51 protein-coding genes and 2 tRNA genes (1 of these 53 running past the window's edge) are annotated in these 57,671 nt (G+C 42.4%); 35 read left to right on the top strand and 18 right to left on the bottom strand.

What is annotated here, in order from left to right; all coding sequences use genetic code 11:
- Positions 1–98 precede the first annotated feature (98 nt).
- The 14 genes from IEX80_RS26720 to IEX80_RS26785 all read left to right on the top strand — a co-directional run bounded on the left by IEX80_RS26720 (position 99) and on the right by IEX80_RS26785 (position 18,414).
- Positions 99–989 (top strand): hypothetical protein, encoded by an 891-nt coding sequence (locus tag IEX80_RS26720; protein ID WP_188834717.1) that lies wholly within the window; start codon positions 99–101, stop codon positions 987–989.
- Positions 982–2,907, top strand: a complete 1,926-nt coding sequence (locus IEX80_RS26725; RefSeq protein ID WP_188834718.1) for a S8 family serine peptidase — start codon at positions 982–984, stop codon at positions 2,905–2,907. The genes IEX80_RS26720 and IEX80_RS26725 overlap by 8 nt, the downstream gene beginning before the upstream one ends.
- Positions 2,908–2,935: 28 nt before the next feature.
- Positions 2,936–3,742, top strand: coding sequence for a cupin-like domain-containing protein (locus IEX80_RS26730; protein ID WP_188834719.1), 807 nt, complete (start codon positions 2,936–2,938; stop codon positions 3,740–3,742).
- Positions 3,735–4,019, top strand: a complete 285-nt coding sequence (locus IEX80_RS26735) for a hypothetical protein (protein WP_188834720.1) — start codon at positions 3,735–3,737, stop codon at positions 4,017–4,019. Before IEX80_RS26730 ends, IEX80_RS26735 begins: the two co-directional genes overlap by 8 nt.
- A 9-nt stretch (positions 4,020–4,028) precedes the next feature.
- Positions 4,029–4,457, top strand: a complete 429-nt coding sequence (acpS, locus tag IEX80_RS26740; protein ID WP_188834721.1) for a holo-ACP synthase — start codon at positions 4,029–4,031, stop codon at positions 4,455–4,457.
- Positions 4,458–4,669: 212 nt separating this feature from the next.
- Positions 4,670–5,221, top strand: coding sequence for a FlmC family 2OG-Fe(II) oxygenase (gene flmC / locus IEX80_RS26745; protein ID WP_188834722.1), 552 nt, complete (start codon positions 4,670–4,672; stop codon positions 5,219–5,221).
- Positions 5,222–5,296: 75 nt separating this feature from the next.
- Positions 5,297–6,997, top strand: coding sequence for an ABC transporter ATP-binding protein (locus tag IEX80_RS26750; RefSeq protein ID WP_188834723.1), 1,701 nt, complete (start codon positions 5,297–5,299; stop codon positions 6,995–6,997).
- A 6-nt stretch (positions 6,998–7,003) separates the two neighbouring features.
- Positions 7,004–8,836, top strand: a complete 1,833-nt coding sequence (locus IEX80_RS26755; RefSeq protein WP_188834724.1) for a glycosyltransferase family 9 protein — start codon at positions 7,004–7,006, stop codon at positions 8,834–8,836.
- 40 nt (positions 8,837–8,876) lie between these two features.
- Positions 8,877–9,500: a DUF4254 domain-containing protein gene (locus IEX80_RS26760; RefSeq protein WP_188834725.1), complete on the top strand. Its 624-nt coding sequence runs from the start codon at positions 8,877–8,879 to the stop codon at positions 9,498–9,500.
- Between the two features lie 94 nt (positions 9,501–9,594).
- A complete protein-coding gene (locus IEX80_RS26765; protein ID WP_229701778.1) occupies positions 9,595–12,642 on the top strand; it encodes a lantibiotic dehydratase in 3,048 nt (1,015 codons plus the stop codon).
- A 58-nt stretch (positions 12,643–12,700) separates the two neighbouring features.
- Positions 12,701–13,582: a glycosyltransferase family 10 domain-containing protein gene (locus IEX80_RS26770; protein WP_188834727.1), complete on the top strand. Its 882-nt coding sequence runs from the start codon at positions 12,701–12,703 to the stop codon at positions 13,580–13,582.
- A gap of 212 nt (positions 13,583–13,794) precedes the next feature.
- A complete protein-coding gene (locus IEX80_RS26775) occupies positions 13,795–14,487 on the top strand; it encodes an RNA polymerase sigma factor (RefSeq protein ID WP_188834728.1) in 693 nt (230 codons plus the stop codon).
- Between the two features lie 81 nt (positions 14,488–14,568).
- Positions 14,569–15,549 carry a FecR family protein gene (locus IEX80_RS26780; protein WP_188834729.1) on the top strand — a complete coding sequence of 327 codons (981 nt, stop codon included), beginning with the start codon at positions 14,569–14,571 and terminating at the stop codon, positions 15,547–15,549.
- A 108-nt stretch (positions 15,550–15,657) separates the two neighbouring features.
- Positions 15,658–18,414 (top strand): TonB-dependent receptor, encoded by a 2,757-nt coding sequence (locus IEX80_RS26785; protein ID WP_188834730.1) that lies wholly within the window; start codon positions 15,658–15,660, stop codon positions 18,412–18,414.
- A gap of 650 nt (positions 18,415–19,064) precedes the next feature.
- Here IEX80_RS26785 and IEX80_RS26790 read toward each other — a convergent pair.
- Together IEX80_RS26790 and IEX80_RS26795 are read right to left on the bottom strand one after the other, a co-directional pair.
- A complete protein-coding gene (locus IEX80_RS26790; protein ID WP_188834731.1) occupies positions 19,065–19,505 on the bottom strand; it encodes a zeta toxin family protein in 441 nt (146 codons plus the stop codon).
- A 2-nt stretch (positions 19,506–19,507) separates the two neighbouring features.
- Positions 19,508–19,660: a hypothetical protein gene (locus IEX80_RS26795; RefSeq protein ID WP_188834732.1), complete on the bottom strand. Its 153-nt coding sequence runs from the start codon at positions 19,658–19,660 to the stop codon at positions 19,508–19,510.
- A gap of 413 nt (positions 19,661–20,073) precedes the next feature.
- Between IEX80_RS26795 and IEX80_RS26800 the strand changes: the two genes are divergently transcribed.
- From IEX80_RS26800 to IEX80_RS26825, 6 genes are read left to right on the top strand one after another with little or no spacing between them, the layout of a single operon-like run.
- Entirely contained in the window at positions 20,074–21,417 is a 1,344-nt protein-coding gene (locus tag IEX80_RS26800) for a TolC family protein (RefSeq protein ID WP_188834733.1), read from the top strand.
- 9 nt (positions 21,418–21,426) lie between these two features.
- Positions 21,427–22,533, top strand: a complete 1,107-nt coding sequence (locus tag IEX80_RS26805; protein ID WP_188834734.1) for an efflux RND transporter periplasmic adaptor subunit — start codon at positions 21,427–21,429, stop codon at positions 22,531–22,533.
- A 4-nt stretch (positions 22,534–22,537) separates the two neighbouring features.
- A complete protein-coding gene (locus IEX80_RS26810) occupies positions 22,538–25,762 on the top strand; it encodes an efflux RND transporter permease subunit (RefSeq protein WP_188834735.1) in 3,225 nt (1,074 codons plus the stop codon).
- Positions 25,759–25,944 (top strand): YgaP family membrane protein, encoded by a 186-nt coding sequence (locus IEX80_RS26815; RefSeq protein WP_090533115.1) that lies wholly within the window; start codon positions 25,759–25,761, stop codon positions 25,942–25,944. The genes IEX80_RS26810 and IEX80_RS26815 overlap by 4 nt, the downstream gene beginning before the upstream one ends.
- Positions 25,945–25,971: 27 nt before the next feature.
- The gene (locus tag IEX80_RS26820) at positions 25,972–26,280 is read left to right on the top strand and encodes a rhodanese-like domain-containing protein (protein WP_188834736.1); all 309 of its coding nucleotides are present in this window, start codon (positions 25,972–25,974) and stop codon (positions 26,278–26,280) included.
- Positions 26,281–26,289: 9 nt separating this feature from the next.
- Positions 26,290–26,925 carry a Crp/Fnr family transcriptional regulator gene (locus IEX80_RS26825; protein WP_090533110.1) on the top strand — a complete coding sequence of 212 codons (636 nt, stop codon included), beginning with the start codon at positions 26,290–26,292 and terminating at the stop codon, positions 26,923–26,925.
- 49 nt (positions 26,926–26,974) lie between these two features.
- On the opposite strand, the gene IEX80_RS28050 is transcribed toward IEX80_RS26825, so the two are convergent.
- The 4 genes from IEX80_RS28050 to IEX80_RS26840 form a co-directional block, all read right to left on the bottom strand.
- Complete coding sequence (locus tag IEX80_RS28050; RefSeq protein ID WP_090533108.1) at positions 26,975–27,229, bottom strand: ISAon1 family transposase N-terminal region protein; 255 nt, start codon at positions 27,227–27,229, stop codon at positions 26,975–26,977.
- 178 nt (positions 27,230–27,407) lie between these two features.
- Positions 27,408–27,492: transfer RNA gene (locus IEX80_RS26830), tRNA-Leu, on the bottom strand.
- 53 nt (positions 27,493–27,545) lie between these two features.
- Positions 27,546–27,618, bottom strand: a tRNA-Gly gene (locus IEX80_RS26835).
- Positions 27,619–27,741: 123 nt separating this feature from the next.
- The gene (locus IEX80_RS26840; protein ID WP_188834737.1) at positions 27,742–28,224 is read right to left on the bottom strand and encodes a regulatory protein RecX; all 483 of its coding nucleotides are present in this window, start codon (positions 28,222–28,224) and stop codon (positions 27,742–27,744) included.
- 60 nt (positions 28,225–28,284) lie between these two features.
- Here IEX80_RS26840 and IEX80_RS26845 point away from each other — a divergent pair, with 60 nt between their 5' ends.
- Both IEX80_RS26845 and IEX80_RS26850 read left to right on the top strand, forming a co-directional pair.
- Positions 28,285–30,747: a bifunctional UDP-N-acetylmuramoyl-tripeptide:D-alanyl-D-alanine ligase/alanine racemase gene (locus IEX80_RS26845; protein WP_176628325.1), complete on the top strand. Its 2,463-nt coding sequence runs from the start codon at positions 28,285–28,287 to the stop codon at positions 30,745–30,747.
- Between the two features lie 16 nt (positions 30,748–30,763).
- Positions 30,764–31,354: a DUF502 domain-containing protein gene (locus IEX80_RS26850; RefSeq protein WP_112654514.1), complete on the top strand. Its 591-nt coding sequence runs from the start codon at positions 30,764–30,766 to the stop codon at positions 31,352–31,354.
- Between the two features lie 100 nt (positions 31,355–31,454).
- Here IEX80_RS26850 and IEX80_RS26855 read toward each other — a convergent pair whose 3' ends face one another.
- Both IEX80_RS26855 and IEX80_RS26860 read right to left on the bottom strand, forming a co-directional pair.
- Positions 31,455–32,708 carry a TCR/Tet family MFS transporter gene (locus tag IEX80_RS26855; RefSeq protein WP_176628326.1) on the bottom strand — a complete coding sequence of 418 codons (1,254 nt, stop codon included), beginning with the start codon at positions 32,706–32,708 and terminating at the stop codon, positions 31,455–31,457.
- 511 nt (positions 32,709–33,219) lie between these two features.
- On the bottom strand, positions 33,220–34,485 hold the full coding sequence (locus tag IEX80_RS26860; RefSeq protein ID WP_176628327.1) for a TCR/Tet family MFS transporter: 1,266 nt from the start codon (positions 34,483–34,485) through the stop codon (positions 33,220–33,222).
- Positions 34,486–34,578: 93 nt separating this feature from the next.
- Between IEX80_RS26860 and IEX80_RS26865 the strand changes: the two genes are divergently transcribed.
- The gene (locus tag IEX80_RS26865; protein ID WP_188834738.1) at positions 34,579–36,534 is read left to right on the top strand and encodes a redoxin domain-containing protein; all 1,956 of its coding nucleotides are present in this window, start codon (positions 34,579–34,581) and stop codon (positions 36,532–36,534) included.
- A gap of 75 nt (positions 36,535–36,609) precedes the next feature.
- On the opposite strand, the gene IEX80_RS26870 is transcribed toward IEX80_RS26865, so the two are convergent.
- The gene (locus tag IEX80_RS26870; RefSeq protein ID WP_188834739.1) at positions 36,610–37,317 is read right to left on the bottom strand and encodes an LOG family protein; all 708 of its coding nucleotides are present in this window, start codon (positions 37,315–37,317) and stop codon (positions 36,610–36,612) included.
- 163 nt (positions 37,318–37,480) lie between these two features.
- Complete coding sequence (locus tag IEX80_RS26875; RefSeq protein WP_176628329.1) at positions 37,481–38,965, bottom strand: sodium:solute symporter; 1,485 nt, start codon at positions 38,963–38,965, stop codon at positions 37,481–37,483.
- Between the two features lie 265 nt (positions 38,966–39,230).
- On the opposite strand from IEX80_RS26875, the gene recR reads away from it, so the two are divergent.
- Genes recR through IEX80_RS26890 form a run of 3 tightly spaced genes read left to right on the top strand, consistent with a single transcriptional unit; the run spans position 39,231 to position 41,494 of the window.
- Positions 39,231–39,857, top strand: a complete 627-nt coding sequence (recR, locus tag IEX80_RS26880) for a recombination mediator RecR (protein WP_188834740.1) — start codon at positions 39,231–39,233, stop codon at positions 39,855–39,857.
- A gap of 1 nt (position 39,858) precedes the next feature.
- Positions 39,859–40,692 (top strand): glycosyltransferase family 2 protein, encoded by an 834-nt coding sequence (locus IEX80_RS26885; protein ID WP_188834741.1) that lies wholly within the window; start codon positions 39,859–39,861, stop codon positions 40,690–40,692.
- Positions 40,679–41,494, top strand: coding sequence for an SDR family oxidoreductase (locus tag IEX80_RS26890; protein ID WP_091174440.1), 816 nt, complete (start codon positions 40,679–40,681; stop codon positions 41,492–41,494). The genes IEX80_RS26885 and IEX80_RS26890 overlap by 14 nt, the downstream gene beginning before the upstream one ends.
- A 71-nt stretch (positions 41,495–41,565) precedes the next feature.
- Here the strand turns inward: IEX80_RS26890 and IEX80_RS26895 are convergent, their stop codons facing one another.
- Entirely contained in the window at positions 41,566–42,510 is a 945-nt protein-coding gene (locus tag IEX80_RS26895; protein WP_176628331.1) for an ion channel, read from the bottom strand.
- A gap of 388 nt (positions 42,511–42,898) precedes the next feature.
- On the opposite strand from IEX80_RS26895, the gene trpD reads away from it, so the two are divergent.
- The 3 genes from trpD to trpA all read left to right on the top strand — a co-directional run bounded on the left by trpD (position 42,899) and on the right by trpA (position 46,580).
- Positions 42,899–43,888, top strand: coding sequence for an anthranilate phosphoribosyltransferase (gene trpD, locus IEX80_RS26900; protein ID WP_090533082.1), 990 nt, complete (start codon positions 42,899–42,901; stop codon positions 43,886–43,888).
- Between the two features lie 3 nt (positions 43,889–43,891).
- The gene (locus IEX80_RS26905) at positions 43,892–45,700 is read left to right on the top strand and encodes a bifunctional phosphoribosylanthranilate isomerase/tryptophan synthase subunit beta (RefSeq protein ID WP_188834742.1); all 1,809 of its coding nucleotides are present in this window, start codon (positions 43,892–43,894) and stop codon (positions 45,698–45,700) included.
- 109 nt (positions 45,701–45,809) lie between these two features.
- Positions 45,810–46,580 (top strand): tryptophan synthase subunit alpha, encoded by a 771-nt coding sequence (gene trpA / locus IEX80_RS26910; RefSeq protein ID WP_188834743.1) that lies wholly within the window; start codon positions 45,810–45,812, stop codon positions 46,578–46,580.
- Positions 46,581–46,837: 257 nt separating this feature from the next.
- On the opposite strand, the gene IEX80_RS26915 is transcribed toward trpA, so the two are convergent.
- From IEX80_RS26915 to IEX80_RS26925, 3 genes are all read right to left on the bottom strand, one after another.
- Complete coding sequence (locus IEX80_RS26915) at positions 46,838–47,458, bottom strand: L-threonylcarbamoyladenylate synthase (protein ID WP_090533076.1); 621 nt, start codon at positions 47,456–47,458, stop codon at positions 46,838–46,840.
- Positions 47,459–47,655: 197 nt separating this feature from the next.
- Positions 47,656–48,357 (bottom strand): hypothetical protein, encoded by a 702-nt coding sequence (locus IEX80_RS26920; protein WP_188834744.1) that lies wholly within the window; start codon positions 48,355–48,357, stop codon positions 47,656–47,658.
- Between the two features lie 185 nt (positions 48,358–48,542).
- Positions 48,543–49,085, bottom strand: coding sequence for a YceI family protein (locus IEX80_RS26925; protein WP_090533071.1), 543 nt, complete (start codon positions 49,083–49,085; stop codon positions 48,543–48,545).
- 185 nt (positions 49,086–49,270) lie between these two features.
- Here IEX80_RS26925 and IEX80_RS26930 point away from each other — a divergent pair, with 185 nt between their 5' ends.
- Positions 49,271–50,905: an FMN-binding glutamate synthase family protein gene (locus IEX80_RS26930; protein ID WP_188834745.1), complete on the top strand. Its 1,635-nt coding sequence runs from the start codon at positions 49,271–49,273 to the stop codon at positions 50,903–50,905.
- A 145-nt stretch (positions 50,906–51,050) separates the two neighbouring features.
- Here the strand turns inward: IEX80_RS26930 and IEX80_RS26935 are convergent, their stop codons facing one another.
- Positions 51,051–51,536 (bottom strand): nuclear transport factor 2 family protein, encoded by a 486-nt coding sequence (locus IEX80_RS26935; RefSeq protein WP_090533067.1) that lies wholly within the window; start codon positions 51,534–51,536, stop codon positions 51,051–51,053.
- 318 nt (positions 51,537–51,854) lie between these two features.
- On the opposite strand from IEX80_RS26935, the gene IEX80_RS26940 reads away from it, so the two are divergent.
- From IEX80_RS26940 to IEX80_RS26950, 3 genes are all read left to right on the top strand, one after another.
- Positions 51,855–52,271: a hypothetical protein gene (locus IEX80_RS26940; protein WP_090533065.1), complete on the top strand. Its 417-nt coding sequence runs from the start codon at positions 51,855–51,857 to the stop codon at positions 52,269–52,271.
- A gap of 50 nt (positions 52,272–52,321) precedes the next feature.
- Positions 52,322–52,915 (top strand): penicillin-binding protein activator LpoB, encoded by a 594-nt coding sequence (locus IEX80_RS26945; protein ID WP_090533063.1) that lies wholly within the window; start codon positions 52,322–52,324, stop codon positions 52,913–52,915.
- A 63-nt stretch (positions 52,916–52,978) separates the two neighbouring features.
- Positions 52,979–54,403 (top strand): COG3014 family protein, encoded by a 1,425-nt coding sequence (locus IEX80_RS26950; RefSeq protein WP_090533061.1) that lies wholly within the window; start codon positions 52,979–52,981, stop codon positions 54,401–54,403.
- Between the two features lie 288 nt (positions 54,404–54,691).
- On the opposite strand, the gene phnN is transcribed toward IEX80_RS26950, so the two are convergent.
- Positions 54,692–55,249, bottom strand: coding sequence for a phosphonate metabolism protein/1,5-bisphosphokinase (PRPP-forming) PhnN (gene phnN / locus IEX80_RS26955; RefSeq protein ID WP_188834746.1), 558 nt, complete (start codon positions 55,247–55,249; stop codon positions 54,692–54,694).
- An 89-nt stretch (positions 55,250–55,338) separates the two neighbouring features.
- Positions 55,339–56,136 carry an endonuclease/exonuclease/phosphatase family protein gene (locus IEX80_RS26960; RefSeq protein ID WP_188834747.1) on the bottom strand — a complete coding sequence of 266 codons (798 nt, stop codon included), beginning with the start codon at positions 56,134–56,136 and terminating at the stop codon, positions 55,339–55,341.
- 316 nt (positions 56,137–56,452) lie between these two features.
- On the opposite strand from IEX80_RS26960, the gene IEX80_RS26965 reads away from it, so the two are divergent.
- Positions 56,453–56,959, top strand: coding sequence for a GbsR/MarR family transcriptional regulator (locus IEX80_RS26965; RefSeq protein WP_188834748.1), 507 nt, complete (start codon positions 56,453–56,455; stop codon positions 56,957–56,959).
- 72 nt (positions 56,960–57,031) lie between these two features.
- Positions 57,032–57,403, top strand: a complete 372-nt coding sequence (locus tag IEX80_RS26970; RefSeq protein WP_090533053.1) for a hypothetical protein — start codon at positions 57,032–57,034, stop codon at positions 57,401–57,403.
- 70 nt (positions 57,404–57,473) lie between these two features.
- Here IEX80_RS26970 and IEX80_RS26975 read toward each other — a convergent pair whose 3' ends face one another.
- A protein-coding gene (locus tag IEX80_RS26975; protein ID WP_090533051.1) for a response regulator crosses the window boundary here: on the bottom strand, positions 57,474–57,671 show its 3' portion. The gene runs 168 nt beyond the window's last position; only the last 198 of its 366 coding nucleotides appear in the window; its start codon lies beyond the right edge, outside the window — the gene reads right to left on this strand; its stop codon occupies positions 57,474–57,476.

A 57,671-nucleotide genomic window follows, 5' to 3' on the forward strand; every position in this document is an offset into this window, starting at 1 on the left:
AGACCTGACCTGATCATCTTTCCCGGCCATACAAATAAAGTTAACACAGGGCATTCTAATAAATAACCCGTTCGGGGCCACCCAGCAAATCAATTGATATGGAAAATACACTTACATCGCAGGAAGAATATATTGAGCGGTTTATCGCAGGGAATACACTATTTCATAAAGGATATACCAATAATTACAGCATCGAACTTGTAAGTGCGTTGATAGATTTGCCGCAGCTTAAAAAACAACGGATAGATGGCCTGGAGCTGCTCAATAATGCCAGCTATAATTTGTGTGATTTTTGTATCAAATGCCTCTCAGCAATCAAGGCATCCGGAATGCTTTCAGGGGCACGGGCTGTTGAGATCAACACAGTACTAAAAAACTGGAAGTACCTGATCGAGGGGGGGAATTCATTTGCTACCTACGATTACGCAGCGGAAATAACCCGATCCATTAAAACATTCGGATATCCTTTTCTCGAAAAACTTCAATCGGCTGAATTTGAGCATATTCCTGCCGCATTTACAGCGATATCTGGAAAGTTCAAATATTTCGTCAGGGTAAGCTGTTTTTTACAGCCGTTTTTTTTCGAAGAGGCATTCTCTATCGCGCTAAATATTCTGGAGAACAACATTTCGATTTACGCAGCGGTCGAGAGGATAGAGGTAGCTAAAAAAGACTTTCCACTGAGCATCGATAACGGTGAACCGTTTCCAATCTTTAGTATAATTTTTGACTATAACAAAGTACCGGGCCCCGACGATGGCATAATCAAGCATTTCATCGCACTTTATAATCAAAAAACTCAGCATTTAGGATCCGGCCTTACCACCGAATACCCGTATTCAAAAAATGTAGGGGAGGGGCTGACATTGTCCCAGGGGTTCAAAAACTATAAAAAGTACTTGAAATTAATAGACGAACTGGATCATGTGTATGACGGGTCAGACAATTATGCTTTTTCGTTAACGCTCAATAAGAAATCCAATGATTAAAATCGCGATAATAGACGAAGGCGTTGATGCTGGCCATACACGTTTGCTCGATAGTAAAGTTATTGGCTATACTATCAAAGAGAGCGACGGGAATTTATATAGCCTGGGTACAGATCCGCATATGGATGCGACGGGCCATGGAACTGCTATAGCGTCGATCATTCATAAGATAGTGCCTGAAGCCGAACTTCATAGTGTCAGGCTATTTGCTGCCGGAGGAAAGATCAGCGAACAGCTTTTAACAGAAGGTATCAAGCATTGTCTTAACATTGAGGGGCTAAGGGTGGTCAATATCAGCATGGGAATAGCCGTAAGCACTCCGTCCTCCGCTTTATTCAATGCCTGCAGAACGCTTTCTGAATCAGGGGTTCTTATCGTTGCTTCATCTCATAATTTTCCGCACGTGGAGTGCTTTCCTGCCCATTTTCCTTTTGTGTATTCGGTAGGCTGCGGACTTGTCAAAAACAAAAATGAGTACAGTTATAATGAGAACAAAAAAACCAAGGTGTTAGCGAAAGGTGGCCTGCAAAGGATTGCCTGGGCTGATAACGGCTACAAGATATCGTCGGGAACCAGTTACGCTACAGCTCATTTTACCGGAATCCTATCTCGTTTGATTATAGACAATGGCCCAAAAAACGAGCAAGAATTAAAGGCGCTGATCATTAGTAACAGTTCAAAAGATCTCGCGGAATTTATTTATATCTCTAAAAATTATGATATCATCAGTTCAGGAACAAGACAGCTGAACCAGGCAGAGCAGGATGTTTTGGGCAGGAATTTGTTTACACCCGCTAAGATTGATTTTGCTGAAAAAATAGCTGTATTCCCCTCTTCTGAAAAGGAGATCAGAACGATAATCGAGTTTAGGAACCAGATCCGCGGAGAATTGGTCTTGTCTATCGATTATCCCAGAAGTATCTCATCAACCACTGGCAAAACCAGCGCTTCAGCATCGGTTTTTTTGGCTATTAATAGGGAGCCGGGAAAAGAGGAACTCGATTTGTTCGATACTATCGTGATCGGCTATTTCCTTGATATTCCGGTAGAGTCAAATATTATTTTCGGGAACAGGTTATTGAAAAGCTGCATACTGAGTAACAAAAACTTCATCGTTTTTGATAATGATGTATTCGATCACCTGAACCGGCTTGTAAAAGAAATATATCCAGAATATGCCGGCAAAATTCACTTTACCTCCGTCAGGAAAGCAGTAGTTGATGATATAAAAAATTTCCGTCACTTGCCTAAGATCCAGACTTCAGTATTGGCTTGTGTGGGTACGGGGAGTAAACAGGGTAAGTTCACTAACCAAATGAGGGTAAAGGAAATATTATCAGCGCAGGGGTATCGTGTTTCCCAGCTTTCTACTGAACCCCAGGGCGCAGTAGTCGGTTCGGCCTTTACCTTTCCATTCGGGCATAACGCGAACGTTGAAATCAAGTTCAGAGACTGGACAAGTAACATAGAAACGATATTGAGAGGGATCCAGCACTATAATAAGCCCGACCTGATCATCACGGGTATCCAGGGGGGGATTTTGCCCAGGGCTTTCAATATGGATACCTCTAAAGCGGGTTCGATCCTAACACCGATACAATATTTATTGGGGGTGCGCCCCGACGCTATTATTTGCACTATCCACCCTACAGATACTGTTGAACTGGTACAGCAAACCATTCAAACCGTGAAAAACTATTGTAACAGCACTTGCTTGTTTTGTACGATGAGCCCGGTATACAATGAGCTCAAGAATATCAATAACATGTGGGTAAAGAATTCGCGTGTGTTGGAAAAAGATGAGATGAGGGCTATCATGGATGATTTTTCTGTCAAATTAGGGACCCCTGTTTTTGATATCATGGATTTGGAGAATGATGAAAAGATATTGAAATGTATAACAAACTTTTTCTCATGAAAAATAAAACATAATCAGATAAAGCAATATGAAGATGTATCAAAACTTCGTCCGTCATGAGCATGTTGGAGAGGCCGATGTTCATACTGCGGACCTATCAGCACCATTTAAACTGAAAGGTTATATGGAAAAGTGGCCAGCTTTTAAATTATGGGACAGCTCATTTTTGAAAAAGGAATTTGGCCAGGTGGTGTTGAACGCAAGCAAACACTCCAATAAGGACTCCATTTCCCGTACCTTCTTGTTAGAAGATTATTTGCAGTATATGAATAAGACACGGGCTGCCAACCCCTATTATTTAAAGGACTGTAAATTTCATCTCGGAACGAAAATGGAATCGCACTATACTGCCCCCGATATTTTTAATTGTTGGTATAAAATGATTCCTGCAAATCAGCGAAAAACGACTTTGTCCTGGTTGTATATCGGAGCGAAAGGTACTTTTTCCCGGCTGCACCTCGATATCTGGAATACAAGTGCTTGGAACGCTGTGATCTCCGGGGCCAAGCTATGGCTTTTTTACCCGCCCGACAACCGGCAATATTTATATAACGGGGCGGTAAACCCCTTTTTTCCCGACCTGGACAAATTTCCGGGCTTTGCAAATGCCCGACCACTTGTGGCCCTGCAGCGTCCAGGTGAAATTATTTACACGCCAAGTAATTGGTGGCACGCGGTCTATAATCTTGAAAAAGGCTTGTCGCTAACCGAAAACTTTATAAATGATTCAAACTACACTGAGGTGCTCGAATACTTTAAGGAAAAAAGCCCTAAAAGCTATCAGAGCCTCTTAGAATTGATCAACCTAAATAAAACTACCGCATCATATGAATGATCAAATCCATTTAACCGATACCGAAATCAAAAATAAACTACTGGTCATCGTTGATCAGCTGATCAACGCTCAACCTGAATTGCATAATTCAGATACAATGCTGATCGATGATAAGCTTAATGTGTTAATCAGCGAATCCAGCCAGGCCCTTGTATTCATTACAACAATTGAAGATGAATTTGATGTTGAACTGGATGATGACGACATCGATCTGGAGTTTTTTACAGATGTAAATGTCATGACGGCCAGGATAAAACGGAATTTACAGGATCAGTGAAATTAAAATATGCTAAAAATTACATCGGGGGTTGATATTGTTCATATAGCTGAAATCAAAGGCAATATCGAAAAGCATGGTGAGCGTTATTTAAAACGGGCTTTTAGCCCGCGAGAAATAGCTTATTGCGATTCTAAACCTAACAGGTACCAACATTATGCAGTTAGGATCGCGGCAAAGGAGGCTGTCATGAAGGCCGTCAAAACAGGTTGGAACAATGGTGTACAATGGAAAAATATTGAAATAGTAAAAAACAGGGACGGGGCGCCGGCATTGAGTTTTTCTGGGAAGATAAAAGATATTTTGGATGAATCAGGTTTCAACAATCATGATATATCCTTATCTCATAACCAGGAATATGCCGTGGCCTTCGCAATATTTTATCAGGAAATGATAACCGGTATCGCAGCAGATACGGCCGCTTCCTTACTGAAATGATAACCGTTGAAAAGTGTTTTTCCAAGGGCTTCAGTTTAGGGAGCCGGAAACGCTGAGGTGTTTATGCAGGCCTAAAATACTGTGATAATTTGTTTTAGATATAGATAACGGAGTGCTGTGCATGGACATTAAATCATCAATGCACTCCTTACCAAAGCTTTAAATGGGCCGGGCTAAAGCCCGGTATGACCGATAAAAAATTGACCTGATATATGGAATTTAAAACCATCACTATTGAACAGCGGCCAATGTATGTGATTGATAACGCTGTTACGGAAGAAGAGGTTCATGATTTTTATAACCTTGTTACTAATCTGTCATTTACACGAACGGAAAGGGATAACCGCGGAGATGCACATTGTATCTTTAATGCCGAATTCATTCCAGAGAAGGTTGAAACCTCGCTTAGGGTAGGAGTTGTTGCAAGGCAGCTGCTCCAAAAGTTCTTCCCGGACAGCGAGTACCTGTTACAACGCTCCTATATTAATATGAGCCATTACGGAGATATGGCTTACCCGCATAGAGATTGCGCTTTAAGTGCTAAGGATGTTACGGTATTATACTATGCCAATAAAGACTGGGACTATCGCTGGGGCGGGGAAACAATTTTTTACGAAAACCATGAGTCGGAAAATATAGTAATGCCAAAACCCGGGAGGTTTTTAATATTTCCAGGTTTTATTGAACATAAAGGCGCTGTACCTACCCGCGAGTGTGTCAGTTCCAGGTTCACCTTTGCCTTTAAGTATAAAGAAAGACAATGAAAACGGTCAGGAGAAAAAGTCTTAATTAATTGGAGCCCCCGGCAGGCCGCGGATTGGATATAAACAGGAATGAAAATGAAGAGCAGGAAGTCTTTAAAGCTTATAAACAGATACCTTAAATATTTCAGGCCGTATATTTTTGATATTTTCTTATTGATAGTGTTGATGATTATTTCAAGCGCGGGTTCACTGGCTACACCGTACGTCCTGAAAATCATCATTGACCAAATCTTCCCCCAAGGCGATTTTACCCAGCTAATTACGATACTCCTGGTACTGGTACTGGTTTACATATTAAGGATCGTATGCAATCTATGGACTGATATCCTGGATAACAAGATCAGTCAGAATGTAGTAGGCAAGATCAGGATCGATATGTTAAATTCCTTGTTTTTAAAGGATATTGGTTTCTTTAAAAATGTCAATACGGGTGACGTGCTTTTTACCATAATTGACGATGTAAGAAATATACAAACAACATTATCTTCTTTAATATTGAGTTTGTTGAACGATGTGTTCGTAGTTATCGGTATCATCGTCATGCTTTCGGTTCTGAACTTCAAACTCACGCTGATCAGTTTGGTCATCATCCCGATGATCCTGTATAGCATCAGGAGATTTGCACCTTTGATCCAAAAACATTTTAAGGAGGTTCAGGAATCGGAAGGTTTATTGAATAATTTTTTTCTGCAATGCTTTAGAAACATAAGGGTCATAAAGAGCTATGAAGCTTTCAGTTTCGAAAACAAGAAGCTGTTCAATATTAATTCGCAGATATACAGCAGTAATAAAAGCAGCACTTTTTTCAGTTCAATAAATGGTAGTATAGTCACTTTTTTTATCGCCATAGGACCTATCCTGGTTTTGATAATTGGCGGGAAAAGTGTTTTTGCCGGAGCATTGACACTGGGCGCATTAATTGCTTTTATCCAGTATATCAACAGGCTTTATTCGCCGGCAATAAATATCATGAGAACCTATAACCAGATCAATAAGGCAATTATTTCAATGGAAAGGGTGTTGCCTTATCTTCCGATTGATCAAACAGAAGCTGCGGTTCTCCATAAAGCAGTTCTTGCTGAAGACAGAATAGCTTTTGATAAATTGATTTTCGAGAACGTATCCTACCGCATTGATGAAGAAGAAATCGTGTCAGGCCTAAATGCCGAATTCAAAAAGGGGCATATCTACGGGATAATTGGCCCAAGCGGTTCAGGGAAAAGTACAATAATTAATTTGATCTGTGGTTTCCTGTCCCCCTCTGAGGGAATGATAAAAGTCGATGATTCTGTATGTATCAGCCAGATAAAGAATTGGACATCCAATCTCGGATTAATCGAAAAGGAAAACCAGTTGTTTAGCGATACTATTATTTCCAACCTGAAATACGGCAGTGATGATGCCAGTGAAGCGGATGTGGTCAAGGCGGTTGAGCATGCCATGTTTAAAGAGGTTCTTGATCACCGCATCGTTAATTATGATTCTGTGATCACCGACACCGGCTCAACATTATCAGACGGTCAAAAACAGCGTATTTCTATCGCCAGAGCTTTAGTCAAGGCTCCACAGATCATTATTTTCGATGAAGCCACCGCTTCGCTTGACCCAAGCCTCGAGCGTTCGATCATTAACAATTTAAAAAAGCATTACACGGATTCGATCGTCATCATCATCACGCACCGGGTTTCGTCCCTCCAGTCCTTTGACTTCGTTTATGCCATCGAAAAAGGAACGTTTGCTAAGGAAGGTTTACCGGTTTTATTTACCAATAATTAACACTTTATGGAGAATTTACACGATAAGCGGGACATGGATATGCTCAAGCAGCTGGCAAGCCGCAAGAGCGCGCTTGGTACCCATGATCAGATAAAAAAAGTTTTAGTTGTTTGCGGCCTTTGTGATCTGATCACACAATGTAATGTGGATATCCAGATGATCACACAATTGTACATCCCTATCTATATATTCTCCCAGGTTAAAACAAATGTCACTAAGGTAACCGTATTGGATGAAATAATGACTGATTATGATACCTTATGGAAAAGCAATAGTGAACCTATCAGTTTTATTAATCCGTACCTCTCTAAAAATACTTTAGAAAATATTGATCTTCTGAGTTATGATCTGATCATTTTTTACCATAAATACGAGCATCAGCTACTATTGAAACTGGCTGCCGAGCTTGACGTAAAGAGCCGGCTCAGAGATGATGAGCTCCCGGTATTTGCATCTATGAAAGATACAAACGAAAAGAACCGGCAAAGCGTATTTACAGACCTGAACACTTTTATAAACACCATAGGGTTTGACGCGGCGGAAAAAGAGAGAATAAAGAAATTTAAAGAAACTCTTTTTTCAAACTATTTAGGGTTTAACACTTTACAACAGGAAGCGCTGTACCAGAACTTAATTCAAACGATCGTTGATTTAAATACGGCGCGCTCCGGCGGAAATTTTAAACGTATCCTCCTGATCGACGATCAAAAGCGCAAGTTTTACATTGGTGATACCTACTTCTGGCTTCAAAATATCAGAAAAAATATACTCAGCGCTTATCCGGATGCCACGATAACCGTGAACTGCCGCAGTCAGGAAAAAATAGAAAAGATCACGAATATTTTCAGCGATGATTTCGATGCAAGGATAAATATAATCAACAGTTCATTCGAGGAATTACCTTTTCATGATTTTGACCTGGTGTTGTGTGAAAACGATTCAGTCATCTATTTATTATTCTATATCGTTTCCCATAAGAACCATTTTTTCAATCAGGTAAGTTTATACAGTTACGTTAACACGTTTATCAAACAAGTTAGCGAGTTTTCTGCGCTGAACTATAAATATTTATACGATAAACGTATTGCCGGAGTGGACCCTATTGCCCTGATGCTTCAAAATAAGCGAGATGCTGAAATAATGCTCAGGGAGGTTGAAAAAAATTGGGCGGCCGCCTGGCTTGCTGAAAAAGGCCTGAGAACCGGCGAATGCCTGAATGTACTGGTTTTCAATTCCTCGGCCGGGACAAAGATGCTCACAGAAGCCATGGCAACCGAACTGATCCGCATCGTTGCTTCCCAGGAAAATAATAAAGTATTGTTATTTGATGAGGATAAACAAAACCTGTCACAAAAATTAAGGTCAGAACTTCAGGAAAATATTTGGAAAAAAGTTATTGTTTTCGAAGGCCGTGGCTTAAGACAGGCCATGAGTATGATCGCACATCCCCAGGTGAAATTGGTCATGGGCCCCTGCACAGGCGTTATGCACCTTGCCAATGGTGTTTATCAACATAAGCTTAATCAAAAGGAGATCAAAAAGTCTCTATTACCAGACCTGATCGTTTATACAGGAAACTGGAAAGAGTTGCAGCGGTACTACCATCCCAAGCATTGGTGGACCGGGACATTGATCAGGTGCATTGTTTACTCAAAATCAAAGGATGTAGCGGAGGGTGAGTTCAGGGACTTGGCATTGTTTGATGACGGGATCGAATCTTACTGTGAACAGAGCCTGCCGCTTCAACAAATAACGCCGGGCGTTTTTACAGCATATTTTAAAAAGAAAGTATCCCGCCAGCCACTAACCCCGGCAGGATCCAGCAACCAGGGTATTTGATCTTATTGCGCAAATAATATTAAACTAATCAAGTAATACTATGAATCCTAATTTTGCATCATCGGCAATCCGTATTTTTTCTGCTGCGATAAACGATTATCATAGCGAAACAAACCCTCAAAAAATAAACCTGAGTGACCGGTACAGGCACACAAACTTGGAACAATTACTTTACGATAAATGTTGGACAGATTTGGTGCAATGGCATAAGGAAGACGATATCAGGCTCCCTGAAATAGAGCCCCAACATGCATTGGAATTAAAAAGGCAGATAGATCAGCTCAATCAAGTCAGAAATGACATAGTTGAGTGTATTGACGAGACCTTCGGAAAGCAATTTGACGGCATTGTGCCTGTAAATTTTGCTGAAATGAATACCGAAAGCCCTGCCTGGGCTGTTGACAGGCTTTGCATTCTTTGTATTAAAGCTTTTCATATGAACGAGCAATTGTTCAGAGAGGACGTTGATACTTTACATATTAACACCTGTAAGAATAAGCTGATCATTTTAAATGAACAAATTGCAGATTTGTCCAAAAGCGTGGATAAACTACTGGCCGATATACAAAAAGGGCTCAAGGTTATGAAGATCTACCGGCAAATGAAAATGTACAACAATCCGGATTTAAACCCTGTGCTATATGGGGCGCAAAAGCCCGCATAAAATACTATTTAAAGTGCTATCGTAAATATTATTTGATATTTATTCAGACTCTGGTTATTTTGAGTGATATATAACCAAGAATAGATCTGATCTTATGTTTACGTTTCACCCGAAAGTTTTTTTACGTGCCCCTCTTTTAAGTTCCGAAAATTATAATGAAACGCGTTTAGTGGAATTACTGAAAATAAGTTTTTTTCAAAGCAGTATTTTTTTAGCGAATTATGAATTCTATGAACACCTGAAAAAAAAGGATTTTTCTTACGCCTTGCTTTCAGATAAGGAAAAAAAAACGATTTGGAGTTACTATAACAGGATGAGTTTTCGTTCAACACCCTTTGGCGCATTTGCTTCGTTCAGTATACTTAACTGGCAGGACCATGCTGATCAAATTACGCTCCAGGATAAAACGACTTCGAAATTACATCTTTTCGTCGATCACGAGCTAACGTTGAAACTAACGGAAAAACTGCGGCAGGGAACTGGTTATTTCGGAGCCTGGGCGGTTAACCCCACCGTTTACCGCCTCAATAAGGAATTAAGATATATCAGGACAATGCCTGCCGACGGCAATAGCAGGACCTCGTCTCATTTAAGTGCTGTTGAAAATAACAGGGTGATCAGCGCAATCATCAAATTGCTAAGATCAAAACGGCAATCATTCGATGAGTTGATCCTTTATTTGATAGATGAATTTAGTTTTAGCCGTCTGGACGCGGCGGCCTACATTCATATGCTCAGTGAATCTAAGCTAATTCTTTCAGCAATGGAAGGTAGCGTATTAGGGAAAGATTATTTTTTGCAGTTATTGGATTGTGTAAATGAGGGGAACCCCTCAACTATAAAGCAAAGCCGGGAAATACTGGCAGAAATGAGTAGTGTTTCATTCCCTGATCCCCTTACTTTACAAAGTCTCACAGATGGTATTGAAAAAATATTTCCCGGCAAAGAAATGAAGATAGGAAAACGGTTCTTTTATTCGGTGCTGGAACGGACCGCAAGCGGAGGCCTGGACGTCCGCTATCAGCAACAGATCATGGATGTCCTTCCTCTGCTCCAGCGTTTGACTACCGGCAGCAAGCCACCTGCATTGAATACTTTTATCGGGAAATTCAAAACCAAATTTGAAGGCCGGAAAATTCCGTTGCTCCAGGCTTTGGATCCGGACATTGGTATTGACTACGATGGACGGGCATTTTCCTTGAATGAAGATAGCCTTACGGAAAACATTTTTTTTAAACGTAAGGCAGTCGAAGAAGCTTTGATCAATTGGACACCTGTCCACAAGCTTTTGTCGGGCAAATGTCTGAACCTTTATCCCGGCCAGGAGATTTTAATTGCCGACGAAGACCTGAGTATTGATGATCAGGGAAATAACCTGCCCTTGCCACCGTCAATCTCAGTAATGTTTTCGTTAACACCCTGCAATTTGATCCTTGAAGCGATAGGGGGAGTTTCAGCTACCGCTATTACCGGGCGGTTCACTATTTGCAATGCCGATCTGCTCGAAGTTAATAAACAAATAGCCCGGGCCGAACAGGATAACAACCCGGAAGTTGTTTTTGCCGAAGTCAATTGCATTGTTAACTCGCATATTGACAATATAAACAGGCGGGAGCCTGTATACATTTATGAAATACCCGTCAACACCGTTTCTAACCTTGAAACAGCAAATCAGCTGTTATTGTCGGATATGTATTTATCCGTTATCAATGATGAGTTGATCCTGGAATCAAAAAAACTGAAAAAAAGGATCATTCCGAGGATAAGTTCGGCTTATAATTATCAAAGCAACCAGTTGGGGATCTGCCGGCTTTTGGGAGATCTGCAGTATCAAGGTTTACAAACTTCGCTCAAACTGGACTTTGAAAGGGTTTTACCGGATTTGAGTTATTATCCGAGGATACGTTACAAGGATGTAATTATTAGTCTGGCCATGTGGAAGTTATCTGTAGAAGAAATTGTAAGCCTTACAGATAAAAATGATGATGATAATCTTGATGAACTTGCGCGGTTTCTGAAAACCAAGAAAATTCCGGAGAAGCTATCCATCAAACGTTCGGACCAGTTGTTGACATTTGATTTAGGCCATAGGGATGAATCTTTATTTTTTTTAAGATCCATAAAGGGAAACTTTCCGGTGATCATCCAGGAGTATTTGTCTGCGATGCCAGTTGTGATAAACCCAGATAAAAAGGCCCTTGCCCATCAGTTTGTAGCAGCTTTGATCAATAGTAATTCCGTTTACAAGAAGCAGGATCTGACACCGTTCCCCAAAAGCATCCCTGAAAGAGATTTTGTACTGGGTAGTCAGTGGCTTTTTTTAAAAATATACTGCCAGCCCTCTACAAGTAACCTCTTGCTTACTAAATATCTGTTGCCATTTTTAAAAGATATAATAAATAAAGAAGCAGAAACCTGGTTCTTCATCCGCTATACTGATCCTGATTTTCATATTCGCCTGCGTTTATTGGTAAAAGACAAAAAATTTATTTCCGATCTGCTGGTCAGGCTCAGGTCCCGGCTATCGGAGAGTTTAAATTTTAATGTAGTAAGGGATTACAAGGCCGATATGTACAAAAGGGAAATAGAACGATATGGTGCAGATACTATACAGGTGGCCGAGCGTATTTTTCACGCAAGCTCATTATTTATATTGCACTATATCAGGAAGACCCAATTGCCTGGTTTCAGGTACCCATATTATAATTTAGGGCTGATTTCCACACTGCAGATCATCCGGCAGTTTTTCCCTGACATTCAAACGCAGTATGTTTTCGCATGCACTGTTATCAATAATTTTTACACGGAATATGATGATCCTAAGCTATTGAAATATGAAATGGATTTGAAGTTCAGGGAAATCAAAGGGGAAGTATATGATTTATTACGAAAAGAAACTTTTTTGGGGGAGCTAAAGCTTATCAGGTTTAAAAATCTGATGGACAGTGAGATCAATGAATATTTGTCTTCAGGCGAAAAAACAGAAGCAAGAAAGAGCAAGTTTGCTGCCGATATTATCCATATGCACCTCAACCGGCTCTTTGTTTCCAGTCAGCGTGAACAGGAATTCATGGTTTATTTCGTGATCATGAAATACCTGGTCACAGAAATTAATATCCGGAAAGCACCTCTTGATAATTGATTCAGGCGCAAACTTGAATTTACAGTAAAATACAAACGTGTTTTATTTCGATCAAAAAATGAAAACCAAGATCCTTTTGTACAACAACTTTTGGGAAATGGAATGGAACCTTCCTTCCATTTTAGTTCGTGATGGATTCGAGTTAATTAATCAAAGAGCTCATTTTAATGAGGCCGATGTAGTTGTTTTTCATATGCCCAATATGGATAAAGCTGAACTGGAGGCGCTAAAATCCCAAAAAAGAGAAACCCAATTATGGGTGTTCTTTTCTATGGAATGCAACTTACACTATGAATGGCACTCGGAGAAAGCAATAAGGGATCTTTTCGAGATCACAATGACATATAGTAATAAATCAGACATCCCTGTACCTTATTTGTACCCGGGATATGCGAAGCAGGTTTTGAACGCACCTGTTTCAAAACATCATAATGTTAACGCATTTATATCAAGTGGATTTGATAAAAGCGATAGGTTGAGGATACTCAGCGAGCTGATGGGTTTCATCGAAATCGATTCATATGGCAAGCAGTTAAATAATAAGTCCCTTGAGGGAGACCAGGGCCCGTCAACGAAAGCGCAAATAATATCCCAATATAAGTTTACGATCGCATTTGAAAATGCAATTGCCGAAGACTATGTTACCGAAAAATTTTTTGAACCACTAATTGCCGGGTCTGTCCCGGTATATCTCGGGGCGCCCAATATCGATGATTTCGCTCCTGGCGATCATTGTTATGTAAATGTCAGTTCCTTTTCATCTGTAAAGGAACTCGCGCTGCATCTTGTAAACTGCTGTAATGATGATACCCAGTATCAGCAATATTTAAACTGGAAGAATAAGCCACTGAAACAAAGTTTTATGCAGCGCCTCGAACTTGTAAAAAACAGGTTGTTCTTACGTCTCTGTGATTATCTGAATGAACGGTTAAAAGAATAACGTCCCCTGATCATATTACCGCATATATTTTGTCCTTTTTTCGGTAATGCCAAAGAAATGTTGAAGATCTGCCTTATCGTTTTTCCTGCATGCCCCATCCTGTTGTTGGTAACGCCAGAAACGCTGTTGGTGTAAAGTCTTTTATAACCAATATACTAATTATTAATCTTGGAAATAAACGATGACTTGCGCAGCGGGCGTGTTTTTACTGCATGAGCAAAAGTCCTGATGTAATGTGGCGCACCCCATTGCCGAATCGCACTGAAGCGGTTGTAGACAAGCTCCTCATCGCATTTGTGATAATCGAACAAACCGCACATATGGCCTATATAAAAGCAATCACTGACGAAGATCTGATCACTCTCCTTAAAAAGGACAGTAAAGAGGCATTTACAGAAATTTACAGGCGCTATGGTGATAGTTTAACCGGTTTTGCGATGTCGAAACTCCATGATATGGATGAAGCCAGGGATCTTTTACACGATTTTTTTATCAAGTTTTGGGAAAATCGGCGATCGCTTGATGTACACGATAATTTAAAGTCTTATTTATTTCGCGCTGTACGTTACAAAATAGTAGATATTATCAGGCGGAATATTTCAAAAAGGTCCTATGAATCATTGTTGCAGTCATTGGCGGATATGTATGAACCCTCTGTTGAATCGCAGATAGAGGCCGAAGAATTGTCGCTGGCGCTCGTTAAGCTGGTCGACAATTTATCCCCCAGAGTTGGCTTGATTTATAAGCTGAGCAGACACCAGAACCATACGATCAGCGAAATTGCGACGATGTTGAATTTAAGCCAGCAAACTGTGAAAAATCAATTAGGCAGCGCACTAAAATACCTCCGTCAATCAATCAAATATATCAGCCTGATATTGTTGTTACCCTATTTTCTCCTCTAGCTAGAATAATTCTGCAAAAAAAACAAAAATTGTTATAGTACTATCACACGTTTCATCCGACTACTGTGAAAATGCATCAGTATGAGCCGGAACGATATCGCCGAATTATTAACACGCTACCTAGAAGGGCAAACTACGCCGACTGAAAACGAAATGTTGGAGTATTGGCTGGAGCATTATAACCTCAATAATTATTGGAAGCGTCTGGATGAAGCTTCCCGGAAAGAATGGTTGAACTCTTTATTCAGGGATGTTGAAAGCCATATTTTAGCCCCCGAAAGAAACATTAAAAGACCGGGCGCCAGCCCTGTTGTAAGATGGGCGGCTATTGCAGCCGTGTTTCTTGCTTTTCTCGTTTTAACCGCTAAAATGGTTTCGATAAAAAACGGACCGGTAGAACAAACATCAGAAGGGCTTAAAATCCCCCTGACAGGAAATCACAAAGTCGTTCTCCATGACGGAAGCAAAGTTTGGGCTAATTCAGGTGCAACTTTGCGGTACCTCGAAAACTTCAACGTGAAAACCCGGGAGGTTTTTTTAACAGGAGAAGCATACTTTGATGTTCAGCATCAACCATCAAAACCATTTTTGGTACACACCGGTAAGGTTGACGTTACTGTTTTGGGAACTGCATTCAATATAAAATCAGGCGGTGGTTCAAATAAAGTAATAGTAACAGTTGCCAGGGGAAGGGTCAAGGTGAGCGAAGGGAACAAACTCATCGGTTTTCTGAACACTAACGAGCAAGTCATTTTTAACACGGCCAATCATCAATACAGCCAATCCGCTATTAATGCTGCGGAAGTCATAAAGTGGCTGGAAAACGATCTGAATTTTAACGATGTAACATTTGGCCAGGCGGCAATAAAGCTACAGGAAAGGTTCAGGGTCATCATTCGCTTTCAAAATGACAAAATAAAAAGTTCCGTTTTTTCGGGTACTGCCCTACGGGGAAATGATTTAGAAGATATCCTTAAAGTTTTGTGTGCTTTCAACCATGCTTGTTACAAAAAAGAAGCAGATGGAAGCATCCTGATCTTTGAAAACAATATTAAAAATTAAAAATATTAAATAAGTGCAGGGGTAATAATATTTATTACTCAATTTAGAAACAGATTTTTGATCAATCCTCCAAACGTTATGCTATCTATCCTATATAAAAAACAATTAATGCGAAAACAACAACAAAATAGTGTGGCACCCGGAAGTGAATCTTCAGGAGATTTCGCGAAATGGCTATTGATGGCCTTTACTGTTATTGTAATGCTGGTTTTTGCAGATGTACAGCCCCTCCACGCGATGTCTGCAAGGGAAGATAATATTTCTGATACGAAGGTTACCATAGCGCTCAATCACGAGAGTATGGAAGGTGCTTTCAAGAAAATTGAAAGTCAGACCCCGTTTAGATTTTTTTACAGGAAGTCGTACGTTGATCAATTTACCAACCTTAATATGGTCCAAGTTACAACGACTGTAGAGAAACTATTAAATGTGTTGCTTGAAAATACCGCATTGTCTTTCCGTTTGATGGATAAGAATATTTTATTGGAGCCAAAGGATATGCAGGCTTCATATGAAATTTCCGGGCGCCTGGTGGATGTCAAGAATAATCCGGTTGAGTTCGCGACCATCAGTATAAGAAAACGCGACGACACCAAAATAATTCAATCAGCGGTTTCGGCGGCTGACGGAAGCTTCAGGCTTTCGGTTGAAAATAAGGGCGAGTATATTGCCGATATTAAATCAATGGGACTTGACAGTGTATCGATAGCTGTCATTGTCGGTGATAAAACGGCTATCCAGCTCCCGGAAATAACGCTTACTGCCGCTACCAAGGTTTTACAGGAAGTTAGCGTTGTCGCTAAAAAACCAATTATTGAATTGAGAAGCGACCGTTTGGTCTTCAATGTAGGTAATAGTATCAATGGGGTCGGAGAAGATGCGCTGCAAGTCCTCAAGCGGGCTCCGGGCGTTGCAGTATCTAACAACGATATCGTATCCTTAAAAGGAAATTCAGGTGTGCAGATCATGATCAACGGCCGGCCGACGTACCTGGGAGGAGGGGACCTGGCCAGTGTCTTGAAAAATATCCCCGCAGCTAATATCGATCAAATTGAAATCATAAGTAATCCTTCCGCTAAGTTTGACGCCGCCGGAACTGCCGGGATCATTAATATCAAATTGAAAAAGAACAAGAACTTTGGCTTTAATGGCTCTTTAAACCTGAACGGGACCCAAGGCTACACCTCTAAATTTAATGGAGGGATAGACGGGAATTACCGATCTGAGAAGTTCAATGTTTATGGAAGTTATGGCTATGACGACGGCGTATATAAAACCAAGACCTCTATCCTTAGAAGCCAGGAAGTAAACGGCACCCAGGCAACATTTAATCAGCGCTCTGATGAATTCGACGGAAACAAAAACCATTCTTATAAAGCAGGAGTGGATTATTTTATCGATAACAAAAATACGTTAGGTTTCCTTTTTAATGGTTCCAATGGCCGTAATAATGATAATATTTCTGGCAACACGATTATTTCTGACGGTCCGGGAAACATTGATTCCATATTAACCGCTAAAAACAACAGGCTGATCAAAAGGAATAACTACAACTATAACCTCAATTATCAATACACCGATACAAGCGGTAGAACCTTGACCAGCAACTTTAACTATATTTTGCTTGATAGAAAAGAACTCAGTTCCCAGCCTAACCAATACACGGATGCTGCCGGTAATCCCCTGTCCGACCCTTTGATATATTTCATCAACGCGCCAACTAAAATCAATGTCTATGCCGCCAATATAGATTATGAGCAAAAACTGTTTAAAGGGACATTCGGAACAGGCGCAAAGTTTAGCGCCGTTGACTCTAAAAATGATTTCAACAGCTATAACGTAATTAACGGGGAAAATGTGATCAATCCGGAACTCACCAACTTCTTCGATTATAATGAAAAGGTTAGTGCCGCTTATCTCAATTACAATATAACTTTAAAGAAATGGACCTATCAGGCAGGGCTGAGAGGGGAGCAGACATCGTCAGACGGAAGGCTTACTACATTGACCAGCAATGGTAATGAGGTGGTCAAGCGCAGCTATTTTAACCTGTTTCCGACGGCATCCATTGCTTTCAAACAAAATGATCACCATAGCTTTAGTCTGAGCTACAGCAGGAGGATCCAGCGTCCCAATTACCAAAACCTCAACCCTTTTCAAATCCGTATGGATGAGTTGACTTTTTTTCAGGGAAACCCCTTCCTGAAACCTGAGTATTCAAACAGCTTTCAATTGGCTTACGCCTGGCAACAGTATCTGATTGCTTCGGTTGGCTATATGAAAACGACAAACGTAGTTTCTCCGCTGACAGATAGTACGAGCAATAACAGAATCATTTCCAGCTATCAGAACATCGGGGACAACCAAAGTGTGACGTTCAGCCTATCTTCTTCTCTTGATATTAACAGGTGGTGGAGCTTATTTGTCAACACCAATCTATATTATCAGAATTATAAAGGAAGTTTGCCAAACGGAACGGTGAACAACAGTGTAACCACGTTTAGCGCAAACGGTTCATCTACTTTTAAAATCACACCTTCGTTTTCTACAGAGCTGTCATTTTTCTACCGTACCCCGGAGGTTTATGGCGTACTCAAAAACTCCAGCGTTGGGGAAATAGATCTCGGCGCGAAGAAATCCCTGTTCAATGACAGGGCAAGTCTCCGGCTTTCATTCAGCGATCTGTTTCATATGCTCAAATTAACGAGCCGGAGTTATTATTCGGGCTTAAGTCTGGTATCCACACAACAGCCCGAATCCCAGGTATTTAAGATCGGGTTCTCCTATAAATTCGGCCGGTCGCAGATAAAAGCCGCAAGGAACAGGTCGAAAGGTGCAGAAGATGAAAGCGGCAGGTTACACTAACCAGGTATTCCCACAAGTTTGATCAGGTATTTTCGCTATTATTTGATCAAACTATTTTAAATATCGATATAGAATCGCGGATTTTAAACACGTGTTCTATTACGAGCTTGTCAAATTAAAATTAACAACTTGCCCAAAAGCATGATTTTGATAAATTTTTTGATTAAGTGAGATTGAATATCTAACTCGATTATTCGATACGCATCATTTTCATATAGTTTGCCTTAAAAACGATGATTTTAGCATCATCGGAATTTCAATAATAAAAAGTTGCCAATAAAATCGACAACTTGCCTAAAAGTGCCCCGGAGAAATTCGAACTCTCGACCCAACAATCTTGAAGTAGAAAACTTTCACTGAGTGATTTGGTCGTTGAAGCACATCTGGGCTCTCATTGCATAAAATAAACTATGAATCAAGCTTTGATTCTAACGCTTGGTGCCACGGCGAGATTCATTATCGTCTTCTCGTTTCGGTGAACTACGACTGAATCGCTTTACAATTGATGAGATAGCTGGGTTAGCCCACTCAGGCAAATCTTTACTCACAAAAATACCTTCGCGGTTCTGTATTCTTAGCAATGATTTTAGTTCGTATAAATTCCCACTGGCATCGATGAATTCAAGGTTGTCGAAACGGTTTGCGAGGTGTTAAAAGTTTTTTAACCCTTCGATATAATTATAATAGATGCTACCTGTGTCGACAAAATGACAGCCTCTTTTTACTCGCGCAGTCACACGGTCCATGGATTGTTTAACGTCAGCCAGGCCAATATAAATTACGCTGGCAACATAGTCGTTTTCCTTAAACCGGGTTACAATATTCATTAGTCCAGCATCTCTTAAATTTGTTTCTACCGTAAAGTCCGTTTTATTTTTCAGTGCTTGTGTTACGCAATCCTGGAAATATTGCTCAACTGCGTAAGAAACGCTTTCGCCTGGGAGGCCGGGGTAAAGTGCTTCAATCTTTACAGCTTCTTTATCCGGGTCAAAGATAGATGCACCGGCAGCGGATAAATCTTTTGAAAAAGCAGATTTACCTGCACCGTTCGGCCCCGCTACGATCAGTAGTTGCGGGTTATTCAAGGTCATAACTAAAGGATTTTAATCAGGTGTGCTGTGCCTTTGTCATCTATTTGTACCTGCTCTTTTCTATCGCGGTACTCATGTATCATGTAACCGGTATCGGGACAAACGGCTTTATCGAAGTAGGTTAGATAACTGTTCCTGTTGAATGTTTCGCGCATAACGGCATCAGCGGTAGGACGAAGACGCTAAGGTATGCGGAGAATTAAAAAGGAGATTGCTGGCCAACAAATATAAGATAAGCTTGAACGACAACGTTGCCTCGGCCAGCGGTCAAAATGCGCTATGCTTGCGTAAACGTACAGCCCAATCGCTAAAGCTACCCTTGCGCTGATTTGACCTTTGCTCGCAACTACCTGCGCTGCTCTTTGGTGGTTTTGAAAGTTCGTATAAGGAGTTGGTGGTAGACATGCCTAAAAACGGTTGGATCATACAACAACTAACACCTTTTAATCAGTGCTGCTGCTAAACAAAACTGAATTTACGGGGCGTGATTATTCACTTGCCGACGTAGGTAACAAATGTTACCGTTTAGCTTTTTAGCCGAACCTACTTTTGTTAAAAAAATAAATTAATGAAAACGATAAGGCGTTTAATCAAAGCGGGCTTGTTCCTCTTTATAGGTTTCTCCGGCTTCCTTTCAGTAGCGCAAGCCCAGGACCTTCACGAAAAGTTGAGCCTGAATGAGGCCATTTCAGCAGCTTTAGCCAACAACAAAACTATCCGCCTGGCCGGTTTAGACGAGCGTATTGCGGAGTCGGATTACAACCAGACCCAGGCGGTCTACCTGCCACAGGCTGATGTCACCTATGCGGCCATGAGCACCAACAATCCGCTTAATGCTTTCGGTTTTAAACTACAGCAACGCAGTATTACCCAAAATGATTTTAATCCTGCCCTTTTAAACCATCCTTCTGCAACGCCGGATTATATGGCACAACTGGAGGTTAAGCAGCCATTGCTTAATATCGATATGCTGTACATGCGGAAGGGAGCCAAAAAGCAAACCCAAGTTTACCAATATAAAACCCAGCGCATTAAGGAATATATTACTTTCGAAACCACTAAAGCATTTTTGCAACTGCAGCTGGCTTACCAGGCAGAGAAAGTTTTGGCGGAAGCAAGCCAGACTGCAAAGTCGGTATATACTTTCACCGACAATCACTTCAAGCAGGGATTGATCCAAAAGTCAGACTTATTGAATGCCCAGGTTCATGTAACGGCAGTTGAAAGTAGCTTGGCAAAAGCCAAAAGCAGCATCCTTAACGCGTCTGATTACCTCAGCTTGTTAATGGGGCAGCCTACCGGAAAAGCTTATAGCCTTGTTGATCAACCGGAAACAAACTTGCCGGCTATAGATAGTACGCAAAAGGTTTTTGCTACCCGTTCTGATTTTATGGCCATGCAAAGAGCCATTGAAGCATCCGGACTGATGATCAAATCCAGCCAGATGAATTACCTGCCTAAACTGAATGCGTTTGGTAGTTTTCAATATAGCGACAGTCGCTTAGCCGGTTTCGGCGCAAATGCGTATTTGGTTGGAATTCAGTTATCGTGGAATATTTTTAACGGGAATAAAACCAAACATGTCATCGCTTCCCAAAAACTAAAACGAGATAAGCTTTCGGTGCAGTTAGCCCAGCAAAAAGACCAGAGCCGAACGGAGCTGGATAAAACTTACCGCGACCTTTCTGATGCCAGCTTTGAAGCGGATCAGGATAAGGCTGCCATAGAACAAGCTACCGAGGCCCTGCGAATATTGCAGAACCGTTACCAGCAAGGACTGGTCAACACCACCGATGTGCTGATTGCCGACACCCAGTTATCCCAATTAAAGTTTTCATTAGCTCAAGCGCAGTTTACTGTCAACGTTACCCGCGCTTACATACAATTATTAACAACTACCACCACCAAATAACCATCAGATATGAACTTACCTATCCATAAAAACAGGGCTTTGCAATTACTAATCGGTATCGGTTTAATGGTCATTAGTTCCTGTTCTTTCAATGAAAAAAAAGACACAGCCACCAGTGCAGATACGGCAATACTGGTTACGGTGAGCCAACCTTTGGCCGATGCAAAACAAGGACTGACTGTAAGCGGGCAGATAGAAGCTGGTCAAACAGCTAATATCAGCACCAGGGTAATGGGCTATATTACAAAGATTGATGTCAAGGTTGGCGACCGCGTTAGTAAAGACCAGCCATTGGCTACAATCAGCAATGACGACATTCTGGCCAAAAGAGCACAAATTGATGCAATGATTGCCGAAGCTAACGCCGGATACCAAAACGCGCAAAAAGATTATGACCGCTTTACCGCATTGTATAAACAACAAAGCGCCTCAGCCAAAGAACTGGACAATATTACACTGCAGTACCATTCGGCCAAAGCGAGATTAGAAGCGGCGAAACAACAACGCCGGGAAGTAAACGCCATGCTGAGCTATACTAACCTGACCGCTCCTTTTGCCGGCACAGTTACTCAGAAAATGGTGGACGCCGGCAGCATGGCCAGCCCTGGGATGCCGCTATTGACCATTGAACAAAGCCGCAGTTACCAGGTAAGGGCCTCCGTGCCGGAAAGTGAGATTAGTTTGATAGAGGAAAATACACCGGTAACAATAAATATCGACGCTATTCATAAATCAATCAAAGGAACAATAGCACAGATCAGTCAGTCTTCAGAGAACAGCGGCGGCCAGTACCTGATCAAAGCAACTATTCCGGATAACGAAAAGAAAGGTTTGTTCGCCGGTATGTACGCCAATGTGACTATCCCGGTTACACAGCCAGTAAAAACCAATGTAAGTGATCAGGTCATGGTGCCGTTAGCTGCCGTTCAGTATAAAGACCAATTAACCGGATTGTATACCATTGGCAGCAACCACACCGCTTTGCTGCGCTGGGTAAGGCTTGGAAGAACGCAGGGTAACCAGGTAGAAGTATTAAGCGGACTGGCTGCGAATGAACCATTCATCGTGAGCGCGGAAGGTAGATTATACAACGGCGTAGCCGTTAAAATAAAATAAGGATATGAAAGACGGATTTGCAGGAAATATAGCGAAGGCATTCATACAATCGAAATTAACCATACTGTTAATGATCGCCTTTTTACTCATCGGCGGTTACAGTACGTTCTTAATTCCGCGCGAGGAAGAACCCCAGATACAGGTGCCGATGGCCGATATATTTATCGGGTATCCCGGCGCGTCACCAAAAGATGTAGAAACGAAAGTTGCCGCTCCGATGGAGAAAATGATCTCGAATATCAAAGGGGTGGAATACGTATATTCTACCTCCATGCAAGGACAAGCGATGGTGATTGTGCAGTTCAATGTCGGCGAAGACATGGAACGCTCGTTAGTGAAGCTGTACAGCGAACTGATGAAGAACATGGACAAAATGCCGCAGGGCGTTACACTGCCATTGATCAAAACCAGGGCCATTGACGATGTGCCGGTATTGGGTTTAACCCTCTGGAGCGATAAATATGATGATTACCAGCTGAAACAAATGGGCCAGGAACTGGCAAACGAGATCAAAAAGATCAATGATGTATCGGATGTTAACATTATTGGTGGCCGCAACAGGGAGGTAAAAGTATTGCTTGATAAAAACAAGATGGCGGAGAACCATGTGGACTTTTTATCTCTCAGCAAACAGATACAGGGCAGCAATATGCAATTGCCAGGCGGCACCCTGCTTCAAAAAGATACGGCCTTTTCCGTTGAGACCGGAAATTTTCTGGCCTCTTCGGATGATGTAGGCAATTTAGTGGTGGGCATTAACCAGCAACAACCGGTTTACCTGAAATCTATCGCCAAAGTTGAAGAAGGCGCTGAAACACCAAATCAGTACGTGCTATTTGGTTATGGAAAAGCGGATATTAAAAATTTACAAGCCTTTAAATCCAATTACCCGGCCATCACCCTTTCGGTAGCCAAAAAGAAAGGCGCGGATGCGATGAAGTTATCGGAGCAGATCTTAAATAAAGTTGAGCATTTAAAAAGCGGATTGTTGCCAAACGATGTGCACTTAACCGTTACCCGAAATTACGGCGAAAGCGCGTCGGATAAAGTAGGTGAATTATTGCTTCACCTGTTTATCGCCATCATAGTCGTAACGGTGTTTGTGATGCTAGCCATGGGCTGGCGCGGTGGCCTGGTGGTATTTCTGTCAGTACCGGTAACCTTCGCCCTTACGCTGTTCGCTTATTACTTTATGCACTATACGCTTAACCGTATAACACTATTCGCGCTGGTATTTATCACGGGTATAGTGGTGGATGATTCCATTATCATCGCGGAGAACATGCACCGGCACTTTAAGATGAAGAAGCTGCCGCCATTGCAGGCCGCGATCTATGCCATTAACGAAGTAGGTAACCCAACTATCCTTGCAACTTTTACCGTTATTGCTGCGGTATTGCCGATGGCGTTCGTATCGGGCATGATGGGGCCTTATATGAGCCCGATGCCGATTGGTGCCTCTATCGCCATGATCTTATCGCTGATCGTCGCTTTAACCTTGACCCCATACCTCGGTTACATCTTTTTGCGCGGGAAAGAAAAGCACGGCATCGCACACGAAGAGAACAAACCCAAGCTAATGGAAGAAACCCGGGTCTATAAAATATACCGCTCTTCTATCCAGCCACTACTGGAAACCCGGTGGAAACGCTGGACATTTATCCTGGGCACTGTGGTGATCCTGTTTGCCTCGCTGTCCATGTTTTACACCAAAGCAGTTGCCGTGAAAATGCTGCCCTTTGATAATAAGAATGAGTTCCAAGTGGTGATCGATATGCCGGAAGGCACTACGCTGGAGAAAACACAGGCAGTAGCAAAGGACATCGGCTCCTACATTTCCGGGCAAGCACTGGTCAGAAATTATGAGACCTATATCGGTACCTCAGCACCGATCAGCTTTAACGGTTTGGTGCGCCATTACGATTTAAGAAGAGGCGACAACGTGGCCGACATACAGGTGAACCTCATGGATAAGAAAGATCGGAGTAGCCAAAGTCACGGTATAGCCAAGGAAATGCGCGGCCCGATACAAGCCATCGCTGCGAAATACCATGCGAATGTGAAGATCGTAGAAGTGCCGCCAGGCCCTCCGGTGCTTTCTACTTTAGTGGCCGAAATTTACGGGCCCGACTATAAGGAACAGATCAAAGTTGCCCGGCAGGTAAAAGACCTGATGAACAAAACCGCCAATGTGGTGGATGTGGACTGGATGGTTGAAGACGACCAGCCCGAATACCATATTGAAGTGAATAAAGAAAAAGCCATGCGTTATGGTATAGCCACCGCACAGATGGCTGCGACGGTTAACGCCGGCTTATCCGGTATGCCGGTAGGTAATGTCGCCCAGCCCGCAGCTTATAACCAAACCGCCATCAAGCTGCAATTGAGCGATGCCGATAAAAGCAGTATAGACGATGTACTAAATTTAAAAGTGATGGGTATGCAGGGGAATGCTGTGCCCATAAAAGATCTGGTTACTGTAATCCGGCAGATCAAGCCGAAAAGCATTTACCGTAAAAACCAGAAAGAAGTGGTTTACGTGCTGGGCGATATGGCAGGTGCCCTGGAAAGTCCCTCATATGCAATCTCCGATGTTTCCGATCATTTAAAAAGCGTGAAAGTTCCTAAAGGCTTCTCGCTGAAAGAGGAATATACCCATCAACCCGATTTGGAAGACAATTACAGCCTGAAATGGGACGGGGAATGGCAGATCACGTTCGAAGTATTTCGGGACCTGGGTATCGCTTTCGCCGTGGTGATCATCATGATCTATATCCTGATCGTAGGCTGGTTCCAGAACTTTACGGTGCCGCTGATAATGCTGGCCGCAATACCACTATCGCTGATCGGGATCGTTTTGGGCCACTGGATGCTGCACGCTTATTTTACAGCGACCTCGATGATCGGTTTCATCGCCCTGGCCGGTGTAATGGTACGTAACTCCATTTTACTGATCGACTTTATCAATATCAGGCTGGATGAAGGCATCCCGCTTAAACAAGCCATCATTGAAGCCGGCGCGGTACGCACCACACCGATCTTATTGACCGCAGGTGCGGTGGCTTTAGGCGCGGTGATCATTCTATTCGACCCGATCTTCCAGGGCTTGGCCATCTCACTGATGGGCGGTACCATCACCTCCACTTTCCTGACATTGATCGTGGTGCCTTTGCTCTACTTTAAAATGATGCGTAAAACAAAACTTAACCCTAAAATTCAAAAACCATGAAAGAAAGAATCGTTCGTGCCGTTGCCGGCACAATAGTTTTAACCAGTATAATACTGGCTTACACTGTAAATATTAACTGGCTTTGGTTAGGCGTATTTGTCGGCGTAAACCTTCTGCAATCCGCATTTACCAGATTCTGCCCGTTGGAGTTGATCCTGAAAGCAGCCGGCGTAAAAAATTGAATTATTTGAAATTTAAACGATAAGGACATGAATTTATTTAAGCAATTATTCGGTGGTTCACCCGCAGTTGACCTAAAAGAACTGATCAAAGAAGGTGCTTTGATCATAGATGTACGCACACCCGCCGAGTTTGCCTGTGGACACGCAAAAGGTTCCGTCAATATCCCACTGGATAAGGTAGCTTCCCAGCAGGCCATGTTCAGGGGCAAAAAGAACATTATTGTTTGTTGTCAAAGCGGGGGCAGAAGCGGGCATGCGAAACTCATACTTGAAAAAAGCGGGTTTACCAATGTGACCAATGGCGGAAGTTGGAATAATGTAGCCCAATACTGTTAACTTAGCAGCATGGACGAACCCATTAATTTTGTTTTTCAGTTTGAACCGGCCCTGATCAAAGAGATCGAGGAGTTTGGCGAGTTACGATCATTCAAAGACGGTGAACTGGTGATGGATTACGGGAAATATATCCGTATGATGCCGCTCGTAGTTAAAGGCACCTTAAAAGTTCTTAAAAAGGATGATAATGGCAATGAGATTTTATTGTATTATCTATCCAGCAGCGAGAGCTGTTCGATGGCTTATAGCTGTTGCCTGGAAGAGAAGAAAAGTGAAGTAAAAGCCATTGCCGAAGGTGACCTGCAAATCATCGCCATCCCCCATAACAAGCTGGATGAGTGGTTGTGTAACTATCCGAGCTGGAAGAATTATATCATGCGGAGTTTTAACGAGCGCTTCTCAGAAATGCTGAAGTCTATAGAAAGTATTGCATTTCATAAACTGGACGACAGGTTGATCGCTTATCTTAAAGAAAAGAAAAGGCTGTCGGGTTCAAGCGTTGTTAAAGCATCCCATTACCAGATCGCTGACGAACTGGCTACATCGAGAGTCGTGATCTCACGCCTGCTTAAGATACTGGAGAATAATGGCAAGATCCTATTATATCGCAACGAGATTAAACTGCTAAATGATTTTGATTCCTGATTGCCTGCAACTAAGCGGGTATCGAATTCTATGTGTTGTTGATGAATAACTAAACTAAGAATTCAAACATAAGCCATAAGGCTACTTTATGGCCACGAATCGGAAAATCCTGAATTGCTGTCTCCGGCAAGAAGCCTTTCGACTCCAATTGTGATTTATCATAACCTGATGGCACCAGGTTCTTTTCTTCAAGATAGATATTCAATTGACCCTTCTCGGAGGAATGAACATCTGTAAGTTCAAAATAGTCTAAAAGGCCTTCTGGTAGGATTAAACGGACGAGGGTTTCGTATGCTGATGACAAGTGGATGCCTGTTGAGTTTTATATCCACAAAGCAAACACTTTTTTTATTCCCCCACAATTTTTCTGCTTGATCCCCTCATGACCCTGTTTATTTGCGGATTTTGAGTGGGTTTATAACAAAAAAAGCCCCTAAATCATTTGATTTAAGGGCTTTCGAAGCGATTTTACGCTGCTTTTGTACTCAGAGCGGGAATCGAACCCGCACTCCGTTTACGGGAACAGGATTTTAAGTCCTGCGTGTCTACCAGTTCCACCATCTGAGCAGGTGTCTAACCTTTTAAAAATAAAACCCTTCTTTCAATCAGGAAGGGCTTTGAGCGAAAGACGAGATTCGAACTCGCGACCCCGACCTTGGCAAGGTCGTGCTCTACCAACTGAGCTACTTTCGCATTGGTATTTTCTCGCTTGAAGTAAGCTTTCGTTTAACCGGCTGCTTATCTCGTTTGCGGGAGTGCAAATATAGGTAGAATTGGATACTCTGCAAGGGAAATTTTAACTTTTTTTAAAATAGTTTATAACTTGCTGTTTTTCAAAATATCAGCTATCAGCTCAGCTTCGAATCCGCGGCCCATGGCGTACTGCTGCAGCTTGTACCGGCGCTTCAGCTGGTTCTTCTCGTTTAGGGTAGCTTCTTTTTTTTGTAATAAGTGGGTCAAAGCAGTCAAATAATCGTCAGGGTCAATAATAAGGAGAGCTTTTTTGATCAATACATCGGGCACTCGTTTAAGTTTAAGCCCTTGTTTAATTTTAATACGTCCCCACACTTTTTGGTTAAATTTACTTTTAGCATAGATCCGTGCAAAGCGTTCCTCGTTAAGGAAATTGCCCTCTATCAATTGGCTTATAATGCGTTCAACAGCGTCAGGCCATAGTCCCCACTCGTAAAGTTTGTCGCGTACTTCCTGCTGGGCGCGCTCCTGGTAGGCGCAAAAGTGCTCGGCTTTTGCAAGGGCAACTTTCTCGTCGGTAATTTTAATTGATTTGGGTTGATCCATTTAAAAACCAAAATTCGTTAAAAATTATTCTATTTGTTTTAATATCTCCAAATTAGCAGCATGCCCAATAACACGTACACCATAAGCGCTATAAAAAAGATCATCAAGGCAGATGGCAACATCGTTGAAGAATATACGATCAGTGCGCTTTTTACCGATAGCCGCCGGATCAACAACCCTGCCGAAGGCTTATTTTTTGCCCTGAGCGGCAGACGCAATGGCCATGAGTTTGTTGCCGAAGCTTATGCAGGCGGTGTGCGCAATTTTGTGGTAGAACATGGCCCGGAGTTTAACCTGCCCGGCGCAAACTTTTTGATTGTGCCAGATCCGCTGGCGGCCCTGCAAATGCTGGCAGCCTATCACCGCAGCCGTTTTAAGCTGGAGGTAATTGGCATTACGGGCAGTAACGGCAAAACTATAGTTAAGGAATGGCTTTACCAGCTGCTTTCGGCCGATAAAAATATTGTACGAAACCCTAAAAGTTATAATTCGCAAATCGGTGTGCCATTGTCCGTATGGCAAATCAACGACCGAAACGAACTGGGGATTTTTGAAGCGGGCATCTCTACCATAAATGAGATGAATAAGCTGGAAGCTATCATTAAGCCCGAAATAGGGGTACTCACCCACATAGGCCCTGCGCATGACGAGGGTTTTGAATCGCCCAGGCAAAAGCTCCTGGAAAAACTGGGGCTATTCAAAAACAGCAGGCTGCTGATCCATAATTACGATCAGTTGCTCGGTTATGAAAAAGACATCGCGGCTAAAGAGACCTTTACCTGGAGCCGTAAGTTTCGTGAAGCTGATCTGTATGTTTTCAGCGAGACGGTGATCTCCAAAAATTATTACTTCCGTGCCCGGTACCAGGGTAAAGAGATAGAATGCCTCGTGCCTTTTACCGACCAGGCCTCGGTAGAAAATGCCATAACCTGCTGGGCTACTATGTTGGCTTTAGGCTACAGTGCTGTAGAGGCCGACAAGCGCATAGAGCGCCTCGCGCCGGTAAGTATGCGGTTGGAGTTAAAAAACGGCGTAAACAACTGCTCTGTTATTGATGATTCATACAATTCGGATCTGCAATCGCTGGAGATAGCGCTTAACTTTTTATCGCAGCAAAATCAGCATCAAAAAAAGACGCTGATCCTGTCAGATATTTATCAATCTGGCCTGCAGCAGGATGTGCTGTACAAACAGGTGGCCGAATTGATCCGGGCCAAAAAGATTGATAAATTTGTTGGCGTAGGGGAGGCGCTGCTCGGCCATCAGCAATATTTTGACATAGCCCAACAACATTTTTATGCAGATACAGCCACTCTGCTGCAACAGTTAAAAGCACTCAATTTTAAAGATGAAACCATCCTGATCAAAGGTTCGCGCAGTTTTGAGTTTGAGCAGGTGAGCCGCGCGTTGGCCCAAAAAGCGCATGAAACCGTAATGGAGATCAACCTGAACTCCTTACTAAACAACCTCAACTTTTATAAATCAAAGCTTAAGCCGGGTGTAAAAGTGATGGCTATGGTAAAGGCTTTTAGCTATGGCAGCGGCACTTTTGAGGTTGCCAATATGCTGCAATATAATAAGGTTGATTATTTGGCGGTTGCCTATATTGATGAGGGGGTAGCTTTACGGCAGGCGGGGATTAACCTGCCCATCAAAGTGCTTAACCCCGAGGCTTCGGCATTTGATAAGCTCACCGAATATAAGCTTGAGCCGGTAATTTACAGTTTTGGTTTATTAGATGATTTTGTGGGCTATGCTTCGGCACAAGGCATTGCCGGTTACCCGGTACACCTTAAAATTGACACCGGTATGCATCGCCTGGGTTTTGAAAATTACGAGATAGAAACCCTGTGCGATATGCTGGAGGTCAACCGTTACGTACGGGTGCAATCGGTATTTTCACACCTGGTAGCAAGCGAAAGTCCGGAACACGACGAGTTTACTAAAAAGCAGATCAGGCGCTTTGAAAAGGCTTTTAAGGAGATAGAGCGTACACTGGGTTATAAGGTGATCAAGCACATCTGCAATACTGCCGGCATTATCCGCTGGCCTTCGGCACACTATGATATGGTTCGATTGGGGATAGGATTGTATGGAATCGATTCGTCGGTATCAGGGGCTGATGCGGGCTTGCAGCCTATAGCCAGTTTAAAAACCAGCGTTGCCCAGGTTAAAAAGATTGGAAAAGGAGACACAATCAGCTACGGGCGAAGCGGGAGCCTTATTAAAGACGGGAAAATAGCTACCGTTCGTATTGGCTATGCCGATGGTTACCTGCGTGCCTTTGGTAAAGGCGTGGGTAAAATGCTGGTGAAAGGCACACTTGTGCCTACAGTGGGCAACATCACAATGGATATGTGTATGCTGGATGTGAGCGGCCTTGACGTGCATGAAGGCGATGAGGTGATCATCTTTGATGAGCACCAGCGCATTGAAGAACTTGCAAAGCAGATAGGCACCATCCCTTATGAAATATTAACCAATATTTCGCAAAGGGTAAAAAGAGTGTACTTTTACGAGTAGAAATCAGGGGCTTAAAATGAACAGGTTAGCGCGGGCATTATTCAGGTATTTTGTAAAAGGGATGTTGGTGGTTGTACCGGTAGGCGCAGCTATTTTCCTGATGTACTGGGCGGTGGCCAGCATTGATAAAGCGCTTAACCTGAGTGATCTTTGGGTTGATAAAACCGGGAAGCACATGTATATCCCGGGCTTGGGGATCCTGAATGTGGTAGTGGTTATCATGATCATGGGGGTACTGGTTACTAATGTAATCACCGAGCCAATTAAAGCCTGGTTTAAACGCTGGTTTGCACGTTTGCCCATCTTCGCGTTCCTGTATTCGTCAATAAAAGATTTGACAGAAGCCTTTGTTGGCGAAGAGAAAAAGTTCAACGAACCGGTACTGGTTGAAGTTAATGAGTTCGGTTTAAAAAAGATAGGTTTCCTGGTTCAGAAAGACTTGGCAAAGATTGGCTTGCCCGGCGAGGTAGCCGTATACTTCCCATATTCCTACTCGTTTGCGGGGCAGGTAATCATCATTGCTGCCGATAAGGTAAAACCGATGGATAAGAGTGCAGCCGATGTGATGAAGTTTGTGATATCTGGCGGGGTGAGTGGGTTGGATTAGCCCAGCCCGGCCCCCTCTAAATCTCCCCCGGTAGGGGAGACTTTTTTGAATTTTCAAAGTCCTCCCTTCCGGGGAGGGTTTGGGTGGGGCTTGCGCGTTCCTATGGCAACACCTCCACCTGTTTTGAATCTGTCACCCCGGCTTTCTTAAAACTCCTTACTGCCAAAAAAACAGCTATCAGCATCAATACAGCCCCCAATATATAAGGCGCGCCCGGAAAATAGGTTGAAGTATTGCGATGGGTGAACAAATGAAACACCGAACTCATTAACAGGGGGCCGATGATCACAGCTAAACTACTGATACTGGTCAATGAGCCCTGCAATTCGCCCTGCTCTTTAGCTGATACCGTACTGGTAATCATACCCTGAAGTGAAGGACCCGAAATACCGCCAAGGCAATAAGGTACCATGAACACATACATCATCCAACCCTGGTTGGCAAATGCTATGAGGCTTAAACCGATGGTATAGAATAGTAAGCCGGCTACGATATTTTTCTCCTGCCCGAATTTGGGGATCGTAAACCTGATCAAGCCGCCCTGTATGGCTACCAGTACTATTCCAATAAAAAAGCCTAAAAAACCAATGCTTTTCAGCGACCAGTCGAATTTTTCAGTTACGTAAAACGATAATACATATTCAACAGCTTTTTGAGCAATGTACACCAAAGAAAATGCGCCTATCAACCCGATTAGGGATTTATAGCGCGAAAGGTTGCGTAAGGAGCTAACGGGATTAGCCTTCTTCCATTCAAAACGCCTGCGGTTTTTGATATTTAATGATTCGGGTAATACAAAATAGCCATATGCCGCATTCAGGAGGGCCAGACCGGCCGCCAGCATAAAAGGGAACCGCACATTTAATGCACCCAAAAAGCTCCCGGTGCCTATGCCAATAATAAATCCAAGACCGGATGCTGCCCCAACTAAACCGAAGTTCGCTGCCCGGTTTTTACCTGTACTGATATCGGCAATGTAAGCGGTTGCTGTGGTATTACTGGCGCCCGCAAAGCCCGCTATGGCACGGCCGATAAATAACCAGGCCACAGTAGGAGCAAAGGCCATAAAAATATAATCTATCCCAAAGCCAATAAGCGAACCTAATAATACAGGCCGGCGCCCGTACCTGTCGCTCAGGTTACCCAGTAGCGATGAAAACAGGAACTGCATGGAGGCGTACGTGAACGTTAAATAGCCATTATATTGCGCAGCGGTACTTACATCCATGTTGCCCAGCTTTTCGAGCAGCGAGGGCATTACCGGTATAATGATGCCTAAACCAAGTACATCAATAAAAAGCGTTACGAAAATAAATCCTAAGGCGGCGGTATGTTTTTTAGGTTTGGCGCTCATTAATAATGATAAAGGTTTAAGCTGATTAAAAGTTTTATTATGGGCTGTTTTACAGTTTGATATTTAATTTATACTTGCGCTTTTGCTATTCTTCGCTGTTGTTATCACCAACTTTGTGACCGGCAATAGTGCATTCATGATATTAAGACATGAGGATCGAAATGATTGTTTGCGACAGCACCAACAACGGCAGGTTGAGGGTGTTTATCTATCAATTTTACAATATGGGCGTTGCCTGCGGCCCGGGCTTTCCGTTACAAGTCCTCGCTTTTCCCGCGCAAGCCCAATCCACGCTCCGGGCTTTTCACTGCAATCCCTAACGCGGCTCCCGCTCATTGTCCCCTAAAATATATTTTAAACAGCATCACGGTTTTTACAGGATTTTCCCTGATGGCTACTTGCAATGACATGGTTTCTGTTTAATCTCCCAATAATTTCATCTTCCAAACACGTATGACAATAATACCAACAACAGCAAAGCTTTAAGCTTTGTGCATTCTGCTTTTGGCTTTTAATGCAAGGTTGCCAGGGCATCCATATCCTTTGCTGAGGTTTTCTTCACGTTTTTGAAATTACGGATAGCAAGCAAAGCACTTATCAACATCAGTATTGCACCTAAAATAAAGGGGGCTCCCGGAAAAAAGAAGGGCCTTTTATCATTGGTGAAATAATAAAATAAAGTGGTCATTACCCAGGGGCCAAAAATGGCGCTCAGGCTCATGAGGCTGGTTAGGCCACCCTGCAGTTCACCCTGTTCATTGGCGGGTACCTGGTTGGTCATGATGCCCTGCAACGCCGGGCCTGCAATACCGCCAAGGGCATAAGGCACCATAAAGGCAAACATCATCCAACCCTGGGTTGCCATAGCAAACAGGATAAGGCCGATGCTATATAGCAGTAAGCCAACCCAAATGCAACGTTCCATGCCCAGTTTGGGCAGGATCAGGCGCATCAGGCCGCCCTGTACAAGTGCTATCATCAGGCCTATAAAGGCAAGAGAATAACCAACCGTATCCTCGCCCCATTTAAATTTTTCGAAAGTAAAATAGGTCCAAACGTTTTGTACGGCCTGCCCGGCAAAATATACCAGGAACAGCGATAGGGCCAAACCAATAACCGACGGATATTTTTTAAGCTGCAGCAATGAGCCAAGCGGGTTTGCCCTTTTGATATCGAAGGGGCGGCGATGGGCCTCATCCAGCGATTCGGGCAGGATGAAGAAACCATAAAGGGCGTTCAAAAAGGCTAAACCTGCGGCAGCGAAAAAGGGATATTGAACATCCATTTTACCTAACACACCGCCAATTGCCGGGCCAATGATAAAGCCGAGACCAAAGGCAACGCCAATCATACCAAAGTTTTGGGCGCGCCTTTCGGGAGTACTCACATCAGCTATATAGGCCGATGCTGTGGTGAAGCTGGCGCCGGTAATGCCTGCAATTGCCCGGCCTAAAAATAGCCACCATATGGATGGTGCAAAGGCAAGGAACAAATAATCAATGCCAAAACCCAGTAAGGAACAAAGCAAAACCGGGCGGCGGCCATACTTATCACTCAGGTTGCCTATCATTGGCGAAAAAAGGAACTGCATTACCGAATAGGCCAGCGTTAAAAAGCCGGCATACAAAGAAGCTTCGCTCAACCCGGCGTGGATCAATTTTTCAATCAGTTTGGGCAGTACAGGTATGATGATCCCTAAGCCTACCACATCAATCAGTAAAGTAACAAATATAAAGCCTAAAGCTCCCTGGGGTTTATTCTTGGCGGACTTATCCATGGCGCAAAATAAATTATTAACGTTAATAATTGTTAAAATAATTGTATTTATAATAATTTGTATTTAACTTGAACTATATAATTAGTTAAACCTATGAAACCACACAAATCAATGCTACTGTTGCCGGCGCTGCTGGCTGTGCAAAGTTTTTTTGCACAAAGTAGCCATCTTACATTATCTGATAGTTATCCATCGGCAACTGAAAAAGTTAAAATTACATATGACCCGGAGGGTACGCCTGTTGCCGGTAAAAAGGATATCAGCGCAGAGGTATATTACATTGATGGGAAAGATAACCCGGCAGCCGACATCGAACTAAAACCTAATGGCTCTTTACTTTCCGGCGATTTCACTATTCCTGCCACAGCGAAAGCTTTTTTTGTAAAGATTTTTAGTAACGGTGATATTGATAATAATAACGACAAAGGGTACATATACTTAGTTTATAAAGATAAAAAACCTGTTCAGGGTGCTTATGAAGCAAAAGCTTACATATTGGCCAGTGGGGTTGGCAGTAATTTTGCCAAAATAAAGATAGACTCCGAAGAAGGCCTGACTTTATATAAAAAAGAATATGATGCCTACCCGCAGGCCGAAAAACCATATCAGTTTAATTACTACTATATATTGGCCAAGAAAAAAGATCCGGCTACTTCTGCCTTGTTAGAAGCCAAAGTTAAAGCGCTTGAAAAAAGCGCGGTAGAAAAAGATCTGATCCTGGCCGCTAACATACTGAACTGGCGTAACAAAAAAAACTCTGCCGATTCATTGGGAGAGATCATCAAAGCTAAGTACCCTAACGGCGAATCCGTAAAAAACGAGGCGGAGTTTGCCATGATGCGCGAGAAGGACGTACACAAAAAAGATTCGCTTTATAAAGCATATATAGCCAAATTCCCGGCTATGGCTACTGATAAAGGTTCTCGAATAGATTATATACGAGGGCAGCTGGCTACCGGCTTTTTGACTGATGGTAATACTGCTGCTTTTAATGCTTATGCAGCACAAGTTCAAAACAAATCAAGCATTGCAAACAGCTATAACAACATAGCTTATGGCTGGGCTCAACAAGATGAGCGACTTGATGAGGCTGAAAAGCTATCAAAACAATCATTGGACATCGTTACTGAAAAAATGAAGCATCCCGAGGCTTCGCCGTTTATGTCGGTAAAGAGCATGCAAAAGCAAAACAAGGATGTATACAACATGTATGCTGATAGTTACGCGTTCATTTTATATAAAGAGAAAAAATATGATGAGGCCCTTAAATATCAAAAAGAGGTTTATACAGACAACAAGGATAACGACCCTATTACCAACGAGCATTACGTACTCATTTTAAATGCCCTTGGCAAATATGCTGAATCAAAAGACGTGATTGAAGGCGCATTTAAGGCAGCTAAAGTTTCCCCGGCTTTAACAACCGAGTTAAAAAAAGCCTATGTGGGCTTAAAAGGCAATGAAGCAGGTTATGATCAATACCTGGCCGGTTTATCGGCTATTGCAAAAAACAAAAAGAAAGAGGAGGTGGCTAAACAAATGATCAACGAGCCTGCTGCCAAATTTGCCCTTAAAGATTTTGCGGGAAAAACCGTTTCGCTGGCTGACTTAAAAGGCAAAATTGTCATAGTTGATTTTTGGGCTACCTGGTGCGGCCCTTGTAAAGCATCTTTTCCGGGAATGCAAATGGCTGTAAATAAATATAAGGATGATGAGGATGTGAAATTCCTGTTTATTGATACCTGGGAAAACGGCGATAATTATATTGATGGCGTAAAAAAATTCATTGCCGATAATAATTACACTTTTAACGTGCTGGTAGATGAAAAAGGCAGCGATGGCAGGCAATCAAAAGTGGTTTCACAATTTGGAGTAACCGGTATTCCAACCAAGTTCATCATCGATAAAAATGGCAATGTCCGCTTTAAGGTTGTGGGGTTTGATGGCTCGGCTGATGGGCTGGTAGATGAAGTGAGCACAATGATTGACATGGCAAAAGCGCCGGTTGCCGCGGAGGTTGCTGCTACGCCAAAACAAAACATGAAATAGCTGATTGCAAACCTAAAACTATATCAAAACAAAAATGCCGCCCTGTTGGAGCGGCATTTTTTATTGTATTGCCTGTTAAAAGTTTGGCTTAAGCACGTATTTGTTATAGAAACGGGTGATGTGCTCAACAGCCTCTTCGGCGGTATCAACCACGCGGTAAAGGTTCAGGTCGTCGGGATTGATATTGTGCTGGTCGTTCAGCATTTTTTCTTCAACCCATTTAAACAGGCCTTTCCAGTATTCAACTCCAACAAAAATGATTGGGAAACGGGCAATTTTACCGGTTTGGATAAGTGTAATGGCTTCAAACGATTCATCCATAGTGCCAAAGCCGCCGGGCAAAATGATAAAACCCTGCGAATATTTCATAAACATAACCTTACGGATAAAGAAGTAATCAAACTCCATGATTTTATCCCTGTCGATATATTTATTGTGGAATTGTTCAAAAGGCAGTTCAATGTTGAGGCCAACCGATTTACCGCCGTTTTCATAAGCCCCTTTGTTGGCCGCTTCCATAATGCCTGGTCCGCCGCCTGATATTACACCATAACCATGCTCGGTAAGCAGGCGTGCTGTTTCTTCGGCCAGTTTGTAGTACTTGTTATCGTTATGTGTACGTGCCGACCCGAAGATGGATACGCATGGGCCAATTTTGGCCAGTTTTTCAAAGCCGTCAACAAATTCGGCCATTATTTTAAAGATCTGCCAGGAGTCGGTAACCTTAATTTCCTGCCAGTTTTTGTTCTCGAATGCTTGTCTTATTTTATCTTCTCCTGTCATAGCTTTTTTAGTCCGTAAGTCCGGGAAGTCCGCTGTCTGTAAGTCCGGATGTTTTTGTTTTAATTAATGCAAAGTACAAAGAAAATGAATTTCGAATAGGTAATTGTTAAGTTTTTAACTTTCGGACTTTCGGACATTTCCGACTTTCCGACTCGAATAGTTTTTAACTTTCCGACTTACGGACTTCCCCAACTTTCGGACTCGAAGTAACCCACAGCCCAATAAATGTAATTAATCCGTTTACAATGATGAGTTCGTTACCAAAAACATATCCGCCTAAAATTGATTTTGATTCGGCATTTAAAAAATAACATATAGCAGGAGAGAGTATGCAAATGAAGGGCACCAGTTTATCCATTACCTGCCTGTTGCCTACAAACAGGCCAAATGAATAAAGGCCAAGCAGCGGCCCATAGGTATACGATGCCACGGTGAATATGGCGCTAACTACAGCATCATTATTAATAGCGTTAAATATGATGATGGTTAAAAACATTAGCCCCGAAAAGGCAATGTGTACCCAATGGCGCACGGCCACCATTTTTTTGCTGTTCACATCCTTGCGCTTGTTAAAACCTAAAAAGTCTACACAAAAAGAGGTGGTGAGCGCTGTAAGTGCCGAATCGGTAGTGGCAAAGGTGGCGGCCGTTAAGCCAAGCATAAATATCATGGCCGGTACCAACCCTAAATATTGCAGGGCGATAGTAGGATACAGGTAATCGGTTTTGGTAACGTTGATACCGTTTTTAGCGGCGTACATGTAAAGCAAAGCGCCTACGCTCAGGAAAAATATGTTAATAATTACGAAAACACCAACAAAGCTGAACATGTTTTTTTGCGCTTCTTTGATATTTTTAAGGCTGAGGTTTTTTTGCATCAGGTCCTGGTCGAGCCCGGTCATGCCGATAGTGATAAACATGGCGCCTAAAAACTGTTTGCCTAAATGCAGCTTGCTGCTCATAAAATCGTTAAAGAAGAATATTTTGGAATAGCTGCTGTTTTTGATGGTTTCGGCAGCTTCAAAAATGTTCATATGCAGGCTCTGGCAAATAAAATATATCGACAGGAAAACAGATGTTACCAGGAAAAATGTTTGCAAGCTGTCGGTAATGATAATGGTTTTCAATCCTCCCTTAAAGGTGTACGACCAAATGAGCAGCAAACAAATAAGCACCGTAACCGCAAAGGGAATATGGTAGCTGTCGAAAATAAACTTCTGCAGTACGATAACCACCAGGTATAACCTGAATGCTGAGCCGATAACCCGGCTTACCAGGAATATAGCAGCAGCTGTTTTATAGCTCCAAACGCCTAAAGCGCCTTCAATGTAGCTGTAAATGGATGTGAGTTTAAGCCGGTAATATAAGGGAAGTAATACAGTGGCTATGATGAAAAAGCCCGCGGCGTTGCCCAGCACAAACTGGAAATAGGCAAAATCATCGGTGCCAACCTTACCGGGAACGGAGATAAAAGTAACCCCGCTCAACGCCGTACCAATCATCCCGAAGGCAACTAAATACCATTTAGAATTTCGGTTGGCTACAAAGAAGGTGTCGTTATCCGAAGATTTTTTTGATGTAAGCCACGAGATGATTAGCAATACCAAAAAATAACCGATGATGAATGACAATAATACTCCTGGCGACATAGGTGTTGTTTTAGTCCGGAAATCGGTAAGTCCGAAAGTCGGGGTAAGTCCGAGAGTCGGCAAGTCCGGAAGTCCGAAAGATTTTTTATTTAGTCCGGAAGCCGGGTAAGTCCGAAAGTCCGGAGGATTTTTTGCAAAATACAAATACATTGTAAGATTTGCCAATCATAACTTCTCTGCTTTAAATTTTCTAAATATACAAACATCCAACTTCCGGACTTTCCCGACTTTCGGACTTCCGACTTAAATTCCCTACCTTCGCACAATGAATTTTTCGTCCAAATTGCTGGAAAATGCTGTAGCCGAATTTGCCAAATTACCGGGAGTGGGTCAAAAAACCGCCTTGCGTTTGGTACTGCATTTACTTAACCAGGATAAGCAGGATGTTGAGCGTTTTAGTACGGCGGTTACCAGGCTCCGCAACGAAATACAGTTTTGTCGGGTTTGTCATAATATCTCTGATCAGCCGGTTTGCGAGATCTGCTCATCGCACCGCCGCGACCATAGCCTGATTTGCGTAGTAGAGGATACGCGCGATGTGATGGCCATTGAAAATACTAATCAGTTTAATGGCGTTTACCATGTGCTTGGTGGCTTAATATCGCCAATGGATGGCGTTGGGCCGTCGGATCTGCAGGTGGATACCCTGGTTGAGCGTCTTAAGCCAACCACCGATAACGAGGTTAAAGAAGTGGTTTTTGCCCTCAGCGCCACTATGGAAGGTGACACAACCTTGTTCTATCTTCATAAAAAATTAAAAAATTTCAATATTACCATCACAACTATAGCTCGTGGCATAGCTTTTGGTGGTGAATTAGAGTACGTAGATGAGATAACTTTGGGCCGTTCCATAGCTACCCGCGTTCCGTACGAAAATTCACTATCTAAATAGCATGAAACTATCTATAGTTGTTGTAAGCCATAATACCTGCAACCTGCTCAGAATTGCCCTGAATGCAGCGGTCAGGGCTGCCCAGGACGTTAGTCACGAGGTTTTTGTGGTCGACAATGCTTCGGCTGATAAGTCGATAGCCATGTTAAATACTGAATTTCCGGATGTAAAGATAATAGCCAACGATAAAAACGAGGGTATGGCCCGGGCATATAACCATGCACTTAAACTGGCTACAGGCGAGTATGTTTTACTGGTCAATGCGGATACTATTACAGGCAAGAAGACCATAGAAAAGGCTCTTGAGTTTATGGATCTGCATACCGACGCCGGTGGTTTGGGGGTACGTATGATAACTCCTGAAGGTAAATTTTTAAAAGAATCAAAACGCGGGTTCAACAAGCCCTGGGAAACCTTTTTCAAGCTAACCGGCCTGGCAAAACACTTTTCAAAATCAAGGCTTACCAGCCCGCAAAGTAAAGACTGGGTTGAAGAGTTTCAAACCTCCGAATCGGATATCATCAACGGTGCGTTTATGCTGCTGCGGAAAGAGGCGCTTAACCAGGTAGGAATAATGGATGAGCGTTTTCATACCTATGGTTATGATATCGATTATTCATATCGGATCAGGCTTGCCGGGTTTAAGAACTACTATTTCCCCAAAACATATATCATCAATTTTAACATACAAAACAAGGTTAAATTTAGCTGGGCACACATTAAAGAATATTATGGGGCGATGATTATCTTCGCGTCCAAATATTTATTTAAGGTGCCCGAACTTAAGGTGGAAGGCATCCCCCAGCTAATTCCTCCTTCGTATGAAGTTAAATGATAAGATTGTAATCATCACTGGTGCTTCGTCGGGCATCGGGAAATCACTTGCTTATGAATGTGCTAAACGCGGCGCCAATGTGGTACTGGCGGCAAGGCAATATGTTACCCTTTGCCAGCTTACCGAACAGTTGGAGCGGGAGTATAAAATCAAAGCATTAGCTATACAGTGTGATGTAACCAATGAAGATGATTGCGCTCAGCTTATTAAACAAACCCTTATTACTTTTGGTAAAATTGACGTATTGATCAACAACGCAGGCATCACTATGCGCGCCCTGTTTAAGGATGTAAAAGTGGATGTGCTGAAACAGGTGATGGACGTTAATTTTTGGGGAATGGTTAACTGCATCAAATATGCACTGCCCGAAATTACTAAAACCAAAGGCAGTATAGTAGGTGTATCATCTATAGCGGGGTATAAAGGTTTGCCCGGTCGTTCAGGTTACTCGGCATCAAAATTTGCCATGAACGGCTTTTTAGATTCATTAAGGATCGAAAACCTTAAAACAGGGGTACATGTATTAACAGCCTGCCCTGGCTTTACGGCATCAAACATACGCAACACCGCTTTGAACAGCGAAGGTAAACAGCAAGGCGAGAGCACCCTTGAAGAACAAAAAATGATGAGCAGCGATGAGGTAGCCAAACATATTGTTGATGGCATTGAAAACCGGGTCCGCACATTAACCCTCACCGGCCAGGGCAAACTTACTGTAGCCCTGAGTAAATTTATACCGGCATTTTTAGATAAAATGGTTTATAAGCATTTTACCAAAGAACGGGACCCGCTTCTTCGTTAGTCATTCTTTCATCGGGTCATTGAGTCATTGCACTTACGCTGCAAAAAAAAATGACTTAATGACGCAATGACCTAATGAATGATATCATATGCGCTTATCCTGCTCAAATCCAATACAACGCGGCCTGTTTCGTCGCGCTCAAAGGCTGGTTTAAATTTAGCGTCCCATACAAAATCATCATACTGATAAGAGGTGCGCGAATGGACGGTTTGCGAAAAGGTATCGTCGAAAGTTTTCAGGATTACCGAAAGGCCGGCTTGCCTGCGTTCAAGCTCCTCGGGTGTGATATCTTTAATTGGGCTGTTTTCATCAAGCGGGTGAACTACTGTCCAGTTCAGGGTTAAGATACTAACGCGGGTTCGTTCCAGTTCGAGCTGGAAAAATTTACGTACGGTTTTGCCGTTTTCCTCGTCGTTATAGCTGAAAACTACTTCCATTTCCAGGTCGATGAGGATATTTCTGCGTTCGTTGGCCAGGCGAAACATCAAACCTTTACCACCGTCGCGATAGGGCGCGATAAGCACATTGCGGCTATACATGATCTTGGCCGAGGGGCGCGAAAAACGACCGTAAAGTAAACCGGTTGCCAAAGCAAAAGCCAGCAGGCCCATCATTGATTCGAGCGCGGCGATGGTATTGGGAATCATGCCCCTGGGACTGATATGCCCATAGCCTACGGTTGATATGGTTTGTGCCGAAAAAAAGAAGGCGTCCATAAAGCGGTCGAAATCGGTATTGCCGCTTTTGCCGTCAAGCACATCAGGACCTAAGGAAAAATAAATAAACGCGAAAATAATGTTTACTATAAAATAGCAGCTAAAAACAATGAACCAAAACTTGCGCCAGCTCATGGTAATGAGCGAGTGGTAGTTGTTTGATGTAGTAAAAAACGGAAGGCCGGTACGTTTTACATTGATAGTACCATCCTTATTTATAACCGGCTGGCTTTTAATAACCGGCTGGGTACCAAAACCAAGATCATCTTCGGGATTAATTTTCTCTTTATGTATAGCCATGGAGCTAATTACTGAATTATGAGTTATTGAATTATCGATTTTTAGAAAATGTTTACAGTTTACTCTGATCTTCTACTAATTTAGTAGCTAAATCAATAATTCAGTAAATCAATAATTCAATAAATGTACTGTTCTGTTTGTTTTTATAAAAACTATTTACATATTTGTGCCAACAAGTAACAATGACAAAATTAAACAACAATTGGTGGTGGCTTAACGAGTAATCGTAAGGCAATTCCATGTTTGTTTAAAAGATATATTCAAAAAGGGTTGCCATACGGCAACCCTTTTTTTATGCTTCGCCCTCCGGCCCCCTAAAGGGGGAGTAACGGCAAAAGGGGGTAAAAACTTTAACAATAAACTACCCCTTTAGGGGGTTGGGGGGCATATGAAACAGATATTAAATCATCTTTTTGAACACAAAACCTTTAGCAGGGAACAATCAAAAGGCATTTTGATCAATATTGCGCAGGGTAAGTACAACAACGCGCAAATGGCAGCTTTCATGACAGCCTATTGTATGCGAAGCATTACCGTTGAAGAACTGGAAGGCTTTCGCGATGCCATGCTGGAACTTTGTCTGCCCGTTAACCTGGAAACCGATGGCCTCATTGACCTTTGCGGTACCGGAGGCGATGGTAAGGATACTTTTAACATTTCAACGCTTGCTTCATTTGTTGTTGCGGGTGCGGGGTATAAGGTGGCCAAGCATGGTAACTATGGGGTATCATCGGGCTGCGGTTCATCAAATGTGATGGAGTACCTGGGTTACCAGTTTACCAATGATATTGACAAGCTGAAACGGAGTGCCGAGGAAGCTAATATCTGTTTTCTGCACGCGCCTTTGTTTCACCCGGCTATGAAAACCGTTGCGCCTATCCGCAGGGAACTGGGTGTTAAAACCTTCTTCAACATGCTGGGGCCTCTGGTTAACCCGGCGAAGCCCGATAATCAATTGGTAGGGGTGTTTAACCTGGAGCTTGCCCGGGTATACGCTTACCTTTACCAAAAATCAACTACAAAATATACTATCATAAACGCCCTGGAAGGCTATGACGAAATCTCATTAACCTGCGATTTTAAGACCTTTTCGGCAGATGGTGAAAAGATCAACAGTGTCGAAGACCTTGGATTTGAAAAGCTTGATCCTAAAGAAATCATCGGCGGCGATACTGTGACAGCTTCGGCAGCCATATTTAGTTCGGTGCTTAAAGGCGAAGGTACCCCAGCCCAAAATAACGTGGTACTGGCTAACGCCGCGCTGGCCATTAAAACCATCGGCCCTGAAAAAACTTTTGGTGATTGTTTTTATGAAGCCGAAGAAGCATTGTTAAGCAAAAAAGCGCTGAGGAGTTTTAATACTTTATTACAAAACTAAACCATGAAAATAAAGGTTTGCGGTTTAAAACATCCTGAAAATATTAATGCGGTTGCTGCTTTACAGCCCGACTATATAGGCTTTATTTTATATGGCAAATCGCCACGCTATATGGCAAACCTGGCGACAGATGCGTTGCAAACTATACCCGCCTCTATCCAAAAAACGGGTGTTTTCGTAAATGAAAGCTCTGAAAATATTGATCGCCTGGTCACTGAATATGGCTTTAACGCGGTTCAGTTGCATGGTGATGAAAGTCCGGAATTTTGCGCTGCTTTTAAAGGTAGGGTAACCGTGATCAAAGCTTTTGGTATTAACGAAGATTTTGATTTTGAACAGTTAAAAGATTATGCCAACAATGTCGATCTTTTCCTGTTCGATACCAAAACAAAAGAATATGGAGGCTCAGGCAAAACTTTTGACTGGGCTATTCTTGATCAATATAAACTGGACATTCCCTTCTTTTTATCAGGAGGGGTGGGGCTTGAAAATATAAAAGAGGTTAAAAACATCACACATTCCCAATTTTATGGGGTTGACCTTAACAGCAGGTTTGAAAATGAGCCCGGCTTGAAGAATATCGAAAAATTAAAAGAGGCATTTAAAATCATCAAAAATAAAACACAACAGATGAAATACGGAGTTAACGAACAAGGTTATTATGGCGATTTTGGGGGAGCATATATCCCCGAAATGTTGTACCCTAACGTAGAGGAATTAAGGGAGCAATACCTCAATATCATAAATGACGATGATTTTAAAGCCGAGTTTGATGATCTGCTTAAAAACTACGTCGGCCGGCCTTCTCCGTTATATCATGCCAAAAGATATTCGGAAAAATATGGCGCTAACATCTTCTTTAAACGCGAAGACCTGAACCATACCGGCTCGCATAAAATTAACAATGCCATTGGGCAGATCCTGTTAGCAAAACGCCTGGGTAAAAAGCGTATCATTGCCGAAACCGGCGCGGGTCAGCATGGCGTGGCTACCGCTACCGTATGCGCACTCATGAATATTGAATGTGTTGTTTACATGGGCGAAATTGACATGGTAAGGCAGGCGCCGAACGTTGCCCGTATGAAAATGCTTGGCGCTAAGGTTGTACCCGCCACATCTGGCAGTAAAACACTTAAAGACGCTACCAACGAGGCCCTGCGCGATTGGATAGGCAACCCGGTTGATACACATTATATCATCGGCTCTGTAGTTGGCCCGTATCCTTATCCGGATATTGTAGCCCGTTTTCAATCTATCATATCGCAGGAAACAAAGGCCCAGTTGCTTGAGCAAACCGGCAAGGAGTTACCGCAATATGTGATGGCTTGTGTAGGCGGGGGCAGCAACGCTATGGGGATGTTTTATCATTTTATAGATGATGAGGCTGTGAAACTGGTTGCTGTTGAAGCGGCAGGTAAAGGCGTAAATAGTGGTGAATCTGCCGCTACAACAGCTTTGGGTGATGAGGGAGTGCTGCACGGCAGCCGTACCATATTAATGCAAACCGAAGACGGACAGGTGGTTGAGCCTTATTCAATTTCGGCGGGACTGGATTATCCGGGTATAGGGCCGCAGCACGCACATTTGTTTAAAACCGGCCGCGGGCAATATGTAAGTATTACCGATGAGGAGGCTTTGCAGGCAGGCTTACTTTGCTGCCAGCTTGAAGGGATTATCCCAGCTATTGAAACAGCCCACGCTTTGGCGCAGTTAGAAAAAATGAAGTTTGAAGCCAACGATAATGTGGTGATCTGTATTTCGGGCAGGGGAGATAAGGACCTGGATACATACATTAATTATTTCGGCTATTAATTGGTTCATAGTTGATGGTCCATAGACCATAGCTGATCCGTGAAAAAAATCAACAGTAAAAAACAAAACCATGGACTATGGTCTATCGTCCATAGACAAATAAAATACAATGAACCGTTTAAACAAACTTTTTGCATCAAAAAACAATAACCTGTTATCTATATACTTTACCGCCGGTTATCCAGCGCTGAACACTACAATTGATATTGCCGAAGCCCTTGAAAAATCAGGTGCCGATTTCCTGGAGATTGGTTTCCCTTATTCTGATCCCGTAGCTGATGGCCCGACTATTCAGCATAGCTCAGAGGTCGCATTGGAAAACGGCATGAGCCTTAAAGTTTTGTTTGAAGAGCTTGCCGAACTGCGCAGCAGGGTAAGTATCCCTATTTTGCTTATGGGCTATTTTAATCCCATTGCACAATATGGTGTTGAACGGTTTTGTAAAAAGGCTGCCGAGGTAGGTGTTGATGGTATTATTGTACCCGATCTGCCGATCTATGAATATGAAAAAATGTACTCGTCATATTTTATCGATAACGGCCTGAGCAACATATTCCTGGTAACCCCGCAAACATCCGAAGAGCGCATCCGCAAAATTGATGAACTGAGCAACAGCTTTATTTACCTGCTGTCGTCATCGACAATAACCGGCTATAACCTGAAACTGAGTGATAGTGTAGAAGAATATTACAAACGCATTACTGCGATGAAGCTAAAGAATCCGACAATTATTGGTTTTGGGATTACTGATAGCCGCAGCTTTGCCAAAGCATGTAATTATGCCAATGGGGCAATTATAGGCAGCAAATTTGTGAAGCTTTTAGGCGAGGAAGGTTATATGGATAAGATTGATGGGTTTGTGAAGGGAATAAGGCCGTGAAAAATATACACCGGTCGATGAATATTAATGAATAAAACCGAATGTCATTTCGACGAACCGGTTCTGGAAAATGTGTGAAGGGGGTAGGAGAAATCTTATACGCCTTGTTCTAAAACGTGTGTATGACTCTACAGGGCATATAAGATTTCTCTTTCGCCCCAGCGCCGATGCCCAGCTGCTCAATCGAAATGACATTTTCTTTTAGTTACAGATGTGTTCACATAGTAGTGCAATGCCCTGTAATATTTAAGGCTTTTCTACAAATACAACTCCAAATCACCTTTACCTTCACGCACAATATCAAAGTCGCCGGTAGTGCAATCAACTATCGTTGATGGGATGTTATCGCCGTAGCCGCCATCAATTACAATATCAACAAGGTCTTCATATTTCTCGTGGATTAGTTCCGGATCGGTAGAGTATTCTATAATATCATCGTCATCCCTTATTGAGGTTGATAGGATAGGGTTCCCTAACACACGCACAATTTCACGCGCTATATTATTATCCGGTACCCTGATACCAACCGTTTTTTTGTTGGAGCTGAGCATTTTGGGCACCATATGACTGGCATTGAATATGAATGTAAATGGCCCCGGCAACGCTTTCTTGAGCACGCGAAAAGTAGTATTGTCAATCGGTTTGATGTAATCAGAAATATGGCTCAGATCATAGCAAATAAATGAGAAGTTTGCTTTTTCGGGTTTAATGTTCCTGATCTTACAAATGGCCTCAATAGCGCGGTGGTTGGTAATGTCACAACCCAAACCATAAATGGTATCGGTAGGGTATATGATGAGGCCGCCTTTTTTTAACACCTCAACCACCTGCTCAATAGCCTTTGGATTAGGGTTTTCGGGATATATTTTAATTAGCATAAGTATAAGAACAAATATAACGCTACTTAGTTTAAAAATGGCTGTAAAACTGGCTTTAAATCACGTGTTTGCAGTGATTTATCTTATGATACTGAGAACTTAGTAAGGTTGGTATGAACTATATTAATAATTTGAGTACTGGAATGTCCGGGCACTTTTAAGATAGAAGTAATCAGTTATTAAACCATCCAGTTCTTTTACGGTTTCAAATAGCTCTTTTTTTTATCTGATTTTTCGCTTTCGAGAAAATCGCCATTGTTTAATTCATCTGTTATTTGCTGTTTTAATGCATTAATATATAGCATTTTTTGTTTAGTTATATCGTATGATTTATCGTAATAGTAGTTATCTTTTCCCTGATAAATACTGTATTCGGCTTCGCCTAAAATTCTGTTATATTGATGTCCGAAATACGTGCCGCCTTGGGCTAAGGCATCAAAAATGGAATTTATATCACGATAAATTTTAGTTAACGTTTCCCGTTCTGTTTGATATTTCTCCCCTCTATTTTTCTTCTTTAAAAAGTAGGCATATAACAGGTAATACTCGTCTTGTCCAATTTCACTGTTAAAAATATCAACCGGGTCAGATTTATCGATGGTTGAATCTCCCCATATCCCTCGTTTGCCATATGTAATATCCGGATGAACAGGCGTACTATCGTTGAGTTCAGGGTTATGCTTTAAGATCTTTCTTAAATCAGCTTTTGAATATTTAAACGTATCCGTTTTAACAGTACTGATGTTTATTGTGTCTGCGCCACCAGCCAATATGCTGTTTTTTTTGGGATGTTGACCCGCATTTTGAATTGTTTGACTTTTAGGGGCTCGCTGGCTACACCCCAGCATTAGTGAAAGAATAAACGGAATCAGAAGGTATCTCATGGGTTTTGGTTTCACCCTAAAACTAACCAATTATAAAATAAAAATCTTCCTAAAACAAACAAAGCCATCCCGATTAAATCAGAATGGCTTTGCTATTTAAATTTTAACCTGTTTTGCTGTTTCAATAATGCCGTGTTGTTTGGATCCATTAACAACAGCGGCATTTTAAAAGTTAAAACACAGCAACAGTATTAAAACAATTAAGCTTGTTTAGTAAACTGGATGTTGATCAACAATTTGATGTCTTCGCCAACTACAATTGAACCGGCTTCGGTTACACCATCCCAGGTTAAACCGAAATCTTTACGGTTAATTTTGCCGCTGATCTCGAAACCAGCTTTGGTGTTGCCATAAAAGTCAGCAGCCGAGCCACCAAATTCTACGTCGAGGGTTACCGGTTTGGTTTGATCTTTAATGGTCAGGTTGCCTTTCAATTCATATTCTTCATCATCAGTTTTGGTGAATGAAGTTGATTTGAAAGTGATCTGAGGATATTTTTCAGCGTCGAAAAATTCGGCTGATTTTAAGTGCTCGTCGCGTTGTGTCTGATTGGTATCAATGCTGTTGATATCTAAAGAGAAATCAATTTCAGCATTTTCAAAATCATCATTATCAGTTAATAACTCACCGTTAAAACTTTTGAAAAAACCACTCACGGTTGAAATAACCAGGTGTTTAACTTTAAATTGTACTTCTGAGTGCATAGGGTCAATAACCCATTTTGTTGCTGTTTCTGTTGCCATGATTTTTATTTCTTTTTTGTTGATACAAAGATAAGCACAAAGATAGATGTTTAAACATCTATCTTTACTTTGTGACTTTAAAACGACATTGAGTAAGTTTCTTAACCACAAATTTGCCCTATTGTTTAAATTATAAATCTATTTTTATCAAACTTAATAGCCGCTTCATATAAAATTAACTATCCATGAGAAAGCTCTTCGTTGTTTCGTTCTTTATCATATTCAGTATGCTTGCCTTGTGGACCGTCATCTGGCCACCGGCTGTATGGTCGTTCCTGTTCATGGGGCCGGTATATCTTATTGGCTTTTATGATATGATACAGCCCAAACACAGTATTGTGCGCAATTACCCGGTGTTCGGTCATCTGAGGTATTTGATGGAAGAACTTAGGCCTAAAATATACCAGTACTTTATTGAAAGCGATACCAACGGTACACCCTTTAACCGTCAAAACAGGAGTGTAATTTACCAGCGAGCCAAAAAGGTTGATGACACCCGTCCCTTTGGTACCGAGCTTGATGTATATGATAACGGCTACGAATGGCTTAACCACAGCATCGCCGCTATTGATCACCATCAATTAAATATGGATCCCCGTGTAAAGGTTGGCGGGGCTGCCTGTACGCAGCCTTATATGGCCAGCGTATTCAATATTTCGGCTATGAGTTTTGGTTCGTTGAGTATGAACGCTATCCTGGCCCTTAACGGCGGTGCAAAACTGGATAACTTTGCCCATAACACCGGCGAAGGTGGATTGAGTGATTACCACTTACAACCAGGCGGCGATATCATTTGGCAAATAGGCACCGGCTATTTCAGTTGCCGCCATAAGGATGGTACTATGAACTACGATGCCTTTGCCGAACGCGCGGTGCTGCCACAAGTGAAAATGATCGAGATTAAGCTGTCGCAAGGGGCAAAGCCTGGTCATGGGGGGATATTGCCTGCTGCCAAGGTCACTCCTGAAATTGCGCGGATCAGGCTGGTAGAGATGGGGGAGGATGTGGTTTCACCGCCATACCATACCGCATTCACCAATCCATTGGAGCTGATGGTATTTATTCAAAAGCTTCGGGATCTTTCAGGCGGCAAGCCAATCGGGTTTAAATTGTGTGTTGGTCATAAAAGCGAGTTTTTAGCTATTTGCAAGGCCATGGTCAAAACAGGCATTACTCCTGATTTTATTACTGTTGATGGGGGAGAAGGCGGCACCGGCGCTGCCCCGCTTGAGTTCAGTAACTCGGTAGGGATGCCGCTGCGCGAGGCTTTGGCTTTTGTTTATGATGCGCTGACCGGGTTCGATCTTAAAAAACATATCAAGCTTATAGCATCAGGAAAAGTAGCCACGGGTTTTGACCTGGTCAAAAATTTTGCCCTCGGCGCCGATATGTGCAACAGTGCCCGTGGCATGATGTTCGCCCTTGGCTGCATCCAGGCGCTGGAATGCAACACGAACACCTGTCCAACCGGTGTGGCTACACAGGATAAAAGCCTGATGAAAGGCCTCGTAGTGGATGATAAAAAAGTACGTGTGGCTAATTTCCACCGGCAAACCGTGGGCAGCGCCATTCAAATGATAGGTGCCGCCGGTTTAAGCAAACCGTGCGACCTGCACCGCATGTATATTTACCGCCGTGTTAACCACAGCCAGATCCTGACTTATGGTGAGCTGTTCCCTTACATCCCCAAAGGCAGTTTGTTAAACACACCTTATCCGGCATCGTTTGAGTTTGATATGGCCATCAGCAGCGAAAATACGTTTGTGCCTGATTATAGCGGGATTACAAATGTTGACTATAGCAATGTGAGTTCGTATTGAAGAAATTTGAGGCTTGGTGATTAGATATTAATTAAAAATGGGGCGATTGCCGGCTCAAGCACGAATGCCTGAACCGGCGGGTTATATTGCGAAAGCCCCGCGCTTAAATAGGGATTGAAAACATTTAACAGATCTGTTAGCATAATTAATGTCCTACACTTACCACCCTCGTCACTTTCCATTGCCCGTCCTTATACTGCCAAATGTGTACAAATTTCATCAGACCGATTACCGGTTGGCCGTTTTCGGTATGTGTGAAACGATGCGTACCCATTTCAATAGCGCCAAAGCCGGGCATGGGGTAAACCTCAAGCGTTTCTTTAAGCAGGTCGCGGCGCAGGTCGGCGGCTTGTTTGTTTTCAAAAATTCCTTTAAAGCCGGCCATGGTGCCTTCATAACCGGTTAAGCCCTTACCATCGTTATAAAATTCAACATCGGGCGCAAACAGCGTTTTCATCACTTCTAAATTACGGCTGTTAAAGGCGTTGAACATTACACTGTCCATGTGTGCGATGGTGTTAAATAACTGCTGGTCTTTGGGTTTAAAGGCCTTGGTTTGCGCTTTGGCAACGGAGGCAGACAGTATTGCGGCAAAGCCAATAATAAACAGGGTATAGGTTGATTTTTTCATGATATGATAGAGCGTCTAATAATTAATTTACATAAAATAATTATATAATGTTAATAAACAGAATGTTAAGTTTTTGGCTTTGTGCGTTCAGTTTTTAGCTTTATATAAATGTATTAAATATATCATTATGACGCGCCACCATGACCGATAGTGACAGTTGTACCGACCATTTTCATGGTGAAAAAAACTGTATAATGCTACTGCAATTCATAATTAAGTAAAAATGCTCCCGATTAACATAATTTAACGGTTTATGCCCGGCGCCGGTGTAATATTTAGACTGCATTTTACGTAACTTTACTTATAAAATTAAGCGCAATGAAAAGGAATATCTTTATGATAGGCTTGATGCTTTTAGGCGGTTTGTTTAGCGGCACCGTAAAGGCCCAGGAAACTGCATCGCTGGTTGCCGATCAAAATCCACGCTACATGGAAAGCCAGGCAAAATATATCAGGGTTGCCGATACCCTGAACAGCCTGCACGGGGTAACCATACAAAATACTTACAAAGCTTACGATTGGTATGAAGCCAAACTGGAACGCCGCCGTCAAAACCGCGCGTGGCGGCATGAGGAACGCATGAACGGATATTATGATTATTCACCGTCATGGGGCTTATATGGCGGCTACTCTTATTCGCCATTTTTAAACTATGGATGGGGCAACCGCTGGGGCGGCTATTATGGTGGTCGCTGGGGCGGCCGTACAAGCATCGGTATCGGTTTTGGCTGGTAAAAATTAAGCAGCATTCAATCTAACACATCATAATTTATAATATACTACAAATGAAATTTAACAGGATTTTAACAGTTGCTGCAATAGCAGTTTCAGGGATTTTTATAGCCTCATGTTCAAGGCAGGTTACACGCGTTAGCACCGACCAAACTATTGATGTTAGCGGCAACTGGAATAACAGTGATGCACGAATGGCAGCCGATGAGCTTACCGGCAAAATTTTAGGTGCTAACTGGATAGATACTCACCTTAACGAGCACCAGGGTAAACGCCCGGTAGTTATAGTTGGCTTTGTCCAAAACAAAAGCCACGAACATATTGATGCCGAAACATTCTTAACCGATATTGAGAGCTCATTCATCCAATCGCAAAAAGTACGTTTGGTGCAGGGCGGTAAAAAACGTGATGAGTTACGTGCCGAAAAGGCCGATCAGCAAACAAACGCTACGGTATCAAGCATGAAAAAATTTGGCCTGGAAAACGGTGCCGATTATATACTGCAGGGCTCAATCAATTCAATAGTTGATTCGCACAAACGCCAAAAAGTTGTTTACTACCAGGTAAATCTGGAGCTTACCAACATTCAGACAAATGAAGTGGTTTGGATAGGCGAAAAGAAAATTGCCAAATACGTTAAAAACTAAAGCTGGTAAACATCATTGCCCTGAACATGGTACGCCTGTGTTTGGGGCAGTTTGCATTTAATAATGATCAACTTACGTACGCATATTCTCCGGGTATTTTCTTTTATCGGGCTGATGCTTTTTTTATCGGCGTGTTCAACCTATAATCAAAGTGTTGCTCCTTATTACAAAAATGTATCGGCCGGTAACTATCCACAGGCCGAGAAGGAGCTTGATAATAACAGCCTGATTCAAAAGCCCCGAAATAAGCTCCTGTACCTGATGGAGAAGGGGAGGATCTGCCATTTAAAAGGCGAGTACGAAAATAGTAACAACTACTTTAACCAGGCAGATCAGTTGCTTGATGAAGGTTTGACCAGCGCATCTGACGCCGCTGTTGGCGTTTTGCTTAATTCAGCATCGCAAAGGTATAAAGGGGAGGATTTTGAAAAGTTCATGATCCATTATTATAAGGCGCTCAATTATTTGTACCTGAATAAAACAGAGGATGCTATTGTTGAAGCCCGCCGCATTACTCTACAGGCTCAGGAACAGGGCGATAAGTATAATAATAAAGACAGCCGTTACTCAAACGACGCATTTTCGCTGACGTTGCAGGGGATGTTGTATGAAAGTAACAACGATGTAAACAATGCATTTATATCATATAGGAACGCGGCGGAGATCTATCTTAAAAGTCCTGATAAAACTTATTACGGTACCCCAATGCCCGTTGAACTAGAAGAAGATGTGATCCGCACGGCAAAGCTGAACGGCTTTACAACTGAAGCTGACCAGTTTGAAACAACCTTTGGCATTAAATATGAACCTGTAAAACCATCGGAAGGCGGTGAACTGATATTTTTTTGGGAGAACGGCCTTGCCCCGGTAAAAACACAGGTCGACCTGTTTTTTAGCCTGATCCGTAACAGCAACGGCGACTTGTTTTTTACCGATGCTGCCGGAGGCCTGGTAATTCCCTTTAATTACGACGGTGACAGGAACAGGGTAAACACCAAGTCGGTTGAAAGCCTACGGGTCGCATTTCCTAAATATGTTGCGCAAACGCCATATTATTCAAGTGCAAGTATCTCGGTTAATAACCAGGATGCGTCATTGATAAAAGCTGAAGATATTAATGAGCTGGCATTTAAAACTTTGCAGCAGCGTGCATTAAAAGAGATGAGCGGGATCCTGTCGCGCCTTGCGGTGAAGAAGATAGCCGAATATTCGATACGTGCAGCTGCCAAAAGTGATGGCAAAACCAACGGGTTATTGGAAGGACTTGGTTACGGGATTCAGCTTTACAGCTTACTATCCGAAAAAGCAGATACCCGTAACTGGCAAAGTCTGCCGGCTTATATTTCTTATGCACGGATCCCTTTGCAAAAAGGAGATAACCAGGTACGTATTACCCTCAAAAATGCCCAGGGCGCAACTGAAACCAAAACCATTACCATCCAGGGGAATGGCAGGTTGCAGTTTTATAATTATGCTACCTTGCGATAGCTGGCAACAATTATTTGAGATTTGTATATAAACAAAAAAGCCATTTGCTGTTCAGGGCAGATGGCTAATTTATATTGATAGGGTTTAGGTTCGATATTTAAATACTTTTCTAAATATTTTTTAAAAATAGCGTTAATATTATCACCTTGAAATACCCCTTTTTCAGTATATTTCGTTATTTTATGGGTTGCGTTTAAAAAAAACCAAAATATCTACTCAATTATCAACGCAGTAATCTTTCGGGCGTATTGAACCATCAATAGTTTTCATCACATATTGAAAGCAGGTTTAAGCCAGTTGTTTTTCTGTTACCGAGATCAGGTTTACCAGTTCGTTCCCGGCAAGTTCAATAGCACCGTCATTTTGTATTTCGATGCAGTTTTCGAGATTGGTATTGAGTTCGGCAGTGCGGGCTATACGATTGGCTATTTCTTCAGTGTTTTCCCGGCCGCGCCCAACCAGGCGACTTGCAATAGCTTCGGGGCTCGCCGTTACTAATATCACTATCAGATCGGGGTAGAGCCGCTGCGCAACAGGCAGGTACTCGCACGATCCGTTAACCACCACATTAAAGCCTTTATTAAGCCAGTTGTTTATTTCCTGGCCTATGCCATAGTATTTATCGTGGCTGCCCCAGCTTAAAGCAAACATCCCGGCTTTGCTCCTCAATGCAAATTCCTCATTGGTTAAGCTAACGTGGTTCTCATTGCCAGAAAATGGGGGCCGGGTGATATACCGGTGCGCAAATACCACATTTTCCGATCCGTTAATTTGCTTGCGGGCGTAATTCATCAAGGTGTCTTTGCCTGCTCCGGATGCGCCGATAACATAAAATAGCTTGCCCATGGTGGTTTTTTATGGATGAAAAGGGCGGATTGTTTGAACCGCTATATTTTGAATGGCAAAATTACCGATTGACGGCAGGTTGTGTATAGTCAATTTATTACAAGTGTTGTGGTGATGCCGAAATGATCGCTCGGGTACAAGCCGGTTTCTTCATCAGGCACGTTTAATACCACTGCCGAATCAATAAACCGCGGATAATTATCCGTACCAGGGAAGGGCAAAGTAAAGATCTGGTCAACACATACCTGTTTGTTGGCTTTGTAATAGGCGTCCGTAAGGCTGTATCTCGGTTCTGCACCATTACCTTCGGTATAACAATCAGCGGCTTTAGATAATTCCCGGAAAGCCATAACTGCTTCCGAATCGGGTGTAGCATTAAAGTCGCCGCAAATAATGTGGTATGGCTTTGGGCTTTCCTCAGTAACAAAACCCGCGAGGGCTTCGGCCTGGGCTTTTCTTAGGCCTTTATGCTGGCCCAGGTGTGTAAGATGGGTAGTGGTAACAGTAACTATTTTTCCCGATGGCAGGTTTACGTTTGCCCGGAAAGCTTTACGGTCGTTATCTTCGGCTACTACGGGTAAATCAAAAGTCCCGGTTTCGGTAACCGGGTAAACTGATAATATACCCAGGCCCGATGTACTGTTGACCACCCTGCCTTCAAACAGGCGTTTTTTCGATCGGCCGGGTAAAAAACAGTAGTTCATATTTAATTCGGCAGCCAAAAATTTCAGGGTATCGGCATTTGCTTCTTCGCTGTAAAAACATTCCTGGCAAGCTATAACATGAGGTTTTAATTGTTTAAGTTGTTTGGCAAGTATGCCCATGCGCACCCGATACTCACCATCACATTTCCATGTATTTATGGTGACAATTTTAACATTTTCCACTCAGGCAATATCAGCAATCTAAATTATACAATCAACATTCGGTAATTATTAACTGATAACACCGGCCTGGCGATGCTGACCAGGAGCCTACCGGTTAACCCGTGTAAAATTTACAGTATAAAAATTCCAATTGAGCGTGGCAAGAGGCAAGGTGTTTTCAGTAAACAGGTTAATAAAACTGGTGGATATTTATTTTACCTTTTTAAACAAAGCAAGTGAAAGTGCATTGCCCTTTAACCTTTAACCTTTAACCTTTAACCTTTAACCTAAATTTTCATTTTTTTTTGAAAGTTTAAAAACTTGTTTATATTTGTGCATGGAATTGGCAGAGGCAAAGTTAAAGTTCATTGAGGCCTGGGGTAAGCTAGGGTCGGAGTGGGGGATTAACCGCACCATGGCCCAGGTACATGCTTTGCTGATGATCTCGCCGGAGGCTTTAACTACCGAAGAAGTGATGGCCGAATTAAGCATATCACGCGGTAATGCCAATATGACCCTGCGCGACCTCATTGACTGGGGCTTGGTTGAAAAGCAGCATAAAACAGGTGAGCGTAAGGAGTTTTTTTACGCAGAGAAAGATGTGTGGACTATTGCCCGACGCGTTGCCGAAGAACGTAAAAAGCGCGAGCTTACACCTATCATTAAAATACTTGATCAACTGGCCGGAGTGGATGGCGATGCAAAAGATCCGGCTTATAAAACATTTAAAACCACGGTTACCGATATAAACAAGCTGGCTAACAACGTGAACAAAACACTCGATACCATGCTCAAGGCCGAAGAGAACTGGTTTTTTGGTTCGATACTGAAAGTGTTTAAATAAATTTTTTTATAAATAAATTTCAATTTTTACTGAAAATTCTAAATAATTAATAATAACTAAATCTTTAACATCATGAACTACTTTATTTTAACCTATGTTATTTACCTATTGGCAAGTGTAGCATTAACAGTATGGGTGGCCAAAGTGCTGTTTAAAAACGGGCGTATATTTTTAGTGGATATTTTTCACGGCAACAGTGAACTGGCAGATTCTGTGAACAAGCTGCTTGTAGTAGGCTTTTACCTGGTAAATATAGGCTATATGAGCCTGGCCTTAAAGGAGTATGGCAATATTGCCAGTATGCAGGTAGTGGTTGAGGTACTGAGTTATAAAGTGGGCTGGATAATTTTAATATTGGGCGGTATGCATTTCCTAAACCTTGTCATTTTCTTTAAGCTGCGTAACCGCGCTAAACGGGAAAATGCATTTACTATAAATGTTTAGTTTTGTTTTGATTTGACGGGGTAGGCGAGTATTTGCCTGCTCCGTTTTTTTCGGGAATATATCCTGTATATCAGGCGGCACTTCTTAACTGCCTGTTTATACTATCCAGCAAAACATCAATGTCAAAAGGTTTGGCTATAAAATCATCGGGCGAACCGGCTTGGCTTAGCATACCCGGATTATGGCTTGCCGAAATTAATATTACAGGTATGTTTTTAGTTTCCTGCTGATTTTTAAGGGTTTTGCAAAGTTCACGGCCATCTAAATT

Origin of the sequence: Mucilaginibacter rubeus, assembly GCF_014643835.1 — a bacterium.
Classification (GTDB): domain Bacteria; phylum Bacteroidota; class Bacteroidia; order Sphingobacteriales; family Sphingobacteriaceae; genus Mucilaginibacter; species Mucilaginibacter rubeus.

Coding starts and splice junctions, on each gene's coding strand:
- IEX80_RS26860 (WP_176628327.1), bottom strand. CDS start 34,485: ATGGATAAGTCCGCCAAGAATAAACCCCAGGGAGCTTTAGGCTTTATA.
- IEX80_RS26725 (WP_188834718.1), top strand. CDS start 982: ATGATTAAAATCGCGATAATAGACGAAGGCGTTGATGCTGGCCATACA.
- IEX80_RS26865 (WP_188834738.1), top strand. CDS start 34,579: ATGAAACCACACAAATCAATGCTACTGTTGCCGGCGCTGCTGGCTGTG.
- acpS (WP_188834721.1), top strand. CDS start 4,029: ATGCTAAAAATTACATCGGGGGTTGATATTGTTCATATAGCTGAAATC.
- IEX80_RS26770 (WP_188834727.1), top strand. CDS start 12,701: ATGAAAACCAAGATCCTTTTGTACAACAACTTTTGGGAAATGGAATGG.
- trpD (WP_090533082.1), top strand. CDS start 42,899: ATGAAACAGATATTAAATCATCTTTTTGAACACAAAACCTTTAGCAGG.
- IEX80_RS26790 (WP_188834731.1), bottom strand. CDS start 19,505: ATGACCTTGAATAACCCGCAACTACTGATCGTAGCGGGGCCGAACGGT.
- IEX80_RS26755 (WP_188834724.1), top strand. CDS start 7,004: ATGGAGAATTTACACGATAAGCGGGACATGGATATGCTCAAGCAGCTG.
- IEX80_RS26870 (WP_188834739.1), bottom strand. CDS start 37,317: ATGACAGGAGAAGATAAAATAAGACAAGCATTCGAGAACAAAAACTGG.
- IEX80_RS26780 (WP_188834729.1), top strand. CDS start 14,569: ATGAGCCGGAACGATATCGCCGAATTATTAACACGCTACCTAGAAGGG.
- IEX80_RS26875 (WP_176628329.1), bottom strand. CDS start 38,965: ATGTCGCCAGGAGTATTATTGTCATTCATCATCGGTTATTTTTTGGTA.
- IEX80_RS26845 (WP_176628325.1), top strand. CDS start 28,285: ATGCCCAATAACACGTACACCATAAGCGCTATAAAAAAGATCATCAAG.
- IEX80_RS26805 (WP_188834734.1), top strand. CDS start 21,427: ATGAACTTACCTATCCATAAAAACAGGGCTTTGCAATTACTAATCGGT.
- IEX80_RS26950 (WP_090533061.1), top strand. CDS start 52,979: ATGATCAACTTACGTACGCATATTCTCCGGGTATTTTCTTTTATCGGG.
- phnN (WP_188834746.1), bottom strand. CDS start 55,249: ATGGGCAAGCTATTTTATGTTATCGGCGCATCCGGAGCAGGCAAAGAC.
- IEX80_RS26850 (WP_112654514.1), top strand. CDS start 30,764: ATGAACAGGTTAGCGCGGGCATTATTCAGGTATTTTGTAAAAGGGATG.
- IEX80_RS26825 (WP_090533110.1), top strand. CDS start 26,290: ATGGACGAACCCATTAATTTTGTTTTTCAGTTTGAACCGGCCCTGATC.
- IEX80_RS26815 (WP_090533115.1), top strand. CDS start 25,759: ATGAAAGAAAGAATCGTTCGTGCCGTTGCCGGCACAATAGTTTTAACC.
- trpA (WP_188834743.1), top strand. CDS start 45,810: ATGAACCGTTTAAACAAACTTTTTGCATCAAAAAACAATAACCTGTTA.
- IEX80_RS26775 (WP_188834728.1), top strand. CDS start 13,795: ATGAGCAAAAGTCCTGATGTAATGTGGCGCACCCCATTGCCGAATCGC.
- IEX80_RS26890 (WP_091174440.1), top strand. CDS start 40,679: ATGAAGTTAAATGATAAGATTGTAATCATCACTGGTGCTTCGTCGGGC.
- flmC (WP_188834722.1), top strand. CDS start 4,670: ATGGAATTTAAAACCATCACTATTGAACAGCGGCCAATGTATGTGATT.
- IEX80_RS26765 (WP_229701778.1), top strand. CDS start 9,595: ATGTTTACGTTTCACCCGAAAGTTTTTTTACGTGCCCCTCTTTTAAGT.
- IEX80_RS26965 (WP_188834748.1), top strand. CDS start 56,453: ATGGAATTGGCAGAGGCAAAGTTAAAGTTCATTGAGGCCTGGGGTAAG.
- IEX80_RS26840 (WP_188834737.1), bottom strand. CDS start 28,224: ATGGATCAACCCAAATCAATTAAAATTACCGACGAGAAAGTTGCCCTT.
- IEX80_RS26935 (WP_090533067.1), bottom strand. CDS start 51,536: ATGAAAAAATCAACCTATACCCTGTTTATTATTGGCTTTGCCGCAATA.
- IEX80_RS26720 (WP_188834717.1), top strand. CDS start 99: ATGGAAAATACACTTACATCGCAGGAAGAATATATTGAGCGGTTTATC.
- IEX80_RS26940 (WP_090533065.1), top strand. CDS start 51,855: ATGAAAAGGAATATCTTTATGATAGGCTTGATGCTTTTAGGCGGTTTG.
- IEX80_RS26970 (WP_090533053.1), top strand. CDS start 57,032: ATGAACTACTTTATTTTAACCTATGTTATTTACCTATTGGCAAGTGTA.
- IEX80_RS26930 (WP_188834745.1), top strand. CDS start 49,271: ATGAGAAAGCTCTTCGTTGTTTCGTTCTTTATCATATTCAGTATGCTT.
- IEX80_RS26925 (WP_090533071.1), bottom strand. CDS start 49,085: ATGGCAACAGAAACAGCAACAAAATGGGTTATTGACCCTATGCACTCA.
- IEX80_RS26820 (WP_188834736.1), top strand. CDS start 25,972: ATGAATTTATTTAAGCAATTATTCGGTGGTTCACCCGCAGTTGACCTA.
- IEX80_RS26795 (WP_188834732.1), bottom strand. CDS start 19,660: ATGCGCGAAACATTCAACAGGAACAGTTATCTAACCTACTTCGATAAA.
- IEX80_RS26945 (WP_090533063.1), top strand. CDS start 52,322: ATGAAATTTAACAGGATTTTAACAGTTGCTGCAATAGCAGTTTCAGGG.
- IEX80_RS26760 (WP_188834725.1), top strand. CDS start 8,877: ATGAATCCTAATTTTGCATCATCGGCAATCCGTATTTTTTCTGCTGCG.
- IEX80_RS26800 (WP_188834733.1), top strand. CDS start 20,074: ATGAAAACGATAAGGCGTTTAATCAAAGCGGGCTTGTTCCTCTTTATA.
- IEX80_RS26905 (WP_188834742.1), top strand. CDS start 43,892: ATGAAAATAAAGGTTTGCGGTTTAAAACATCCTGAAAATATTAATGCG.
- IEX80_RS26785 (WP_188834730.1), top strand. CDS start 15,658: ATGCGAAAACAACAACAAAATAGTGTGGCACCCGGAAGTGAATCTTCA.
- IEX80_RS26730 (WP_188834719.1), top strand. CDS start 2,936: ATGAAGATGTATCAAAACTTCGTCCGTCATGAGCATGTTGGAGAGGCC.
- IEX80_RS26735 (WP_188834720.1), top strand. CDS start 3,735: ATGAATGATCAAATCCATTTAACCGATACCGAAATCAAAAATAAACTA.
- IEX80_RS26915 (WP_090533076.1), bottom strand. CDS start 47,458: ATGCTAATTAAAATATATCCCGAAAACCCTAATCCAAAGGCTATTGAG.
- recR (WP_188834740.1), top strand. CDS start 39,231: ATGAATTTTTCGTCCAAATTGCTGGAAAATGCTGTAGCCGAATTTGCC.
- IEX80_RS26810 (WP_188834735.1), top strand. CDS start 22,538: ATGAAAGACGGATTTGCAGGAAATATAGCGAAGGCATTCATACAATCG.
- IEX80_RS26895 (WP_176628331.1), bottom strand. CDS start 42,510: ATGGCTATACATAAAGAGAAAATTAATCCCGAAGATGATCTTGGTTTT.
- IEX80_RS26855 (WP_176628326.1), bottom strand. CDS start 32,708: ATGAGCGCCAAACCTAAAAAACATACCGCCGCCTTAGGATTTATTTTC.
- IEX80_RS26885 (WP_188834741.1), top strand. CDS start 39,859: ATGAAACTATCTATAGTTGTTGTAAGCCATAATACCTGCAACCTGCTC.
- IEX80_RS26750 (WP_188834723.1), top strand. CDS start 5,297: ATGAAGAGCAGGAAGTCTTTAAAGCTTATAAACAGATACCTTAAATAT.